At 70.8% G+C, this 51,317-nt stretch carries 57 protein-coding genes, 3 tRNA genes and 1 rRNA gene (1 of these 61 running past the window's edge); 36 read left to right on the top strand and 25 right to left on the bottom strand.

Annotated features, from left to right (window positions below):
- Positions 1-100, top strand: a 5S ribosomal RNA gene (rrf, locus tag ACLNEE_RS04535); the annotation flags it as partial.
- 138 nt (positions 101-238) lie between these two features.
- Here rrf and mtnC read toward each other — a convergent pair.
- The 4 genes from mtnC to ACLNEE_RS04515 form a co-directional block, all read right to left on the bottom strand.
- Positions 239-997 (bottom strand): acireductone synthase, encoded by a 759-nt coding sequence (mtnC, locus tag ACLNEE_RS04530; RefSeq protein ID WP_412006822.1) that lies wholly within the window; start codon positions 995-997, stop codon positions 239-241.
- Positions 997-1,668: a methylthioribulose 1-phosphate dehydratase gene (gene mtnB, locus ACLNEE_RS04525; RefSeq protein ID WP_412006821.1), complete on the bottom strand. Its 672-nt coding sequence runs from the start codon at positions 1,666-1,668 to the stop codon at positions 997-999. The genes mtnC and mtnB overlap by 1 nt, the downstream gene beginning before the upstream one ends.
- A gap of 29 nt (positions 1,669-1,697) precedes the next feature.
- Positions 1,698-2,543, bottom strand: a complete 846-nt coding sequence (locus ACLNEE_RS04520; RefSeq protein WP_411424374.1) for a DNA-formamidopyrimidine glycosylase — start codon at positions 2,541-2,543, stop codon at positions 1,698-1,700.
- A gap of 206 nt (positions 2,544-2,749) precedes the next feature.
- Positions 2,750-2,959 (bottom strand): photosystem I reaction center subunit IV, encoded by a 210-nt coding sequence (locus ACLNEE_RS04515; protein ID WP_006911758.1) that lies wholly within the window; start codon positions 2,957-2,959, stop codon positions 2,750-2,752.
- 140 nt (positions 2,960-3,099) lie between these two features.
- Between ACLNEE_RS04515 and ACLNEE_RS04510 the strand changes: the two genes are divergently transcribed.
- Both ACLNEE_RS04510 and ACLNEE_RS04505 read left to right on the top strand, forming a co-directional pair.
- Positions 3,100-4,140, top strand: a complete 1,041-nt coding sequence (locus tag ACLNEE_RS04510) for a hypothetical protein (protein ID WP_411424375.1) — start codon at positions 3,100-3,102, stop codon at positions 4,138-4,140.
- A 49-nt stretch (positions 4,141-4,189) separates the two neighbouring features.
- Positions 4,190-5,767: a RecQ family ATP-dependent DNA helicase gene (locus ACLNEE_RS04505; RefSeq protein WP_411424376.1), complete on the top strand. Its 1,578-nt coding sequence runs from the start codon at positions 4,190-4,192 to the stop codon at positions 5,765-5,767.
- 44 nt (positions 5,768-5,811) lie between these two features.
- Here ACLNEE_RS04505 and ACLNEE_RS04500 read toward each other — a convergent pair whose 3' ends face one another.
- The 5 genes from ACLNEE_RS04500 to ACLNEE_RS04480 all read right to left on the bottom strand — a co-directional run bounded on the left by ACLNEE_RS04500 (position 5,812) and on the right by ACLNEE_RS04480 (position 10,037).
- Positions 5,812-7,458, bottom strand: coding sequence for a LysM peptidoglycan-binding domain-containing protein (locus tag ACLNEE_RS04500; protein WP_412006820.1), 1,647 nt, complete (start codon positions 7,456-7,458; stop codon positions 5,812-5,814).
- Between the two features lie 120 nt (positions 7,459-7,578).
- Positions 7,579-8,997 (bottom strand): aldehyde dehydrogenase family protein, encoded by a 1,419-nt coding sequence (locus ACLNEE_RS04495; RefSeq protein WP_411424378.1) that lies wholly within the window; start codon positions 8,995-8,997, stop codon positions 7,579-7,581.
- Between the two features lie 28 nt (positions 8,998-9,025).
- On the bottom strand, positions 9,026-9,730 hold the full coding sequence (locus ACLNEE_RS04490; RefSeq protein ID WP_411424379.1) for a class I SAM-dependent methyltransferase: 705 nt from the start codon (positions 9,728-9,730) through the stop codon (positions 9,026-9,028).
- Between the two features lie 143 nt (positions 9,731-9,873).
- A tRNA-Thr gene (locus tag ACLNEE_RS04485) sits at positions 9,874-9,945 on the bottom strand.
- A 10-nt stretch (positions 9,946-9,955) separates the two neighbouring features.
- Positions 9,956-10,037 (bottom strand) — tRNA-Tyr (locus ACLNEE_RS04480).
- A gap of 52 nt (positions 10,038-10,089) precedes the next feature.
- Between ACLNEE_RS04480 and aroQ the strand changes: the two genes are divergently transcribed.
- Positions 10,090-10,533, top strand: coding sequence for a type II 3-dehydroquinate dehydratase (gene aroQ / locus ACLNEE_RS04475; RefSeq protein WP_411424380.1), 444 nt, complete (start codon positions 10,090-10,092; stop codon positions 10,531-10,533).
- A complete protein-coding gene (locus tag ACLNEE_RS04470) occupies positions 10,530-11,165 on the top strand; it encodes a MiaE family protein (protein WP_411424381.1) in 636 nt (211 codons plus the stop codon). Before aroQ ends, ACLNEE_RS04470 begins: the two co-directional genes overlap by 4 nt.
- Positions 11,166-11,207: 42 nt before the next feature.
- Here the strand turns inward: ACLNEE_RS04470 and ACLNEE_RS04465 are convergent, their stop codons facing one another.
- Positions 11,208-11,783, bottom strand: coding sequence for a 1,2-dihydroxy-3-keto-5-methylthiopentene dioxygenase (locus ACLNEE_RS04465; protein WP_412006819.1), 576 nt, complete (start codon positions 11,781-11,783; stop codon positions 11,208-11,210).
- Here ACLNEE_RS04465 and ACLNEE_RS04460 point away from each other — a divergent pair.
- On the top strand, positions 11,782-12,564 hold the full coding sequence (locus tag ACLNEE_RS04460; RefSeq protein WP_411424159.1) for an SAM-dependent methyltransferase: 783 nt from the start codon (positions 11,782-11,784) through the stop codon (positions 12,562-12,564). The two genes, ACLNEE_RS04465 and ACLNEE_RS04460, sit on opposite strands and share 2 nt — an antisense overlap.
- On the opposite strand, the gene dusB is transcribed toward ACLNEE_RS04460, so the two are convergent.
- A complete protein-coding gene (dusB, locus tag ACLNEE_RS04455; RefSeq protein ID WP_411424160.1) occupies positions 12,513-13,577 on the bottom strand; it encodes a tRNA dihydrouridine synthase DusB in 1,065 nt (354 codons plus the stop codon). The genes ACLNEE_RS04460 and dusB overlap by 52 nt on opposite strands.
- Before the next feature lie 40 nt (positions 13,578-13,617).
- On the opposite strand from dusB, the gene ACLNEE_RS04450 reads away from it, so the two are divergent.
- The 7 genes from ACLNEE_RS04450 to proC are packed head-to-tail and all read left to right on the top strand — an operon-like array spanning position 13,618 to position 18,930.
- Positions 13,618-14,088, top strand: a complete 471-nt coding sequence (locus ACLNEE_RS04450) for a DUF1823 family protein (RefSeq protein ID WP_411424161.1) — start codon at positions 13,618-13,620, stop codon at positions 14,086-14,088.
- Between the two features lie 47 nt (positions 14,089-14,135).
- The gene (der, locus tag ACLNEE_RS04445) at positions 14,136-15,500 is read left to right on the top strand and encodes a ribosome biogenesis GTPase Der (RefSeq protein WP_411424162.1); all 1,365 of its coding nucleotides are present in this window, start codon (positions 14,136-14,138) and stop codon (positions 15,498-15,500) included.
- 55 nt (positions 15,501-15,555) lie between these two features.
- Positions 15,556-16,512 (top strand): CbiQ family ECF transporter T component, encoded by a 957-nt coding sequence (locus ACLNEE_RS04440; RefSeq protein WP_411424163.1) that lies wholly within the window; start codon positions 15,556-15,558, stop codon positions 16,510-16,512.
- 23 nt (positions 16,513-16,535) lie between these two features.
- Positions 16,536-16,802, top strand: a complete 267-nt coding sequence (locus tag ACLNEE_RS04435; RefSeq protein ID WP_411424164.1) for a PipX family protein — start codon at positions 16,536-16,538, stop codon at positions 16,800-16,802.
- On the top strand, positions 16,783-17,517 hold the full coding sequence (locus ACLNEE_RS04430; protein WP_411424165.1) for a YggS family pyridoxal phosphate-dependent enzyme: 735 nt from the start codon (positions 16,783-16,785) through the stop codon (positions 17,515-17,517). Before ACLNEE_RS04435 ends, ACLNEE_RS04430 begins: the two co-directional genes overlap by 20 nt.
- Entirely contained in the window at positions 17,514-18,098 is a 585-nt protein-coding gene (locus ACLNEE_RS04425) for a cell division protein SepF (RefSeq protein ID WP_411424166.1), read from the top strand. Before ACLNEE_RS04430 ends, ACLNEE_RS04425 begins: the two co-directional genes overlap by 4 nt.
- A gap of 25 nt (positions 18,099-18,123) precedes the next feature.
- Positions 18,124-18,930: a pyrroline-5-carboxylate reductase gene (gene proC / locus ACLNEE_RS04420; RefSeq protein ID WP_411424167.1), complete on the top strand. Its 807-nt coding sequence runs from the start codon at positions 18,124-18,126 to the stop codon at positions 18,928-18,930.
- A 19-nt stretch (positions 18,931-18,949) separates the two neighbouring features.
- Here proC and plsY read toward each other — a convergent pair whose 3' ends face one another.
- Genes plsY through ACLNEE_RS04395 form a run of 5 tightly spaced genes read right to left on the bottom strand, consistent with a single transcriptional unit; the run spans position 18,950 to position 23,234 of the window.
- On the bottom strand, positions 18,950-19,657 hold the full coding sequence (plsY, locus tag ACLNEE_RS04415) for a glycerol-3-phosphate 1-O-acyltransferase PlsY (RefSeq protein ID WP_411424168.1): 708 nt from the start codon (positions 19,655-19,657) through the stop codon (positions 18,950-18,952).
- Positions 19,658-19,707: 50 nt separating this feature from the next.
- Positions 19,708-20,640 (bottom strand): DUF3086 domain-containing protein, encoded by a 933-nt coding sequence (locus tag ACLNEE_RS04410; RefSeq protein WP_412006818.1) that lies wholly within the window; start codon positions 20,638-20,640, stop codon positions 19,708-19,710.
- Positions 20,633-21,043: a DUF3119 family protein gene (locus tag ACLNEE_RS04405; RefSeq protein WP_411424170.1), complete on the bottom strand. Its 411-nt coding sequence runs from the start codon at positions 21,041-21,043 to the stop codon at positions 20,633-20,635. The genes ACLNEE_RS04410 and ACLNEE_RS04405 overlap by 8 nt, the downstream gene beginning before the upstream one ends.
- 8 nt (positions 21,044-21,051) lie before the next feature.
- The gene (locus ACLNEE_RS04400) at positions 21,052-21,831 is read right to left on the bottom strand and encodes an MlaE family ABC transporter permease (RefSeq protein ID WP_411424171.1); all 780 of its coding nucleotides are present in this window, start codon (positions 21,829-21,831) and stop codon (positions 21,052-21,054) included.
- Positions 21,828-23,234, bottom strand: coding sequence for an MFS transporter (locus ACLNEE_RS04395; RefSeq protein WP_411424172.1), 1,407 nt, complete (start codon positions 23,232-23,234; stop codon positions 21,828-21,830). The genes ACLNEE_RS04400 and ACLNEE_RS04395 overlap by 4 nt, the downstream gene beginning before the upstream one ends.
- A 78-nt stretch (positions 23,235-23,312) precedes the next feature.
- On the opposite strand from ACLNEE_RS04395, the gene ACLNEE_RS04390 reads away from it, so the two are divergent.
- Positions 23,313-23,383, top strand: a tRNA-Gly gene (locus ACLNEE_RS04390).
- Between the two features lie 91 nt (positions 23,384-23,474).
- Here ACLNEE_RS04390 and ACLNEE_RS04385 read toward each other — a convergent pair.
- The 4 genes from ACLNEE_RS04385 to ACLNEE_RS04370 form a co-directional block, all read right to left on the bottom strand.
- On the bottom strand, positions 23,475-25,637 hold the full coding sequence (locus tag ACLNEE_RS04385; protein ID WP_411424173.1) for a PhoX family protein: 2,163 nt from the start codon (positions 25,635-25,637) through the stop codon (positions 23,475-23,477).
- Positions 25,634-26,698 (bottom strand): esterase-like activity of phytase family protein, encoded by a 1,065-nt coding sequence (locus ACLNEE_RS04380; protein ID WP_411424174.1) that lies wholly within the window; start codon positions 26,696-26,698, stop codon positions 25,634-25,636. The genes ACLNEE_RS04385 and ACLNEE_RS04380 overlap by 4 nt, the downstream gene beginning before the upstream one ends.
- Before the next feature lie 189 nt (positions 26,699-26,887).
- Positions 26,888-27,544 (bottom strand): DoxX family protein, encoded by a 657-nt coding sequence (locus ACLNEE_RS04375; protein WP_412006817.1) that lies wholly within the window; start codon positions 27,542-27,544, stop codon positions 26,888-26,890.
- A 298-nt stretch (positions 27,545-27,842) separates the two neighbouring features.
- The gene (locus ACLNEE_RS04370; RefSeq protein WP_411422702.1) at positions 27,843-28,529 is read right to left on the bottom strand and encodes a hypothetical protein; all 687 of its coding nucleotides are present in this window, start codon (positions 28,527-28,529) and stop codon (positions 27,843-27,845) included.
- 121 nt (positions 28,530-28,650) lie between these two features.
- On the opposite strand from ACLNEE_RS04370, the gene ACLNEE_RS04365 reads away from it, so the two are divergent.
- Both ACLNEE_RS04365 and ACLNEE_RS04360 read left to right on the top strand, forming a co-directional pair.
- Positions 28,651-28,794 (top strand): chlorophyll a/b-binding protein, encoded by a 144-nt coding sequence (locus tag ACLNEE_RS04365; RefSeq protein WP_087067963.1) that lies wholly within the window; start codon positions 28,651-28,653, stop codon positions 28,792-28,794.
- A 50-nt stretch (positions 28,795-28,844) separates the two neighbouring features.
- Positions 28,845-29,525 carry a hypothetical protein gene (locus ACLNEE_RS04360; RefSeq protein WP_411422703.1) on the top strand — a complete coding sequence of 227 codons (681 nt, stop codon included), beginning with the start codon at positions 28,845-28,847 and terminating at the stop codon, positions 29,523-29,525.
- A gap of 29 nt (positions 29,526-29,554) precedes the next feature.
- Here the strand turns inward: ACLNEE_RS04360 and ACLNEE_RS04355 are convergent, their stop codons facing one another.
- Positions 29,555-29,758 (bottom strand): hypothetical protein, encoded by a 204-nt coding sequence (locus tag ACLNEE_RS04355; protein ID WP_412006816.1) that lies wholly within the window; start codon positions 29,756-29,758, stop codon positions 29,555-29,557.
- A gap of 41 nt (positions 29,759-29,799) precedes the next feature.
- Positions 29,800-31,959 (bottom strand): glycogen debranching protein, encoded by a 2,160-nt coding sequence (locus ACLNEE_RS04350; protein WP_411422705.1) that lies wholly within the window; start codon positions 31,957-31,959, stop codon positions 29,800-29,802.
- Between the two features lie 59 nt (positions 31,960-32,018).
- Here ACLNEE_RS04350 and ACLNEE_RS04345 point away from each other — a divergent pair, with 59 nt between their 5' ends.
- The 4 genes from ACLNEE_RS04345 (at position 32,019) to ACLNEE_RS04330 (ending at position 34,734) form a co-directional block, all read left to right on the top strand.
- Positions 32,019-32,735 (top strand): MBL fold metallo-hydrolase, encoded by a 717-nt coding sequence (locus tag ACLNEE_RS04345; protein ID WP_412006815.1) that lies wholly within the window; start codon positions 32,019-32,021, stop codon positions 32,733-32,735.
- Between the two features lie 191 nt (positions 32,736-32,926).
- On the top strand, positions 32,927-33,202 hold the full coding sequence (locus ACLNEE_RS04340; protein ID WP_411422707.1) for an HU family DNA-binding protein: 276 nt from the start codon (positions 32,927-32,929) through the stop codon (positions 33,200-33,202).
- A 158-nt stretch (positions 33,203-33,360) separates the two neighbouring features.
- Positions 33,361-34,362 carry a tRNA glutamyl-Q(34) synthetase GluQRS gene (gluQRS, locus tag ACLNEE_RS04335; protein WP_411422708.1) on the top strand — a complete coding sequence of 334 codons (1,002 nt, stop codon included), beginning with the start codon at positions 33,361-33,363 and terminating at the stop codon, positions 34,360-34,362.
- Between the two features lie 75 nt (positions 34,363-34,437).
- Positions 34,438-34,734 (top strand): hypothetical protein, encoded by a 297-nt coding sequence (locus tag ACLNEE_RS04330; protein ID WP_411422709.1) that lies wholly within the window; start codon positions 34,438-34,440, stop codon positions 34,732-34,734.
- Here the strand turns inward: ACLNEE_RS04330 and ACLNEE_RS04325 are convergent.
- Positions 34,703-34,936, bottom strand: coding sequence for a hypothetical protein (locus tag ACLNEE_RS04325; RefSeq protein WP_412006814.1), 234 nt, complete (start codon positions 34,934-34,936; stop codon positions 34,703-34,705). The genes ACLNEE_RS04330 and ACLNEE_RS04325 overlap by 32 nt on opposite strands.
- Here ACLNEE_RS04325 and ACLNEE_RS04320 point away from each other — a divergent pair.
- The 9 genes from ACLNEE_RS04320 to ACLNEE_RS04280 all read left to right on the top strand — a co-directional run bounded on the left by ACLNEE_RS04320 (position 34,935) and on the right by ACLNEE_RS04280 (position 42,447).
- Positions 34,935-35,141, top strand: a complete 207-nt coding sequence (locus tag ACLNEE_RS04320) for a hypothetical protein (protein ID WP_412006813.1) — start codon at positions 34,935-34,937, stop codon at positions 35,139-35,141. The genes ACLNEE_RS04325 and ACLNEE_RS04320 overlap by 2 nt on opposite strands.
- 71 nt (positions 35,142-35,212) lie before the next feature.
- Entirely contained in the window at positions 35,213-35,755 is a 543-nt protein-coding gene (locus ACLNEE_RS04315; RefSeq protein WP_411422711.1) for an NAD(P)H-dependent oxidoreductase subunit E, read from the top strand.
- Positions 35,755-37,431, top strand: coding sequence for a NuoF family protein (locus tag ACLNEE_RS04310; RefSeq protein WP_411422712.1), 1,677 nt, complete (start codon positions 35,755-35,757; stop codon positions 37,429-37,431). The genes ACLNEE_RS04315 and ACLNEE_RS04310 overlap by 1 nt, the downstream gene beginning before the upstream one ends.
- Positions 37,428-38,147, top strand: coding sequence for a bidirectional hydrogenase complex protein HoxU (hoxU, locus tag ACLNEE_RS04305; protein WP_411422713.1), 720 nt, complete (start codon positions 37,428-37,430; stop codon positions 38,145-38,147). The genes ACLNEE_RS04310 and hoxU overlap by 4 nt, the downstream gene beginning before the upstream one ends.
- Positions 38,148-38,149: 2 nt before the next feature.
- A complete protein-coding gene (locus ACLNEE_RS04300; RefSeq protein ID WP_411422714.1) occupies positions 38,150-38,725 on the top strand; it encodes an NADH-quinone oxidoreductase subunit B family protein in 576 nt (191 codons plus the stop codon).
- Between the two features lie 20 nt (positions 38,726-38,745).
- The gene (locus ACLNEE_RS04295) at positions 38,746-40,206 is read left to right on the top strand and encodes a Ni/Fe hydrogenase subunit alpha (protein ID WP_411422715.1); all 1,461 of its coding nucleotides are present in this window, start codon (positions 38,746-38,748) and stop codon (positions 40,204-40,206) included.
- Positions 40,207-40,459: 253 nt separating this feature from the next.
- Positions 40,460-41,278, top strand: a complete 819-nt coding sequence (locus ACLNEE_RS04290) for a hypothetical protein (RefSeq protein ID WP_411422716.1) — start codon at positions 40,460-40,462, stop codon at positions 41,276-41,278.
- Positions 41,279-41,490: 212 nt separating this feature from the next.
- On the top strand, positions 41,491-41,802 hold the full coding sequence (locus tag ACLNEE_RS04285; protein WP_411422717.1) for an OsmC family protein: 312 nt from the start codon (positions 41,491-41,493) through the stop codon (positions 41,800-41,802).
- A gap of 354 nt (positions 41,803-42,156) precedes the next feature.
- Positions 42,157-42,447, top strand: coding sequence for a hypothetical protein (locus ACLNEE_RS04280; RefSeq protein ID WP_411422719.1), 291 nt, complete (start codon positions 42,157-42,159; stop codon positions 42,445-42,447).
- An 80-nt stretch (positions 42,448-42,527) separates the two neighbouring features.
- On the opposite strand, the gene ACLNEE_RS04275 is transcribed toward ACLNEE_RS04280, so the two are convergent.
- On the bottom strand, positions 42,528-43,469 hold the full coding sequence (locus ACLNEE_RS04275) for a GNAT family N-acetyltransferase (RefSeq protein ID WP_411422720.1): 942 nt from the start codon (positions 43,467-43,469) through the stop codon (positions 42,528-42,530).
- Between the two features lie 193 nt (positions 43,470-43,662).
- On the opposite strand from ACLNEE_RS04275, the gene ACLNEE_RS04270 reads away from it, so the two are divergent.
- The 3 genes from ACLNEE_RS04270 (at position 43,663) to hypA (ending at position 44,761) form a co-directional block, all read left to right on the top strand.
- Positions 43,663-43,869: a hypothetical protein gene (locus ACLNEE_RS04270; protein WP_412006812.1), complete on the top strand. Its 207-nt coding sequence runs from the start codon at positions 43,663-43,665 to the stop codon at positions 43,867-43,869.
- A gap of 105 nt (positions 43,870-43,974) precedes the next feature.
- Positions 43,975-44,421: a hydrogenase maturation protease gene (locus ACLNEE_RS04265; RefSeq protein ID WP_411422723.1), complete on the top strand. Its 447-nt coding sequence runs from the start codon at positions 43,975-43,977 to the stop codon at positions 44,419-44,421.
- Entirely contained in the window at positions 44,414-44,761 is a 348-nt protein-coding gene (hypA, locus tag ACLNEE_RS04260; RefSeq protein ID WP_411422724.1) for a hydrogenase maturation nickel metallochaperone HypA, read from the top strand. The genes ACLNEE_RS04265 and hypA overlap by 8 nt, the downstream gene beginning before the upstream one ends.
- Positions 44,762-44,769: 8 nt before the next feature.
- Here hypA and ACLNEE_RS04255 read toward each other — a convergent pair whose 3' ends face one another.
- Positions 44,770-46,734 carry a cation:proton antiporter domain-containing protein gene (locus tag ACLNEE_RS04255; protein ID WP_411422725.1) on the bottom strand — a complete coding sequence of 655 codons (1,965 nt, stop codon included), beginning with the start codon at positions 46,732-46,734 and terminating at the stop codon, positions 44,770-44,772.
- A gap of 92 nt (positions 46,735-46,826) precedes the next feature.
- Between ACLNEE_RS04255 and hypB the strand changes: the two genes are divergently transcribed.
- The 4 genes in view from hypB to nifJ are tightly spaced (each overlapping or abutting the next) and all read left to right on the top strand, a layout consistent with a single transcriptional unit that may run on beyond the window.
- A complete protein-coding gene (gene hypB / locus ACLNEE_RS04250) occupies positions 46,827-47,546 on the top strand; it encodes a hydrogenase nickel incorporation protein HypB (protein ID WP_411422726.1) in 720 nt (239 codons plus the stop codon).
- A complete protein-coding gene (gene hypF, locus ACLNEE_RS04245; protein ID WP_411422727.1) occupies positions 47,543-50,002 on the top strand; it encodes a carbamoyltransferase HypF in 2,460 nt (819 codons plus the stop codon). Before hypB ends, hypF begins: the two co-directional genes overlap by 4 nt.
- Positions 49,978-50,220 carry a HypC/HybG/HupF family hydrogenase formation chaperone gene (locus tag ACLNEE_RS04240; protein ID WP_411422728.1) on the top strand — a complete coding sequence of 81 codons (243 nt, stop codon included), beginning with the start codon at positions 49,978-49,980 and terminating at the stop codon, positions 50,218-50,220. Before hypF ends, ACLNEE_RS04240 begins: the two co-directional genes overlap by 25 nt.
- On the top strand, positions 50,217-51,317 hold the 5' portion of the coding sequence (nifJ, locus tag ACLNEE_RS04235) for a pyruvate:ferredoxin (flavodoxin) oxidoreductase (RefSeq protein ID WP_411422729.1). 2,616 nt of this gene lie beyond the right edge of the window; 1,101 of the gene's 3,717 nt are visible here — the first part of the coding sequence; its start codon is at positions 50,217-50,219; the stop codon falls past the right edge of the window. The genes ACLNEE_RS04240 and nifJ overlap by 4 nt, the downstream gene beginning before the upstream one ends.

The raw sequence follows: 51,317 nt of genomic DNA, 5'->3' as shown, positions 1-51,317 counted from the left end.
AGTGGAACCACGCCGATCCATCTCGAACTCGGCTGTGAAACGCTGCAGCGCCGACGATATTTGGGGGGTAGCCCCCTGAGAAAATAGGTCGATGCCAGGTAAAACATTCGCCTCCACAACCGCCTTCTGGCCAAGCAGGACTGCTGGGCTGGGGCGGAGCCAAGGCCACCCCGCGGGGTGGCTTTGGTGTGGGGTGGCTTCGTTGTGGGGAAGAGGCATCGCAGCCCCCAGGCCGCCTTCATCCTGCTGGCGGGGAGGCAATCTCAAGCCCGCTGTAGTCGGCAATCCGCGCGAAGCTGCCGGGATCCCGGGCAGGATTGCCCTCCCGGTCACTGAACAGCACGTGCATGCCGGCGGCGGCGGCAGCCTGGCATTCCGCCAGAGCGTCGCTGATGAAGAGCACCTGGGGCGGGCTGGTTGCCATGGCGGCCGCAATCGTCCGGTAGCTCTGGGCAGCCTGCTTGGGTCCCGTTCGGGTATCGAACCAGAAGCGAAACAGGGCGCGCAGGTCACCCGCTTCGCTGTGCCCGTAGAGCAGTTGCTGCGCCTTCACGGAGCCGGATGAATAGACCGCCAGGACCAGACCCTGGTGGTGCCATCGCTCGAGGGCCGAAGGCACATCGGCAAACAGCGGGCTCCGCAGCTCACCGTTGGCATACCCCTGAGCCCAGATCAGACCCTGCAATTCCTTCAGAGCCGGCAGTTTGCGGTCTTGTCGGATCAACAGCTGCAGGTAGTCGCCGATCGCCGTCCCGCCCTTCTGCCGTAGCGCTGCCGCGGCGGCCTCGTCATCCTCCTCCCAGGCCTGGGCGGCCTGCTCCAGCAGTTGCAGGACCGCCGGATTGTTCTGCTCTGTCTCCAGGAAGCTCGCCATTCTCGCGGCGGCATAGGGAAACAACGTGTCGGCGACAAAGCTCACCGGGCAGGTCGTGCCCTCGATGTCCAGCAGCACGTGGCTCACGCCCGAGCGTCCGAGCGGCGTGGAGGACTCCCCCATCACAGGCTCATGGCCCGGCGTCCCACCAGAGCGTCCAGGAGAAGGCGCCGCCAGTGCTGCTCCAGCAGGAATTCGTGGATCTCGAGGTGCCGTCGCGCCTCGCCGAGGTCCTTTCCCCAGGCGTAAAGGCCATGGCCGGCAATCAGCAAGCCGTGCGGGGCAGCCCGCAGGTGGGGCCTGGCCCGGGCGCTCAGATCGGCGAGATTCTGGTCGTTGGCCAGGATCGGCACAGCCACCGTGGTGGCATGGGTGCTGATTCCTGCCAGGCCCTTGAGCATCTCGAGATCTTCGAGAACGAGGTGGCTCAGTCCCCCCTCGGACGGTCCGTAGTGCTGCGAGAGCAGGGTGCCGGCCTGGGAATGGGTGTGGAGCACGGCCCCGGCCCCGGTGACCTCCACGATCGCCAGATGCAGAAGCGTTTCAGCGCTGGCTCGCCCGTCTCCTGCCACCACGCTGCCGTCGGCATCCACCTCGATCAGCTCGTGCGGAGCGACCCCGCCTTTGTCCACGCCACTGGGGGCCATCAGCAGCGTGAGCGGGGCGGCCTCGAGCACACAACTGAAGTTCCCGCCGGTGCCCTCGCACCAGCCGCGCCGATGGATCGCGGCCATCGCGGCGCTCAATGCTGTCGCCTGGCCGCTCCTGGAGGGTGACGCCAGCTGCTGCTCCATGGGAGTTCCCACCTCGGCCCTCTGCATTCTCACCGCTGGCAGGTGGGGCACCAGTGGGTGCTGCGTCCGGCGAGCCTGTCCCGCCGGATGGGTGTGCCGCAGGTCCGGCAGGGCTGCCCACCCCGGCGGTAGACGGAGGCCACCCCGCCGTAGTTGCCATTGGTGCCGGTGAGATCGCGGAAGTCGCTGAAGGTCGTGCCGCCCGCGCCGATGCTGATCTCCAGAACCGTGACTAGGGCGTTGCGCAGTTCCGTGAGCCGGCCGTTTGCCAGCCGGCCGCTGGGGGTGTGGGGGCGGATGCCGGCCGCGAACAGGGCTTCATCGGCATAGATGTTCCCCACCCCCGCCACCAGCGACTGATCCAGCAGGGCGTTCTTGATCGGCCGGCTGGACCCCCGCAGCCGCTCCCGCAGGTAGGGGGCGGCGAAGACGGGGTCGAAGGGTTCCGGTCCCAGGCGGGCCAGGCCCGTGATCACGGCCTCCAGGGCCTGACCCTGCGGGACGAACCACATCTGACCAAAGCTGCGGGTATCCACGAACCGCAGCTCCTGGCCCAGGGTGTTCCAGATCTGCACGCGGGTGTGGGTGCAGGCCGGCCGGGGGGCCTCCAGCCAGAGAAATTGCCCGGTCATGCGCAGATGCACTCCCCAGTGGCCCCCGTGCCCCCGATCGGCGGCCAGCTGGCCGATCAGGTACTTGCCCCGGCGGCTCCAGCCCTGCACCGTGCAGCCCTCCAGCGCGGCACAGAAGGCCTGCGGGTCGCCAGGGCTGGCCACGGCCCGGGGGCGGTGCACGACCACCCGCTGAATCCGGAAACCCGGGGTGCGCTGTTCCAGCCCCCGCCGCACCGTTTCCACCTCGGGCAGTTCCGGCACGATGTCGGGTCAGTCGCGAGAGCCACAGCGTCTCACACAGGAGCCTTCAGGCCGCCTGGTGGCGCGGCAGAGCTCGATCGGGTGACTCCCGTGAATCGGCTTGGGGCCGGCTGATGAGCCTGCCGACAAGAAAACCCCGACCTGCTGCCAGGCCGGGGATCCAGAGAACCGCACAGGGTTCCAGGGAAGGAGGGATCGCCCCGGGCTCAGGCCTTCTCGAGCTCAGCCTCGGCGAAGTTGTTGGTGTTGATGCCGCCCTCGGAGCCGCTGTAGCCGTTGTAGTTCACCTTGTCGAAGCGAACCACCACCGGGTAGCGGATGCCGGATGTGTCGACGGAGGCGACGGTGCCGACTTCGTTGAACCAGTAGGACTCGGGACGCTTGATGCGCACCTTGTCGCCGCGGGAAATGGCCATCGCTGCGCTGTGGATCGGAGGCTGCCGTAGGGAAGATACCCGGCCAGTCCGGTGGGCTCAGCGCGGGCGTCACGATTCGTCGCCCTTCCCCGGGTGGGGGTGCGTGGGAGCATCGGCGCTGCTGCATTCGGCGTCACCCCATGGGTCCTTCGGAGCTCTCCGCACCGCCTGATCTGAACCTGCAGCTCCCAGATCCGGAGAGCGACACCATCAGCACGATGGAATTCCTGGCCCGGCTGGAGGAGGCCTGGGCCGTGTGTGATCGCTTCGACCTCCAGACCGAGATCTGGCGCGGCCGCATCCTGGGCGCCGTCCGGGATCGCGAGAAGCGGGGGGGAGAGGGGCGCGGCACGGGCTTTCTGCAGTGGCTGCGGGAGCGGGACATCAGCAAGACGCGCGCCTACGCGCTGATCCAGCTGGCCGAGTCAGCCGATGATCTGGTGGGGGGCGGGCTTCTGGAGGAGGCCAGCGTCAACAACTTCTCGAAGCGGGCCTTTCTGGAGACGGCCCAGGCGGATCCCGAGGTGCAGCAGATGATCTCGGAGGCGGCCAACGAGGGCCAGCAGATCACGCGCAAGCAGGTCCGCCGGCTCAGTGATGAGTTCACCGCGGCCACCAGCCCCCTGCTGCCGGAGGAAATCCGCCAGCGCACGGCCGAGAACCTCCTGCCTCCACGGGCGGTGGCGCCCCTGGTGAAGGAGCTGGCAAAACTGCCGGAGGAGCAGCAGGAGGACCTGCGCCGGGTGTTGCGCGAGGAGCCGGAGCTCGAGCGGGTCCGGGACGTGACCAGCACGGCCCGCTGGCTGAGCAAGGCGGCCGAGGCCGCTCTGGCGGTGCGGGCCTTCCAGCAGGGAGAACTCGACTTCGAGAAGGCACTGCAGGAGGCCCAGCGGCTCGATGCGCTGGGCCTCCTGGCCGATGCCGTCGGGCAGGCCCAGGCGCTGGAGGCGGCCGTGCTCAAGCTGCACACGAGCTGGCGGCGGCTGGGGGGGCTGCAGGAGCGGCTCTGGGTGGAGAGCGGCAGCAGCACGCCCCATCTGCGGGAACTGCTCACCGCCCTGCAGTCCCTCAGCGGCAGTGTGCTGCGGGTGTCCCTGGGCGAACTGGCGGGCGGCAAGCGGGTGCGGCTGCAGCTGGTGGAGGAGAGCCCGGAGCAGCTGGCGGCACCACCGCTGCCCTGACGCCACCCCCAGATCTGGGGGTGGCTATGCTTCCTGGCTACCAGGGGTGGTGACTTTGGCGGCTTCGGGGCCCGGCATCTCGCCCAGTGATCCGTCCACTGATCCGCCCACCCCAGTCCCCCCGCTGGCCCAGGCGTCCCCCGATGCCCTGGAGGCTGCGCTTCAGGTGCATTTCGGCTGGGAGCGGTTCAGGCCGGGCCAGCGCCCGGTGGTGGAGGCCCTGCTGGCGGGGCAGGACTGCCTCGCCGTGCTCCCCACCGGTGGCGGAAAGTCGCTGTGCTTCCAGCTGCCTGCCCTGGTGCGCGCCGGGCTGGTGCTGGTGGTCTCCCCGCTGGTGGCCCTGATGCAGGACCAGGTGAGCCAGCTGCAGCGTCGCGGCATCCCGGCCGCCTGCCTGCATCGGGGGCTGCAGCTCCACGAGCGCCGGGCGCTGCTGCAGGCCCTGCGGCAGAACCGGCTGAGGTTGCTGTACCTCGCGCCGGAGCGGCTGCAGGCCGAGGCCACCCGCCAGTTGATCGACGAGGTGCTCGACGCCGGGCGATTGGTGGCCCTGGCGGTGGATGAGGCGCACTGCATCAGTGCCTGGGGCCATGACTTCCGGCCGGATTACCGGCGGCTGGGGCAGCTGCGCGCGCTGTGCCCGGGGGTCCCCCTGGTGGCCCTGAGTGCCACGGCCGCCCCCCAGGTGCGGGCGGACATCATCCGGCTGCTGCAGTTGCGGCGGCCCCTGGTGCAGGTGCGCTCGGCCCGCCGCACCAACCTCACCTATGCCATGCGCCGTCGCCTCCAGGACCCCCTGCCTGAGGTTCTGGAGGCTGTGGGACAGGCCCGTGGTGCCGTGCTGATCTACGCCCGCACCCGGCGTTCCGTGGAGCAATGGGCCGCGCGGCTGGCGGCGGGCGGCCTCGAAGCCATCGCCTATCACGCCGGCCTGGATCCCGAGAGCCGCCAACTGGCCCTGGAGCATTTCCAGCAGCATCCCCGTCCGGTGCTGGTGGCCACCGTGGCCTTCGGCATGGGGGTGGATCGCCCGGATGTGGGCCTGGTCCTGCACCTGGACCTCCCCGCCAGTGCCGAGGGCTACCTGCAGGAGTCCGGCCGTGCCGGACGGGATGGCCAGCCGGCCTGCTGTCTGGTGCTGTTTGACCCGGCCGATCGCACCAGCCTGGGCTGGGCGATCCGGGCGGCCGGTGGAAGCACGAACCCGCTGGGGGCGGAGCGCCAGCGGCTCGAACTCGCCCAGCGCCAGCTGCGGCGGATGGAGGCGGTGGCGGAGGGGGAGGGCTGCCGCGAGCAGGCCCTGCTGCTGGCGGTGGGCGAGCTGGTGCCCCCCTGCGGCCGTTGCGACCGCTGCCAGCAGCTCGACCCTGCCCGGGACTGGTCAGCGCAGGCGGCACTGCTGCTGGAAGCGCTCGAGGAGCGCAGCGGCAGGGATCTGCGCAGCCTGGCCGCCGACCTGGCCGCTGGCGCCGCCGGCAGCGAAGAGGACCGCTGGGCCTGGCTGGCACGGCGGCTGGTGCAGGAGGAGCTGGTCAGTGAGAGTGATGACGGCGCCCAGCGCCTCTACCTGCGCTCGAGGGGACGGCACTACCTGCGGCAGCCCTGGCCCCTGCGCTGGGCGGCCTGAGCGGGGGGCAGGGTGAGCCGGTGGGCTCACACCCGATGAGGGATTCAGCTGCCCTTGGCCTTGCAGAGATCCGTCACCAGCTTCTGCTCGAAGTCGGTCTGGGGCGTGTCCCAGGTCTTCCACTGACCGGACTGGGTCGTGGCGTTGACCTTGCGGGCACCGCAGTTGATGGCCAGATAGAGGGGCTGTCCATCACTGTTGAGGGTCGGCGCCACGTAGCTGCCGCCCATCGACTGCCAGTTCGCCCAGTCGACCTGCAGCGGGCCGTAGCTGCGCCAGTCGTGGTCGCCGGTCTGGCTGGTCGCGGCGGGCTTGGTGACCGCGGTGGCGGTCTGCGCCGTTGGAGTGACGCTGCGGCTGGCCGGGACGGTACGGCTTGCCGTGACGGTGCGGCTGGGCGAGACAGTGCGGCTGGGCGAGACAGTGCGGCTGGCCGTGACGGTGCGGCTGGCAGGAAGGGTGGCGGTGCTGACCCGGCTGCTGGTGGGCGCCTGGCGGGGGGCTGCTGGTTGGGCTGCTGGTTGGGCGGTCGAGCGGGTGGCTGCCCTGGAGGTGGCTGCCCGCGAAGGGGCCGCCGCGGTGGTGGCTGCGGTTCTGGTGGTCGCGGCGGCGCTGGCCGCCGGTTGGGCGGGCTTGGCGGGTTCAGGTTCGGAGCGGGAGGGGCTCGGTTGGGCCGCCATCTGCACCGCGGGGGTCGATGGGGTGGGGCGCGGTGTCGGCTGGGCTGCGGGCCTGGCGACCGGTTGCGGATCGGCCTGGGGCTTTGGTTGGGGCTCCGGTCTGGCCGTGGTTGGCTGCGCCACGGGTTGGCTGGCCGGCTCGGGGGCGCTGGCCTTGGGCTCGGGCGTGGGCTTGGGTGTGGCCGCTGGCTTGGGCTGGGCCGCCGGCTTGGGCTGAGCCTTCGCCTTGGGCTGAGCTGTCGCCTTCGGGGCCGGCGGGGCCTTGAGCTTCAGCCGCATCCCCGAGAAGACCAGGTCGGGATCCTCCAGCTGGTTGATGGCGACCAGACGGTCCACCGAGGTGCCGTAGCGATCGGCGATGTCGGAGAGGCTCTCCCCGGGGCTGACCAGGTGTTCCCGGGCCTGGGGGGTGGGCCCGCTTTTCGCCGCACCGGGTCGAGCCGGAATCCTCAGCCGCGACCCGGACACCACCAGGTCCGGGTTGGCGATGCCGTTGATCTGGATCAGCCGCTCGGTGGTCGTGCCGAAGCGATCGGCGATCTCGGAGAGGGTTTCGCCGCTCTGGACCGTGTAGGGGGCGGTGGGAGTCGCCCGGGCGGAACGGCTGGCCCCCCCCTGGCCCGAACCTGGAATCACCAGACGCTGCCCGACGACCACCAGGTCGGGGTTGCTGAGGCCATTGGCCTGCATCAACCGTGTCAGACCAACGCCGTGGCGGGCGGCGATGTCGGAGAGGGTCTCGCCGGGCTGCACCGTCACCTGGCCCGCTCCGCCCCGGCGCGGGCTGCCCCCGGCGCCGGGGATCACCAGGCGCTGCCCGACGACGACCAGGTCGGGGTTGCTGATCCCGTTGGCCTGCATCAGCCGGTTCAGGCCGACCCCATGGCGATCGGCGATCTCCGAGAGGGTTTCGCCCGGACGCACAACCACCTGGGCGCGACTGGGTGCCGGCAGGACTGCCGGCAGCGGCAGCACCACCGCTAGGGCCAGGGCAGCAAGGGTGCGGCGCATCGACACTACGGATAGCTGCCGGAACGTTAAGAGCAGGGCCAGCACCGATCCACCCCCAGGGGATCACGAGTGCTGATCGCTGCTCCAGCTCCGCCCCCAGCCTCGTTTTCAGCCTCGCCCTCAGCCCAGCAGCCGCCTGATCAGGGGGAGCTTGCCGGCGTACGGCGGGTAGCGCACCGGCAGGTCGAGCCAGAAGGGCCGCTGCAACACGCTGCGGTGGTGGGAGAACGTCGTGAACCCGGCCCGGCCGTGGTAGCTGCCCAGGCCACTCTCCCCCACCCCTCCGAAGGGAAGGCCACCCACGCCCGCCTGCAGCACCACGTCGTTGATGCCCACCGCACCGGAGCTGGTGCAGCCGAGAACCCGCTGCCGCGCCTCCGGGCTGCGGCTGAACAGGTAGAGGGCCAGGGGCTTGGGCCGGCTTCGCACCTGGGTCAGGGCCCCCTCCAGCGTGGCGACGCTGAGCACCGGCAACAGCGGTCCGAACAGCTCCTCCTGCATCAGGGGATCCTCGGGATCGTCCACGGCCACCAGGGTGGGCGCCATCTTGAGGCGCTCCGGGTCGCTCTGGCCGCCGTGGAGCACCTGCCCACGGGCCTGGGCTCCGGCGAGCAGTCCCTGCAGCCGCAGGAACTGGCCGTGGTTCACGATCGTGCCCAGATCGGCCGACGCGAGGGGATCCGGGCCGTAGAAGCGCTCCAGCTCGGCGGCCATGGCCGCCACCAGGGCATCGCGGACCGGGGCTTCCACCAGCACATGGTCCGGTGCGATGCAGGTCTGGCCGCTGTTGAGGCCCTTCCCCCAGGCCAGGCGCCTGGCCGTGACCTCCAGATCCGCATCGGCCAGCACGATCGCCGGACTCTTCCCCCCGAGCTCGAGGGTGACCGGGGTGAGATGGCGGGCGGCCGCGGCCATCACCAGCCGTCCCACCCGAGGCCCGCCGGTGAAGAAGATGTGGTCGAAGCGCTGCTCCAGCAGCCGGGCCGCCACGCTGGCGTCGCCCGTCACCACCTGCACCACCTCCGGCGGGAACGCCGCAGCCACGGCCGTGGCCAGGGCGGCCGCGGTGGCGGGGGCCTGTTCGGACGGCTTGAGCACGACGGCATTCCCCGCGGCCAGGGCGCTCACCAGGGGGCGCAGGCACAGCTGGACCGGATAGTTCCAGGGGCTGATGATCAGCACACAGCCGAGGGGCTCGGCCAGCACGAAGGCCCGGCCCGGCCGCAGGGGCAGCTCGAGCGGTACGGGGGCCGGCGCCATCCAGCGTTTCAGGTTCCGTCGGGTGAAGCGCAGTTCCTGGCGGACCGAGATCAGTTCGAACTGGGCCTCGACGGGCGGTTTGCCAAGATCCGAGACCAGGGCGGCGAGCAGGGACTGCTCATGGCGTGTCAGCAGCTCCTCCAGGCGTTGCAGCTGGAGCTGTCGCCAGCCCAGGGCACGGGTCTGGCCCTGGCTGACGGCTTCCCGCATGGAGCTGATCGGCAGCGGTGGCGGGCTGTCGAGCGGGCGAGAGGTCGGGCTGGGTGGATCCACGGACATCGGCTGAGGTCAGGCGGGGCAGACGAGATCAGGCTGGGGGGCGTTGGGCGATCACCGCGAAGAAGGGATCCCCATGGCCGCCGATCCAGCCCAGGGGCCCTTCGGCGCGGGTGGGCTCGGCCAGGATCTGGGGCGGCCCCCAGCCCTGGGCGATCAGCACCCGGGCGACGTAGGCCAGGTGGTCACGGTCGTCGCCCTCCATCCAGATCCGGGGCGCCTTCTGCGCGAACATCCGGTTCGAGAACGCCACGATCAGCTGCCCGCCCGGGCGCACCACCCGCAGCAGGTCGGCCGCCACAGCTTCCGGCTGCTGCAGGTACTGCCAGCCGGCCACGATCAGGGCCGCGTCCACGCTGGCGGTGGGCAGGGGCAGCGACGGGTCCCGGTTCAGGTCCTGGACCCAGTGGCGATCCAGGCGCGGGTTCGCCTCGAGTTCCCGGGCGTTGAGGCCATGGCCGATCACCGCCTGGTAGCGGACGTCCTCGGGCAGGTGGCTCACCCAGCTGCTCATCAGGTCGAGCAGTGTGGCCTCCGAGGGGATGCGCTCCCGGTAGAGCTGGGTGAGCCTGGAGCGAAACGCCCCATCCAGATGGTGCACGAAGCGGGGCTCGGCGTAGAAGAGGGCGTCATCACCGCCATCGAGCTTGCAGCGCTCGGCTGGCTGCAGCACGGGTACCACCGCAGGGGGCTCGGGGGAGCGGGCGGGCTGGTCCTCCTGGAGCTGGATGGTCATGGTTCTGCCGGGGCGGACGGACGCGCTCCGCCCCAGAATGGCCCGTGGAGCCGGCCGCCCGCGGGCCATGGCCCCTCCCCGCTGCGGGTGGCAGGCGTGCTGCTGGCGGCGCGGTCGCCCGGGGTGCCGCCGGGGGACTGAAGAGCCCTTGACGAGACTTGAACTCGTGACCTCTCCCTTACCAAGGGAGTGCTCTACCGCTGAGCTACAAGGGCATGTGGAGGATGGGCCGGGTTGGATTTGAACCAACGTAGGCAGAGCCAGCGGATTTACAGTCCGCCCCCATTAACCACTCGGGCACCGACCCGAACCACACCGCAAGAACTTACCAGCCGACCCCACCGGTTCTCCCCCTCTCCATGCAGCTGCTCGCCCTTCACGGCCCCAATCTCAACCTGCTGGGGACCCGTGAGCCCGGGCTCTACGGCAGTGTCACCCTCGAGCAGATCAATGCCGATCTGCAGCAGCGGGCGGCCGCGCTCGGGGCCGGCATCGACTGCTTCCAGAGCAACCACGAGGGTGCCCTGGTGGACCGGATCCACCAGGGCCATGGCCGGGTGAACGGCATCCTGATCAACGCGGCCGCGTACACCCACACCTCCGTGGCGCTCCGGGATGCGCTGCTGGCCGTGGCCATTCCCTACGTGGAGCTGCACCTGAGCAACACCCATGCCCGGGAAGCCTTCCGTCACCACTCCTACCTGGCCGACAGGGCGGTGGGGGTGATCTGCGGCTTCGGGGCCGGCAGCTACCGGCTTGCACTGGAGGGTCTGGTGGCCCATCTGAGGGCCAGCCGGCCATGAGGTCCGCCCCGGAGATCCTCCCCGCCGGGGAGCCGCCCGCGCCTGCCGCCGCCCGCATCCGCTGGCTGGCGGCCCCCACCTCCTCCGCCTGGCTGGAGCAGGCGATCGCCCACCCCGACCTGGTGCTGCTCGACCACGCCCACTGCGAGCGCAAGGCGGCCGGCGTGGCCCTCCAGCTCCTGTTCCGCTACCCCAGCGATGCCCCCCTCGCCGAGGCGCTCAGCCCCCTGGCCCGCGAGGAGCTGGAGCACTTCGAAGTGGTGATGGCCCTGCTCCAGCGCCGGCAGGTGGCCCTGCGGCCCCTGCCGGCGCCGCCCTACGGCGCCGGGCTGGCCCGGGCGGTGCGGCGTGAGGAGCCCCAGCGCCTGCTCGATTCCCTGCTGGTGGCTGGGTTGATCGAGGCCCGCAGCCATGAGCGCATGGCCCTGCTGGCCCAGCACAGCCCGGATGCGGAGCTGCGGGCGCTCTACGGCCGGCTGCTGGCCAGCGAGGCCCGCCACTTCGGCCTCTACTGGGTGTTGTGCGAGCAGCGCTGGCCGCGCCGGGAGGTGATCGCACGGCTGGAGGAGCTGGCGGCCCTGGAAGCCTCCTTGCTGGCCGAACTCCATCCGCAGCCCCGGATGCACAGCTGAGGCCTCTGCGGAAACCTCAGCAGAGGTGCTCGCTGGAGCTGTTCAGGTCGGTGTCGGCAGCAGCGCGTCGAGCAGGGGGTACTGGGCGGCGATGGCATCCCCGGTGAACGTGGCCACCCAGCCGTCGGGGTTGTCGAAGAAGCGCAGGGCGCAGAAGCGCGGCTCGGGACCCATGTCGAACCAGTGGGGGGTGCCGGCGGGCACCGCGATCCAGTCGCCGGCCTCGCACACCACCTGGAGCACCTCCTGGCCGAGGTGCAGACAGAACAGCCCGCAGCCCTCCACGAAGAAGCGCACCTCGTCCTCGCTGTGGGTGTGCTCGGCCAGGAATTTCTGGCGCAGGGCCTGCCGCTCCGGATGGTCGGGGGTGAGGCGGATCGCATCCACGGTGGGGTAGGAGCCGCCGGCCTGCACCTGCGCCACCTCGGGGGCGTAGGCCGCCAGGATCCGGGCCTGGTCCGCAGCGGCGGGCAGGCTCGCCCTGGCCGGCCAGCGCTCGAAGCGGATGCCCCGCCGGCCCAGCTCCGCACCGATCGTGGGCCCGTCGTGGCTGCGCAGGACAGGCTGGGGTTCAGCCGCCGGGGTGGCAGGGTGCCGGTAGATGGCTAACAGCGTCATGGCCTCCGCGCCGCAGGAGAGCAGCCTAGAAAACCCAGCGCCGGGTCTCGTCCTGGTGGGCGTCGGCCCCGGGGATCCCGAACTGCTCACGGTGGCGGCCGTGCGGGCGATCGAAGCTGCCGCGGTGGTGGCCTATCCGGTGGCCCGGGAAGGAGCCACGGGGATGGCGGCCGCGATCGCCGCCCCCTGGATCGCCCCCCACCAGCGGCGTCTGCCGCTGGTGTTCCCGATGGTGGCGGAGGCAGAGCCGCGGCTTGCCGCCTGGCAGGCCGCCGCGGAGGCCCTGGCCGCTGAGGTGGCCGCTGGTCAGGCGGTGGTGCTGCTCTGCGAGGGGGATGTGTCGCTGTTCGCCAGCAGTTCCTACGTGCTGCTGGCCCTGCGCCAGCGCCACCCGGCCTGTCCGGTGCGGCTGGTGCCCGGTGTGGCGGCCGTCTGCGCGGCGGCGGCGGCGGCCTCCGGGGCCGGGATGCCCTGGCCGCTGGCGCTGCAGAGCGAGGGCCTCTGGATCCGCCCCACGCCCGAGGCTCCGGCCGGCCTGGAGGCCCTGCTCGCCTGCGCCGCCGCCGAGGGTTCGGTGCTCGCGCTGCTCAAGCTGGGACATCGCTGGAGCTGGGTGCGGGAGCTGCTGGCGGCGCGGGGGCTGCTCGAGGCGGCCCTGTTCGCCCGGCGGGTGGGCTGGCCCGATCAGCTGGTGGCCCCGGCTGCGGCGGTGCCGGCCGGCGAGCAGACCTACTTCTCGCTGCTGCTGATCCGCCAGGGCCGGCCGTCGGTGTTGCCGTAGGCCCGCTCCAGCAGCGCGAGCGCCTCCCCCGGCGTCGGGGCCCGCATCAGGGCATGGCGCAGCTGGGACGCGCCGGGGAAGCCCTGGCATGTCCAGCCCATGTGCTTGCGGGCGATCAGCAGGCCGTGGTCGCCCTTGGCCGCCACCAGGGCCTGGAGCTGCTCCGCGGCCAGGGCGATCCGCTCGGTCGCTCCGGGGGAGGGGGGCACGGGGCGCCCGCCCAGGGCCGCGTCGATCTGACCCACCAGCCAGGGGGCGCCCATGGTGCCGCGGCCCACCATCACCCCATCGGCGCCGGTGTGGGCCAGGCAGCGCAGGGCGTCGTCGGGGCCGTTCACATCGCCGTTGGCGATCACCGGGATCGTCAGGGCCCGCTTCACGGCGGCGATGGTGTCCCAGTCGGCCCGGCCCCGGAACCCCTGCTCGCGGGTGCGGCCGTGCAGGGTGAGCAGCTGGGCGCCGGCGGCCTCCAGCCGGCGGCACCAGGCCACGGCGGTGGCCTGAAGATCCCGGTTGCCCTCCCCGCCGCCCTGTCCGCCGCCCTGACCGCCGCACCAGCCCAGGCGGGTCTTCACCGTGACCGGAAGGCTCACGGCCGCCGCCACCGCCTCCACGATGCGGCCGGCCAGATCGGGGTCGCGGATCAGGCCGCTGCCGCCGCCCTTGCGGGCGATCTTCTTCACCGGGCAGCCCATGTTGATGTCGATCAGGAAGGCGCCGGCGGCCTCGGCGCGGCGGGCGGCGTCGGCCATGGCGGCGGGGCGGTGGTCGAACAGCTGCACGCCGATCGGCCCGCTCTCGCTGCCCAGCTCCTCCACCTTCTGCAGGCCGTGGCCCAGCTCCAGGCTGGTGGCGTTCACCATCTCGGTGAACAGCAGGGCATCGGGGGCCCAGCGCCGCACCAGGCCCCGGAAGATGCGGTCGCTCACCCCCGCCAGCGGCGACTGGAGCACGCGGCACCGCAGTGAACGCGGTGTGCCGTTGCCGGACAGCTCGATGCAGGGGGTCAGCATGGATCCATTCTCGTCGTGGACTCCAGGCCCGCCCCACCCGATGGAAGCCGCCCCCGCCCCCGCACCCTGGCCCCTCAGCCGTGCCCTGCTGGAGGCGGTGCTGGCCGATCGCGTCAGCGACCGTTTCGTGTGTGAGCTGATCTGGCCGCGCCTGGGCTATGGGCCGGACGGCGCCGGCACCTGGAGCGCCGGCCCGGCCACGGATGCCGCCTGGCGGGAGTCCTTCCCGACCGAACCGCAGGTCATCGCCGAACGCCCGGCCAGCGTGCGGCTCACCCGCTCGATCGCCCGCGAGCACAAGCAGCTGCTGAAGGAGCAGCTCGGCTTCGGCGGCTACCGCATCGGCGAGCTCTACCCACGCCGCACCCGCCGTGCCACTGCCGTGAACTGGTTGCTGGCCGACCTGGCCCGGCGGGGCGAACCGTTGCCGGCCACGGGCCCCCTGCCGCCGCTGCTGGCCGCACCCGCCGATCCGGTCGCCGGTCACCCCGGTGACCGGCCGATCGCCTGAAGGCCTCTCTGTAGGGTCAGGACACGACAGTCGTTGCGATAAGACGTTTGGCCTTACCGGTCGTCGCCATCATCGGCCGCCCCAACGTGGGCAAATCCACCCTGGTCAATCGTCTGTGCCGCAGCCGCGAGGCGATCGTGCACGACGAGCCCGGCGTGACCCGCGACCGCACCTACCAGGAGGGCTTCTGGGGCGATCGCACCTTCCGGGTGGTGGACACCGGCGGCCTGGTGTTCGACGACGACAGTGAATTCCTGCCGGAGATCCGCGAGCAGGCCAACCTCGCCCTGGCCGAGGCCTCGGTGGCCCTGGTGATCGTGGACGGCCAGCAGGGCTGCACCGCCGCCGACGAGGCGATCGCCACCTGGCTGCGCGGCCAGAACGTGCCGGTGCTGCTGGCGGTGAACAAGTGCGAGTCCCCCGAGGCGGGGCTGGCCATGGCGGCGGAGTTCTGGGGGCTGGGGCTGGGGGAGCCCCATCCGATCTCGGCCATCCACGGCGCCGGCACCGGCGATCTGCTCGATGAGGTGATCAGCCATCTGCCGCCCAGCCAGGAGGAGGAGGGGGAGGAGCCGATCCAGCTGGCGATCATCGGCCGCCCCAACGTGGGCAAGTCGAGCCTGCTCAACGCCATCTGCGGCGAGAATCGGGCGATCGTGAGCCCGATCCGCGGCACCACCCGCGACACGATCGACACCACGATCGAGCGCGAGGGCCAGACCTGGAAGATCCTCGACACCGCCGGCATCCGCCGCCGCCGCTCGGTGAACTACGGCCCGGAATACTTCGGCATCAACCGCAGCTTCAAGGCGATCGAGCGCAGCGACGTGTGCGTGCTGGTGATCGATGCCCTCGACGGCGTCACGGAGCAGGATCAGCGGCTGGCCGGCCGCATCGAGGAGGACGGGCGCGCCTGTGTGGTGGTGGTGAACAAATGGGATGCCATCGAGAAGGACAGCCACACCATGCCGGCCATGGAGCGGGAGCTGCGCGCCAAGCTCTACTTCCTCGACTGGGCCCCGATGCTGTTCACCTCGGCCCTGAGCGGTCAGCGCGTGCAGGCGATCTTCCCGCTCGCCCTGCTGGCGGTGGAGCAGCACCGCCGCCGGGTCACCACCTCGGTGGTGAACGAGGTGCTCACCGAGGCCCTCAGCTGGCGCACCCCGCCCACCAGCCGAGGCGGCCGCCAGGGCCGCCTGTACTACGGCACCCAGGTGGCGGTGCGTCCCCCCAGTTTCACCCTGTTCGTGAATGATCCCAAGCTCTTCGGCGACACCTACCGGCGCTACGTGGAGCGCCAGATCCGCGAGGGTCTTGGGTTCGAGGGCACGCCGATCAAGCTCTTCTGGCGTGGCAAGCAGCAGCGCGATGCCGAGCGGGACCTCACCCGCCAGCAGAATCGCAGCCGCTGAGGCGAGGGCCTGATGCCGCGGCTCTGCACCGGCACGTACCCCGGAGGCCGCTGACGTGGATGTGCTGCGCCAGATGCCGATCGGCCAGTTCGTGGCCGCTGACCCCGAGGGGGCGGCCGGCGGGCGGAGCAGCTGGCTGCGGGGGCTGGATCCGCGGCTCAAGCTCGCCTGGACCGTGGTCTTCCTGGTGACCCCGATTCTGGCCGGGCCGATCTGGCGGCTGTCGCTGGTGGGTCTGCTGCTGGGGATCACCGCCGTCAGCGGTCTGCCCTGGCGGCTGTGGCGCCGCAGCCTTCCGGTGCTGCTCGCCCTGGCCCTGCTGGTGGGGGGGCTGGCGGCCTTCCTGCCGGCGGGCGATGGGCCCAGGGCTCCGCTGCAGCGCCCCCCCGCCGAGGTGCGGCTGCAGGGGGGCTCCCCCCTGGACCCTCCCGCCGAACGGGCCGGCCTGGCCTGGCGGGTCGTCGCCTGGGGGCCGCTGCAGCTGGGCCCCGTCGCGCTCGGCCCGATGGTGATCAGCCGCCGCTCCGCCGAACTCGGCCTCAACGGCGCCACCCTGCTGTTCACCCTGGTGCACAGCGCCAACCTGCTGCTGCTGAGCACCCCACCGGAGGAGCTGGTGTGGTCGCTGAGCTGGCTGCTGGCTCCCCTGGCCCGGCTGGGCTGGCCGGTGGAGCGGCTCGGCTTCACCCTGCTGCTCGCGTTGCGGTTCCTGCCGCTGGTTCAGGAGGAGCTGCAGAATCTGCTGCGGGCGGTCGCCACCCGGGCGGTGAACCTGCGCAGCCTGGGCTGGCGGGCTTCGCTGGGGCTTGTGCTGGTGCTGGGGGAGCGGCTGCTGGCCAATCTGCTGCTGCGGGCGGAGCAGGGGGCCGAGGCGCTGCTGGCGCGCGGCGGGACCTGGCTTCCACCCGACCAGTTGCACCGACTGCCCCCCCCCCGCTGGCTCAGCAATGGGGTGGCGGGTGTGGGGTTGGTGATCGTGTTGGGTCTCCGTTGGAAAGTCGGTGCCCTTTAATACTGCGCAGATCCCAGGGCTGAGTGACCAGCGAGCGCTACCTCAACCATCCCACCTTCGGGATGCTCTACCGGGTCGCTCCTGTGGCCGACGGTCGGGACCTCTACGCCACGCTGTATGCCCAGCGCATCTTCTTCGTGGTGACCCTGCAGCCCCGGGGAGCCAGCTTCGAGGTGGTCCCGCTGATGGATGCCCGCCACTACGCCGAGCAGAATCTGGCCCGCGTGCGGCGGGACGGGCCGGAGGCCCATGCCCAATGGCGACAGCTGTTTGACCAGACCTTCATCTGATCCCAGCGCGGCGGCTGATCCCGGCACGGCGGCCCCCACCATCGCCACCCGGCTGGCGGCGATCCGCAGCCAGCTGCCTTCAACCTGCAGGCTGCTGGCGGTGAGCAAGGGCCAGCCCACAGCCGCCCTGCGGGCCGCGGTGGCGGCGGGTCAGCGCAGTTTCGGGGAGAGTCGGCTGCAGGAGGCGGCAGCCAAGCAGGACGACCTGGCCGACCTGGCTCCCCTCGACTGGCACTTCATCGGCCGGCTGCAGGCGAACAAGGCCCGGGGGGTGCTGCGGCGCTTCGACACCATCCACTCGGTGGACAGCCTGGCCCTGGCCGAGCGGCTGGCCCGGATCGCCGCCGAGGAGGGCCTGAGCCCGGCGGTGCTGATGCAGGTGAAGCTGCGGCCGGATCCGACCAAGACCGGGCTGGAGCCGGAGGCGCTGCGGGCCTGCTGGGAGAGGCTCTCCGGCCTGGCGCCTCTGCGGCTGGTGGGGCTGATGACCATGGCGCCCCTGGGGCTGGAGCCGGACGCGCGCAGGGCGCTGTTCGCCGACTGTGACGCCCTGGCCGCCGAGCTGGGGTTGCCCGAGCGGTCGATGGGGATGAGCGGTGACTGGCCCGAGGCCGTGGCCGCCGGCAGCACCTGGGTGCGGATCGGCAGTGCCCTGTTTGGTGACCGGCCGTCCCAGAATCTTGCGATCCCTGACGTGGGACGCTATTCAGGATGAAAGCATCCTCCGAGGTTCGCTCCGTGTCGTTGTTCTCCCGCCTTCGTGCCGTCGTCTCCGGCGATGACTACCTCGATGGCGACTACGACGAGGACCTCGACTACGACGGTGGCGATCTCCCCGAGAGCGCCACGCCCCACAGGCCCAGTGCCTCGAGTGCCCTGGCGCTGACCTCGGATTTCGCCATCGACGATCCCTTCGCCGGCACCAATGTGATCGGCATGCCCGGGCTCACCCCCTCGGCGGCGGAGGTGACGCTGATGGAGCCCCGCAGCTTCGATGAGATGCCCCGGGCGATCCAGGCCCTGCGGGAGCGCAAGACCGTGATCCTCAACCTCACGATGATGGAGCCGGATCAGGCCCAGCGCGCCGTGGATTTCGTGGCCGGGGGGACCTTCGCCATCGACGGCCACCAGGAGCGCGTCGGGGAGAGCATCTTCCTGTTCGCTCCGAGCTGTGTGACGGTCACCACCGCCTCCAGTGACGAGGTCTCCTCCCCCACCACCGTGGCCCGGGACCTGCCCCATGAGCAGGAAGCGGCCCCCAGCCCTGCCTGGGGCCGCCAGGAGACCGCGATCTGAGCGGCGCTGAGGAGCTGGTGCCGCTGTGACCGGTTCCGCTTCAGGGTCGCGGCTGGGGGTGGTCGGCCTCGGCCGCATGGCCCTGGCCCTGCTGCTGCCCCTGATCGAGGCTGGGCTGGTGCCGTCGGCGGGGGTGTCGGCCGTGGTGGCAAGCCGGGCCTCGGCCGAGCGGCTCGCCCAGGCCCATGGGCTGCAGGTGGGCACGGATCCGGCGACGGCCTGGGCGGCCCCGGTGGTGCTGCTGGCCGTCAAGCCCCAGCAGCTCGAGGCCGCCGCCGCGGCCGCCCCGGCCGGAGGCTCCGGTCTGTTGATCTCCGTGCTGGCGGGGGTGACCCTCGAGCGGCTGCAGGGGCTCTTCCCTGGCTGGCGCTGCGTCCGGGCGGTGCCGAACACCCCCTCTTTAGTGCGCTGTGGCCTGACCGGCCTGGCCCTGGCGCCGGACGTCAGGACCGAGGAGGGCGCCTGGGTGCGGCGCCTGTTCGACCAGGTGGGGGAGGTCCATGAACTGCCGGAAACCCAGCTGGACGCCTTCCTGGCGCTCACCTCCTCCGGTCCGGGTTTCGTGGCCCTGCTGGCGGAAGCGCTGGCCGATGGCGCCGTGGCGGCGGGTCTGCCCCGCCAGCTGGCCCATCACCTGACCCATCGCACCCTGGCCGGCACGGCGGCCCTGCTCGAGGCGAAGGCGCTGCATCCGGGCCAGCTCAAGGACATGGTGAGCTCGCCGGCCGGCACCACGATGGCCGGCCTGCGCCAGCTGGAGCGTGCCGGGGTGCGTTCGGCCCTGATCGAGGCGGTCGTGGCCGCTGCCGAGCGCAGCCGCGAACTGGCCTGAGCAAGCCCCCCTGAGCCCCCTAGCGAGGGCTGGTCCCATCGAGGCCGGTTCCCTCCTCGCCGGCCGGGCGATCCTGACGCTTCTCCCCCAGGCGTGGTTCGGTGCCGGCCAGCAGGCGGCCGAGGTTGCTGCGATGGCGCCAGATCACCAGGAGGCTGGTGAGCAGCGCCAGCACCAGGTAGGGCCAGCGCAGCCCCATCGCCTGCTGCTGGAACCACCCCAGCATCAGCAGGGGCAGGGCCACGGCCGCCACCACGCTGGAGAACGAGACGATCCGGCTGAGGCTCAGCACCGCCAGGAAGATGCCGAAGCAGGCCAGACCCACGGGCCAGGTCAGACCGAGCAGCATCCCCAGCGCCGTGGCCACCGCCTTGCCACCCCGCCAGCCCAGCCACACCGGCCAGATGTGGCCCGCCAGGGCCGCCAGGCCCGTCGCCACCACCACGCTGTCGATCATCCAGCCGTCGGGGCCCAGGGGGGCGCCCAGGGGTTCCAGCAGCAGCTTGGCCAGCACCACGGCGGCGGTGCCCTTCAGCACGTCGACCAGGAAGACGACCAGGGCCGCTCCCTTCCCCACCACCCGCAGCACGTTGGTGGCGCCGGTGGAGCCCGAGCCCTCGCGGCGGATGTCCAGGCCCTTCAGCCAGCGGCCGGCCAGGTAACCGCTGGGAATGGAACCGAGCAGGTAACCCGCGAGCAGCAGCGGCAGGGTGAGCGGATCGGGCATGGTGGCGGGGTGGCGGAGGGGGACGCCGGCGGGGGCGTCAGTCGAGCGCGTCAGTAGAGCTCGTCGTCGGTGACCAGCTCGCCAGGCCCCGGGGCGAAGGCGAGCCAGAGCGGGAACTGCAGGATCGGGATGTCCACCACCTGCTCGGCGGCATCTATCACGATGAAGGGCAGCTCGCCACGCTCCTCCAGGCGGTCGGCCCGCTCGATCAGCGCGTCGGGGCGTTCAAACAGCACGATGCCGCTGGTGGGGCCGAAGTCCTCGCGGTCAAGGCCGAGGCAGTCCTGCAGGCCGCGGCGCCATTCCCCCAGCCGTTCCGGCTGGCCGGCCAGCACCAGCGTCTGGAAGCGGTCGCCATAGAGCTCCCCGAGGATGGCGATGGCCCCGGCGGTCATCAGGGCGTTGCGGCTGCGGCTGCCGCTGCTGGGCTGGGCGCCCCGTCCGCCCTGGTCGAGGAACCAGTTCTCCAGACTGAGCGCTCCCTCTGGTTCCAGCGTGCGGCGCAGTTTCCAGGGGTCGGCGTAGAAATCGGGCTGGCCCTGGAACGCCGTCAGCTGCTCGCGGATCAGGGACGCATCCGCACCGAACTGCCCCGCTGCCGGCACCACCGGCGGCGGCACGGACTCCGCTTCGGCAGCGCGGGCGGTGTCGAGCACGGAGGGTTGCACCAGCACCTGCTGGGGCACCAGCTCCACCTGCTCGGCCGCCACGGCGAGATCCTGCAGCGCCCCCACCAGGTAATCCTGAAACCCCTTCAGTCGCCGGGCCACGGCGTCGGCCTGGCCCGAGAAACTGCTGCTGATCTCGCGGCTGATCTGCTCGCGGCGGGCCTCGAGTTCACGGATCTCCTGGGTCAGCGCGTCGCGGCGCTGGCCCAGCTCCTGCAGGGCCAGTTCCTGCCAGGCCGGCATGGGCTCGGTCGCCTCAGCGGCAACCACGGGGGCCGGTGTGGGGGTGGGCTCGGCGGTCGGCTCGTCAGGCATCGGGCGCGGTGAGGTGACGCAGGTGCTGGTCCAGCTGGTGACGGAGGGTGGTGGCATCGAACAGCACCGGCAGCAGGTGGATGCTGCGCTGTTCACGGAAATAGAAGAGCACCGGCAGGCCAGGCCAGAACAGTTTCCATCCCAGCCAGGCGCTGTAGGGGAAGCGGCGCAGCTCCGTGGCCTGTCGCCACACCACCAGCCCGTCGGCCGTGAACTCCAGCCGCAGCAGCGCGGTCTGGAGGGCCAGGAACAGGCCGATCAGGCCCAGGCCCAGGGCCAGCCAGGGGGCACCTCCCCAGACGGGGAGCAGGCCCAGGCAGGCCAGAGCCAGCACCAGGGTGCCCAGCGCCACGCCGTAGTGGGGCGTGAGGCGCACGCCCGCAGCATCGGAGGGGGGTGTCATCGGGTCCATCAACCGAACAGCACTTTGGTCAGGAGGGCGTCCATCAGGGCCACCGTCACCAGGATCATCACCACGGCGCCGGTGGTGCTGGTGCCCACCTCCTTCGGGCCGCCGCGGGTGGTGAGGCCCCAGCCGCAGGCCAGCACGGCGATCTGCAGACCGAACACCAGCGCCTTGATCAGCATGAAGGGCACGTCCTCGGGGTCCATCCAGGTCCGCACCGAGGTCCAGAACACGCTGGGGGGGATGTTGTACAGCCAGGTGCTGCTCACCTGGCCCGACCAGATCCCCACCGCGAAGAACAGCAGGCACTGAACCGGTGCCATCACCACCATGGCCAGCACCCGGGGCACCACCAGGTACTCCACCGGATCGGTGCGCAGCATGGTGATGGCGTCGATCTGTTCGGTCACCTTCATGGTGCCCAGCTGGGCTGCATAGGCGGTGGCCACCTTGCCGGTGAGCAGCGTGGCCGTGAGCAGGGGGGCGATCTCGCGGGCCAGGCCCAGGGCCAGCAGCCCCCCGACGGCGGCGTTGGCGCCCTGCTTGGAGAGCTCCTCCACCACCTGGATGTTGAACACGGTGCCGGCGGCGAGGGCCGTGATCAGCACGATCAGAAAGCTGGCGGGGCCCGCTTCCAGCAGCTCCTGCATGAGGTCGTTCAGGCCGATCCGCCCCCGGACGATGGCGCTCACGGCCTGGCCACCGATCATGCAGCTGGCACCGAGCCGCCGGATGCAGCGGGGGGTTTTCAGGGGCAGTCGGTTCAGCCTCGAGAGGACGCTCATGGCTGCTGCACCCTGCGGATGGGCCAGCGTCGCATCACCACCAGCCCGAGCACGACCAGCAGGGCCGGGATCAACCCCATGCACAGCCGGATCGTCACCAGCGCACTGGCGGGCTGGGCCGCGTTGGGCAGGGCTTCGCTGTAGCCGCTTGCGGTGAGCAGGACGCCGAGCAGGGTGATGACCAGACTGATGCAGACCTTCTGGGCCAGCACCATCCAGGCGCTGTACTGGCCAGCGGGTTTTTCCGGATCGGCATCGATGGCATCGGGCAGGAGCGACCAGGGAATCAGATAGGCCGTGGAGGCGCCGATGCCGGCGATCACGATGGTGCCGAGCAGCAGCAGCAACCGGATGGCATTCCCCGGCCAGGCGAAGGCCCCGAGCGTGTTGTCCAGGGGCTGGAGCAGCATCACGACCAGGCAGGAGGCGATCCAGAGACCGCCGCCATAGCGCAGGGCGGCCAGGCGGCCGCTGCGGTGGGACACCGCGGTCCACAGCCAGAGGCCCCCCAGTGAACTCACCAGGAACGGCAGCAGGATCAACTTGCTGAGGCTTTCGGGCACCTCCATGACGACAGGGAGGAAGAACAGCGACACGGCCTGCATCAGCTGCAGGGAGCACCAGAGCAGCAGATAGAGGCCGAGCACCATGCCGAAGCGCCCGTTGCGCAGCACCCGGCGCAGCAGCCGCCGCGTGGTGCCCGTCGACCGTTCGGGCCGCTGGCAGTGCCGGGCGGCGGGCACCAGTCCCCAGCCGCAGAGGAGTGCGGAGGCGGTGATGATCAGCCCGGCCATGAGACCCACCGGCAGGTAGCTGCCGGCGTCACTGAGGTCGCGCACCAGGACGCCGGCGAGCAGGGCGGCCGTCACCGTGGCGAGGATCGATCCGGTGAAGCGGGCGGTGTTCAGGCGCGTGCGGAGCGAGACGTCGGTGCTGAGCTCCGCCGCGAGGGCCGTGTAGGGGAGATTGACGCAGGTGTAGAGGCTGTTCGCCACCACCGAGATCAGCAGGAAGATGGCGAACTTGGTCCAGATGCTCTGCCAGGGGGGCAGCCACCACATCGCGGCCATGGCCGCCCCGAGCGGTGCGGCGCTCCAGAGGATCCAGGGAATCCGGGGCCCCCAGGGGCTGCTGGTCTTGTCGCTCAGCCAGCCCACGATCGGGTCGTTGATGGCATCCCAGAGCCGTCCCAGCCCGTAGGCCAGGCCGGCCAGCCAGGGGGGCAGACCGGCGGCGACATAGAACCGCAGCAGGTAGAAACCGATCAGCGAGGCCCCCATCCCCGTACCCACATCGCCCAGGCCGTAGGCCCAGAGCAGCCGTTGCCGGGCCTGGCCGCGCAGGTCTGCGGCATCACGGGTGGCCGCGCCGGCGGGAGGCGCGTCGCTTGCGGTGGGCGCCAAGGCGGCTCGGGGAGAGGGTTTCGGACGCAGGCCATAATGACGGAGCCCGAAAGGGTGTGTGAGTACATCTGTACTGCCGCGGGCGTAGTTTAGTGGTAAAACCTCAGCCTTCCAAGCTGATGATGCGGGTTCGATTCCCGCCGCCCGCTTGCCTTGAGCGCTCCACCTGACCTGATCACCGGCTTGCCTTGGGTGACCTGAGCTCCCTTTGGCGTGACCACATGGTCGCCGCCGTGCCGCTCAGCTCAGCAGTTCGCCCCCAGCGGCCCGCTGGATCGCCACGATCCCGGGCCGTGGCGGCCGTCCCGGAACCCCGGAGGGCCAGTTGGAGCCCTGCGGCACCAGGCGCTCCTGCGTGAAGGGGGTGCCGCTGCGGTCCACCAGTGGGATGCGCTGGCTGTCGCCGGCCTTGGCCGCCCGGGTGCCGTTCACCTCGCCGGGATGCTGGACGGCCAGGAACAGCGTGTGCTGCGGGTCGTCGAAACACGGGCCGGTGAGCTCGCACTCCATGGGACCGGTGGCGAAGCAGAGGGCCTGGCCGCGGGCTGGCCCGGCCTTGGGCAGCACCCAGCAGCTGTTGTTGCCGAAGGGATCGCCGGGCGCCGGCCGGGAGGAGCGGTCGGTCACGATCCACACGTTGCCGGAGCGGTCCACCTCCAGGTTGTCGGGGTTGGCGAAGCCCAGGCCCCCCTCCCAGGGGGCGCCGCCCACGGCCACCATCCGCCAGCCGAAGCTGCCGCTTTCAGGACTGGCGTCGCTGAGGCGCATCACCCATCCGTGGGGCCAGCTGGATTCCCCAGCCGGTCCGGAGAAGATGGCGGGGTCGGCCCGGCCTTCCTTCTCTTCGCCGCCCCCGGCCGTGAAGGCGATCAGCAGGTCGCCCGTGCTGGGGTCGATCACAGTGTCTTCCGGGCGGGCGGTGGCGGTGGCGCCTGCGGCGTTGGCGGCCAGATGGGCATCGATCAGGATCGCGCCGAGCCGGGCTTCCGCTTCGCCCGGATAGAGGGCCGCCAGGGTGGCGAACCGCTCGCGGTACTCGGCCACCTCCGCATCGCTGCCCAGCGCGATGGCGCCGGGCCGGCTGCGGTCGTGGTGGGGCACCAGGGTGGGCTGGCTCAGTCCCCAGCGCCGGTAGTGGCTGGGCCGCTGCGGGTCCAGGCGGGTGCCTGGCAGCAGCGGGATCCAGCGGCCGCGGCCATCGGGGCTGAAGCGGGCCACCTCCAGGCGTCCCTGCGTGAACAGGGCGGAGTTGGATGAATCCCCGGGATCCTCGATCCGGCCGGCGCTCACGTAGCGGTAGAGGTGGCCGCCGTGCCGGTCGCAGCCGGAGTACACCACCAGGGGCTGGCCGGCCTCGGCCTTCACGGCCACCGCCTCATGGCGGAAGCGCCCCAGGGCCGTGTGCTTCACCGGTGGCCGCCGGGGCCGGCGCGGATCCACCTCCACGATCCAGCCGTACTTGTTGCCCGCCAGGCCGAAGGGATTGCCCAGGCCACGCAGCCGCCGGCCATCCCACCGGAAGGGCAGCCGGGAGGGGGCTGGGGAAGAGCCGTCGGCGAACACCTCCTCGCACACCTCGTTCTGGACGTTCTCTTCGGCGCTCAGCACCGTGCCCCAAGGGGTGGTGCCGCCGGCACAGTTGGCGAAGGTGCCGATGATCCGATCGCCGAGGCCGTCGTCGTGGCCGAGCCGCTGTGGCGCCCGGAACACGGCGGCCGCCGGTCCGCTGGCCCGCAGCAGCTGGGCGGGATCCTCCAGGCCGCTCAACCCGGTGATGCGGCGATCGAAGCGCCCGGGCTGCCGCTGCCAGCGGCCCTCGGCCCCGCGCCGCAGCCCGGCCACGCCGATGCCCAGATCCTCCAGGGCCGCGGCGGCCACCGCCCGCACCATGGCCAGCAGGGGATCACGGCCCTTCAGGGCCGTGGCGTCCACCCGGCCATCCCGATCGGCCAGGGCGACCCGCAGCGGCTCCAGGGGCAGGGCCAGGCCGCGGGCCTCGCCCAGGCCCTCGGCCCAGGGCCGCGCGCTGATGTACTCGAAGTTGACCGTGAGCAGGGCCTCGTCCGGCGCCAGCGCCAGGAAGGCCAGGTGATCGTTGTTGTAGCCGAACGTGCCGGTGCCGAGGGGATCGCCCCACACCGCCAGGAGGTCGGCCCGGTATCCCTCGGGCACCACCAGCCGGTCCACCAGGCTCACCTGGGCGTAGTGCCGGCGCTGTTCCGCCGCCGCCAGGCCATCGCCGGGCAGGGGCAGGGGCGTCGGTACGGGGCGAAAGGGCAGCTCTGGGCTCAAGCTGCCCCTCGGGCGCGGGGCCGCGTTGGCTGGGCGCCTGGACCGGGCCACCGCCTGGGCTGCGCTGCCCGTGCCGATTCCGAGCAGCATGAGCAGGGAGCGGCGGTTCATGGCTGGTGGGCGCAGGTGGGGGAGCGCCGCGGCTGAAGCAGGGCCAGATGGTTGGCCTGCAGCGGATTGAAGTTGTCGTCGCTGGCCAGCAGCAGCTGGGGTGGCAGGCCAGGGCCCCGCTGCCGCCAGGCCATCGCCTCCCAGTTGTCCGGCGGCAGGCCCCTGGCGGGCAGATCCCAGCTCGCCAGGGGCTCGAGGGGCGGGTCGGCCGCGGAAACCTCCCCTGGCATGGGCCGTGACGTGGGAAGTGGCATGGGCCGTGGCATGGGGAAGAGCGCCAGCCGCACCTGCCACTGCAGCGGCGGCTCGAAGCGGCGGAAGAGGGCCAGCAGGCCCGCCGGCTCCTCCCCAGATCCCTGCGGCAGGGCCAGGAGCTCGGTGAGCCCCCAACCCTCCCCGGGCAGGCGCAGCGGGCGCAGGGACCGCCACCCTGGAGCGCCTGGCTGGCCGGGCGTGTCCGCGCCAGGCCCTGACAGGGGCAGCGCTGCCAGCCTGACCCGATCGGGCGGATCCTGCAGCAGCGGCAGCTCCGCGGCCGCCAGCAGGGCCGCTGGCCCCATGCGCCGCCCCGGCAGGGCCGGCAGCACGGTGAGGGATTCGGGTCCTCCGTTGGCCTGCAGGCCCTGGCCGGCGTTTTCCAGCCAGGCCTCCGGCAACGGCAGGGAGGCGAGCAACCGGCCATCCGCCCGGTCGAACGCCAGAAGCCTGGCCAGCCGCTCGGGCTGGCGACGGCCCTCACTCACCACCCAGGCCCGGTTGCCCCGAAGCACCAGCCCTTCGCCATCGAGGCTGGCGGGTCGATCCCGCCTTCCGCTCGCCGACACGGGCAGGGGCAGGCTGCCGGCGGGCCGCAGGGGTACCACGCCCAGCTGATCCAGGCCCTGCCAGCGCTGCAGGCGCCCTTGTGGCGCATCACTCAGTAGCCAGAGCTCGTTCTCCACCACGGCGGCGGCGGAGAAGCCGCCCTGGGGCAGACCGGCGGCATCCGCGCGGGGCAGCTGGGCCTGGGCCACCAGCTCCCAGCCGGCGCTGAGGGGACAGGGCAGGAAGGGGGTCGCCAACAACGACAGAACGGAAGGAGGACAACAAGCAAGAAGGGCGCCCCGTGTCGGGCGCCCTTGGGCCTGTTGCAGGGATCGCGCTGCCCCGGTCCTGGCCTCTGATTCATAGATAAATCCGCCGCGGTGCCGTGTCAGTACGGCAAACCCTCCTCCTTCTCGGCCGGCGGTCCCGGGGAGCCGGCGGCGGACTCAGGCCCCGCCGCTGGCGGCCAGGGAGGTGGGCAGGGAGGCGGCTTGGGTGGGGGGCAGCGGGGCCTTCACCAGCTCCGCCGCGATGGCGCCGTCGAAGGAGACACGGCCAGGACCCAGCAGCAGCAGGGCCAGGCTGCCGCCCAGGTAGAGCACCACCAGCTCGAGCACGTAGATGTTCAGCCCGGCGGTGAGGATGTGGTGGTAGGCGGCCACGCCCATCGTGCCGGCGATGGCGAGGGCCCCCAGGGGGGTGAGCAGGCCCAGGATCAGCAGCCAGCTGCCCACCACCTCCGAGAGGCCGGCCACCCAGGCGAGCACGAGGGGAAAGGGCAGATGCAGGGACGCCACATAGGTGTCGGCGAAGGCCTGGGGATCGGCGAGCTTGTCCTGGCCGTGGTGGATCATCATCAGGCCGATCGCCACGCGCAGGATCAGCAGGCCGGCGTCGGCGAAGACACCACGCCCCAGCAGGTAGCGCTGCAGCCCGTTGCGGACGGCGGGGCGCAGCACCAGGGTGGTGAGCGGGCCGGGGGCGGGGGGCAGAGCGCCGCTGCGGGCGGCCTCAAGGTCGGAGCGGTTCAGGCGCAGGAACCACAGGGCCAGGCAGGCCGCGGTGAAGCCGCCGAGACCTTCCAGCAGTTGAAGGGTGGACATGGAGCGTGCACGCAGGCAGGGATGGCAAGACTCTGGCAATCCACGTAACGGAACGTGAAGGCGCCATGGCAGGCCGCCCGCCACCCCTGGCAGGTCCCCGTTGCCCGCGGGGACCTGCCACAGTGTTCACACTTCTTAATGCCGTCATGACCGTCGGGGAGCTCTTTCTGGAGTCGGTGTCCACCGGGGTGATCACGCCCGCGGAGCTGAGCTGGGTGGCCGGGCGTCAGCACCTCTTCTCCAGGGTGGAGGAGGCCGCGGCGGTTCGGCTGGGGCGCCTGCTGGATCAGGGGGTGATTCAGCTCGGCTGCCGGCTGGGCGTGCCCCGGGTGGCCTCTGGGGCCTCCATGGCCTCCGGCGAGGGCGCCAGGAAGCGCGCCGCGTAGCGCCGACCCCGCTCCAGGAAGTCCTCGCCGAAGAGCTCGCCGAACTGGTCTTCCACCCCTCCGAAGGCCCGTCGCATCCGCTCCCGTCCCAGCGCCAGGAACTGCCCGGCGGACTGGGCATAAAACGACCGGGCGGCCGCGGCATCGCCGTTCTTGAAGGCCGCGATGTACAGCCCGCGCACCGCATCGAGCCAGGGGACGACGCTGGGGTCGAAGTCGACCACGGCCCCATCGGGCCAGCGGATCTGCTTGCTCACCATGAACCCCATCACGGTCTTCATGCAGGCGCGGGTCCGCTCCACCCCGAGATGGCCGTCGAGTTTGCGGCGGAAGGCCCACTGCACGCAGCCGTTGGTCACCTCTAATGCCCGCAGCAGGGCGACCGCCTCGAGCTGGTCGGCAGGCAGGGTGCGCCACTGCTCGAAGGCCCGCTGCACCTCTTCGGTGAAGCGCTCCGGATCGGCGTCCAGATACTCCTCGAGATCGGGGACGTCCCGAAGGCGTGCCCACACGACCGCGCCGGCGCTCGAGCTGTCGGTGGTCGGGCTGGCGGTGGCCAGGTTGTTGGTGGCCAGGTTGTCAGGGGAGTCCGGGGCCATCGTCGACGCGGGTTCAGGAACCAGCCTGGAATCCTCCCGCTTTCCCATGGCCGGCTCCGGATCGCCCCGGATCCCCCAACTGCTGTTACAGTTCCTTCACATTCCGCAACTAAGCGAAATCATGTCCGACTCCACCTCCCGCTTCGGCTTCGTGGCCTTCGCCGAAACCTGGAATGGCCGCCTGGCCATGCTCGGCTTCGTGATCGGTCTCGCCACCGAGCTGCTCACCGGTCAGGGCATCCTGGGTCAGATCGGCCTCGGCTGATCGCCCCCGGCACCCCGCCGGGCGGTGCCGTCGTTCCCGGGAACCAGGCCATGTCCGCCTCACTCGCCTTTGTCCTGGCTCCCCACGATCACCTTCCCCCCGACGGCCCCGCCGTCTGGGGGGATCTGCTGCAGGCGCAGAGCCAGGGAATCCGCGAGGCCCAGGCTCTGCGCCTCTTTGATGTTGCGCCATCCCTGGTGGCTGCGCTGCCCGGACTCGGCTTCGAAGGAACCGTTCCGGCCGGGCTGCAGGGCCAGGAGCGCTGCCGGCTGATCTGCGACGCCGCCATTCCCCGCTTCGCCGTCGACTCCCTCTGGCTGGCGGCCTACGCGGTGTCCTGCGATGACCCGCAGCAGGTACATGCCGTGGATCGCTTTCCCCTGCGGGAGGCGCACAACGAAGCCTGCTGGTTCTATCCCACCGACGATGGCACCTACCTCTCCTGGCAGAACGCCCGTCAGCTGACGCTCGGGCCTGGCACCCTGGCCGACCCCGCTGTGCCGGCCGCCCCTGAGGACTACCGGCGCAGTGATGTGCACGTGCTGTGGTCGCTGATGGCTGACGACCCTGATCTCACCTGTGTGGGCATCACCTGGAAGGGCGTGCGCATCGCCTGGCCGGAGCTGGATGTCCAGCCGGCGGCCATCGCCACCTGGCGGGCCTTCGAGGTGGTCAGCAGTGCATCCCCCAGCTACCGCCCCCTCGCGCTCCACACCGTCCACCCGGCCTGAGGGACGGCCGGCCGGCCGGGTGGGCCGGTTCAGGAGGCCTTCTGATACAGCGCCTCCAGCCGTTCCCGGTTGAGGTCGACGTAGAGCAGGGCTTCGCCCGGTTCGGGGGCTTCGGGATGGCGGCGGGTCCGCCGGGCTGCCGGGGCTGGGGTGACGAAACCCTGGCGCATCAGGGAGAAGGCCCCGCAGAGGATCACAGCGAACGCCGCGACATAGAGAACGGAAAACAGCACAGCGGGCCCCGCAACGGCCACCAACCTAATGTAAAGAAGTGTTAAACGTGGCTGGCGCTGGCGTCCCCGGGGAGGCTGAGGCCAGCCATCCGGCGTCGTGACACCAGCAGCACCAGGCTGCGGCTTTCCAGGGGAAGACCTGTGGGCTTCCAGGCCTGAGGCTGTTGCGGCAGGTCCTGGCCAGGGGGCAGCGCCGTGTCGAGCACCCGCAGCCATCCCGAGGTGGAGACGGGCAGGTCGAAGTGCACCGCCTTGCTGTAGGCGTTCATGGCGCACCACAGCAGGGGACCCTGCACGTTGTCGTTGATGCTCCAGGCCAGGGTGTGGGACCAGCTGGCCCAGTCCGGTCGGGCGATCTCCACGCCGTGCCACTGGCGCCAGAGATGGGTGGGATCCTCCTGGCGTCGCTGGGGGCGCTCCGGCAGCGGCACTTCCGGATTGAGCAGGTCGAGCAGATGGGCGCGCAGGGCCAGCAGCCGCTGAAGGAACGTGCGCAGGGCGAGGTCGTCGCCATCGGGTTGCCAGTGCATCCAGCCGAGCGGGTTGTTCTGGCACCAGGTGTTGTTGTTCCCCCCCTGGCTGCGCCGCACCTCGTCGCCCATCAGCAGCATCGGCACGCCGGGAGCCAGCAGCAGGGTGCTGAGCAGGTTGCGCAGCTGGCGCTGCCGCAGGGCCGTCACCGCATGGTCGTTGCAGGGCCCCTCCACCCCGTGGTTCCAGCTGTTGTTGTGGTTGTCCCCGTCGCGGTTGTCCTCGCCGTTGGCCAGGTTGTGCTTGCCGTTGAAGCTCACCAGATCGGCCAGGGTGAAGCCGTCATGGGCGGTCAGAAACGTGATGGCCTGACCGGGATGGACCGGCACGTGGTGGTAGAGGTCGGGGCTGCCGCTCAGGCGCTGTCCCAGGGACCACACGCACTTCTCATCCCCCTTCCAGAAGCGGCGCAGGTCATCGCGGAAACGGCCGTTCCAGGTGGCGATCCGCCGGGCCGGAAAGTCGGCGAGTTTGTAGAGACCGCCACAGTCCCAGGGTTCGCTGATCAGTTTCAGATCGGCGAGATCCGGGTCGGCCTCGATGGCCTCGAACAGGGGTGGGTCGTCGAGCGGCGTCAGGCCGTCCCCCCGACTCAGGGCGATGCCCAGATCGAAGCGGAAGCCGTCCACCCCCAGTTCGATGGCCCAGCAGCGCAGGGATTCGAGGATCAGCCGCCGCACCAGGGGACGGTTGGCGGCGATTGTGTTGCCGCAGCCGCTCACATCCAGGTAGTCCCCAAGGGCGTTCTGCTGGTAATAGAGGCGATCGCAGAACCCCCGCCAGCTGAGGGTGGGCCCTTGCCGGTTGCCTTCGCTGGTGTGGTTGTAGACCACATCGAGCAGCACCTCGATGCCCGCCTGGTGGCAGGCCGTGACCAGCTGGCGCACCTGGGCCCGGGCCGTGAGGGGGTCGTCGCCCAGCAGGTAGTCGGGATGGGGGGCCATCCAGCTGAGCGGGCTGTAACCCCAGTGGTTGCGGCGCCCCGCCGGGGCGTCGCTGGGGTCGAAGGCCATCACCGGCAGCAGCTCGATGGCTGTGATGCCCAGCTGCTGCAGGTAGGGCAGGCTGTCGATCAGGCCCAGCAGGCTGCCCTGCCGGTGGGAGGGCACCGGACACCCCGGTCCCTGGGTGAATCCGGCCACGTGCAGCTCGTAGATCACGCTGCGCTGCCAGCTGTGGCGTGGACGGGGCGCGGCGCTGAAGTCGAACGACTCCCGCTCGGTCACCACCCCCTTGAGGCAGCGGGCGGCGTTGGGGACACTGCCCACCGCTGCGTCGCGGCTGTAACCCCGCCAGCCTGCGATGGCACGGGCGCAGGGATCGAGCAGCACCTTCGAGGGGGCGAAGCTGTGCCCCCCCGGCTGCAGCGGTCCGAACACCCGGTAGCCGTAGCAGGCCCCCAGCCCGATCCCCTCCACCTCCACGTGCCAGTGGTCGGCCGAGCGGTGCCGCTGATCCAGCTCCACCACCATGGAGGGCTCCGTGGCTTCGCCATGGGGGAACAGCAGCAGCTCCACCCGCGTGGCCAGCGGCGCCACCACCGAGAAGTTCACCCCCCGGGCCGTGGTGCTCGCCCCGAGCGGCCCGGGCCTGCCGCGCTGGATCCGGAAGGGGCCGGTCCCGAGGGGAGGGGCAGCCGCCGCAGGCGCCGGGGTGGAAGGGGCAGACAACGGGGCAGGCCAGTGCGACCCACAAACTAGGCAGAGGATCGGAACCAGGCCCGGTGTCAGTGCAAGCTCCCCCTCCGGAACCGGGTCGTCCCCCCCAGCTGGTCCTCCCCGGCCTCTGGTTGTTCGCCCCCAGCCGGGACACTCAGGGGGGCAGCAGCTGGTTGCTGGAGGCCGCCCACAGCGGGCTGGCCGGGGATCTGCTGGTGGACTGCCCCGGCTACAGCCAGGCCAACCTCGACTGGTTGCGGGCCCGCCCCCTCGGCGGCACGGTGGTGATGACCAGCCGTGAGGGTCATGGCCGCTGCCGGCGGCTCCAGGAGGCGATCGGCTGGGACGTGCTGGTGCAGGAGCAGGAGGCCTACCTGCTGCCCGGGGTGAGCGGCCTCCGCCGCTTCGGCGCCGAGTCCCGGCTGGCGCCGGGGGTGGCCCTGCTGTGGACCCCGGGGCCGACGCCGGGCGCCGCCGTGCTCCATGTGGCCGGCCCCACCCTGAACGTGCTGTTCTGTGGACGTCTGCTGCTGCCCGTGGGGCCGGGGGCGCTGGCGCCGCTGCGCACCGCCCGCACCTTCCACTGGCCGCGTCAGTTGCGGAGCCTGGCGCGGCTGCGCCGCTGGCTTCCGGAAGGCTCGCCCCACTGGATCGCCTGTGGGGGCGGGCTGGGGGCGCTGCGGGGCCAGAAGCTGGTCGCCGGCGGGGCGGCGCTGCTGGCCGGTCTGGATCTGGAGGAGGGCCTCAACGTCCCCGCGGGTCCCCTCGGCGCCCGGCGGGAGGGATAGTTCGGTGCGGATTTCGCCAATCGAGCACCAAAACCGTTGCGGCATCCTGCTTCTCGGTTGCGGCAATCGAATGGGCCCCATACCATTGGCGCGCTTGACCCGTAGACGGTTGGGGATGTCCGACCCGCCTCCCCAGATCGCCTGTCAGACCGCCACCCACCCGACCGCCACCCAGAGGCTTAACCCGTCCCATGAACAAAGCTGACCTCGTCAACCTTGTGGCTGCTCGCACCGAGCTGACCAAGACCGAAGTGTCCCAGGTCGTCGATGCCGCCATCGACACCATCATTGATTCCGTGGTGGAGGGCAAGAAAGTGTCGATCCTCGGTTTCGGATCGTTCGAGCCCCGGGAGCGTTCCGCCCGCCAGGGACTCAACCCGAAGACCGGCGAGAAGATCAAGATCCCGGCGAAGCGGGTGCCCGCCTTCACCGCCGGCAAGATGTTCAAGGATCGCGTGCAGGGCTGAGGCCACGCCGAGCCTCCCTGGCCATCCTGTCCGGCAGCCGAGGGCTGCCGGGTTTCTGCGGCGGCCCGTCGGGCCGCCTTTTTCGTGCCCTTCTCTCCCTTCTCTGCGGCCCATTTGAGTCGCCCATCTGCGTCGCCCTTTATGGCGTCGTCTTCCGTGTGCTTCGTCTGCCCCGTCATGTCCAGGACCTGATCGCTGCCGGCGTGGCCGGGCGGGCCCGGGGCTACCGGGGGCGCTTCGCCCCGTCCCCCAGCGGGGCCCTGCACCGCGGCAACCTCCGCACTGCCCTGCTCAGCTGGCTGGAGGCGCGGCTGGCCGGAGGGGAGTGGCTGCTGCGGATCGATGACCTCGACACTCCGCGCAACCGTCCGGGGGCTGAGGAGGCGATCCTGGCCGACCTTCGCTGGCTCGGCCTCGACTGGGATGGCCCGGTGGTGCGCCAGAGCCGGCGACGCGGCCTCTACGCCACGGTGCTCACGGCCCTCAGACGGGCCGGCGACCTCTATCCCTGCCGCTGCAGCCGTCGGCTGCTGGCCGATGTGTCGGCCCCCCATGGCGCCTGGCCGGTCTATCCGGGCTTCTGCCGCGACAGCCAGCGCGGCTGGGGATGGCGGGACGGCCGTCTGCCCAGCTGGCGCCTGCGGCTCGACGCCGGATCCCTGACCTGGCCGGAGCGCACCGGTCCCGAGGGGAGGCTGGATGCAGAGCGCCAGGTGGGCGATGTGGTGCTCCGCCGCGCCGATGGGTTTCTGGCCTACCACCTCGCCACCGCTGTCGATGAGCTCAGCCTCGGCATCAGTGATGTGCTGCGGGGGGAGGACCTGTGGCGCTCCACGGCCGCCCAGGTCGCGGTGATGCGGCATCTGGGGGCCGAGCCCCCCCGTTACGCCCATGTGCCCCTGTGGCGGGAGCCGGGGACCGGCCGCCGGCTGAGCAAGCGCGACGGGGCCGAGGGGCTGGCGGGTTACCGCCAGCGGGGCCTGGATGCCCCGGGCGTGATCGGGGTCCTGGCGGCCAGCGCCGCCCTGGTGCCACCCGGATCCCGGCTGAGCGCGGCGGAGCTGGTGCAGAACCTGAGCCCCGGCGGCCTGCAGCGGGTGCTGAGCGGTGCCGGTGTAGTCGCCAACGCGGAGACGGCAATGGAAAGCCCGCAGGCTTAAGGAAGCTTTCGGGATCGGCGGCGGCAAATCCACCCAGACTGAACCCACTCCTCCCGCTTCACCCGAGCCCCTGCGATGAACTCCCTGGAAGGGCTGAACCGGGCCCGAGAAACCTGCCTGCCGGAGGCCCCGGCCCCCGGACCGCTCAACAAGCCGCTCAACAAGTCGGTCGCCAGGTCGGTCGCGGACGAGGTCTGCAGCCACTGCGGCGGCAGTGGCATCCTGCGCCTGGATGACCAGCGTTTCCGCACCTGTCTGGACTGTCTGGGACAGGGACGACGCGTGCGCCGAGCGTCCGCCACCACCACCGCCGAGGTGCTCAAGCTGGCCCGACCCGGTCTCAGCGGGTCGGCTTCTTCTTCTGCTGCCTGATGAAGAAGGCGGCTGTCGCGACCACCACGGCCAGGGGAACGGCCGTCAGCAGCAGCAGGATCACGGCTGTCCAGTCGGTGTACATCGCCGCCAAGCATTGCTCTGCCATCATCCCAGCCCGCATCCCCGGCGGCCCCACCGCGTGGCTCGGCTCGTGGTTCGCGCCCACGGCCCTCATGCTTGCCCTGCTGGTGTCAGCCATGCCGGTGGGGCCTGCCGCGGCCGATGTCGTCTTCGACGACTGCCACCCCACGGCGGACGGCGGGGTCACCTGCGACACCCACCCCACCGGGGACACCCTGATGGATGACGTGGATGCCCGCTTCGGCCTGTTCAACGAGGCCAGTCCCGGCTGGAACGAGTTCGAACCCTTCGATGACGAAGGCTTCGGCGGGAATGGCGACTGAGCCTGGCCCGCCCTCAGCGCTGACAGCGCCGGGAAACGCTGCTAGCCCCGGTGTGGCGATCAGGGCCGACCATGGCAGCGACGATCCCTCTTCCTGAGCCCACCGCCGAGCTGCCGCTCGAGGCGGTGGAGCGCACCAGCCGGCTGATCCGCCAGCAGCGCGGTCGCGCCGATGCCCTGATCGAGGTGCTGCATCAGGTGCAGGAGCTCTACGGCCATCTGCCCCCGGCTGCCCTGGCCCAGGTGGCGCGGGAGCTGAGGCTGCCGCTCTCGCGGGTGCAGGGGGTGGCCAGCTTCTACCACCTGTTCCGCCTGGAGGCGCCCACCGCCCACCGCTGCGCCGTGTGCCTGGGCACGGCCTGCTTCGTGAAGGGCGGCGCCGAACTGGCGGAGCGGCTGGAGCGGCGCCTCGGCCTGAAGCTCGACGACGCTGCCGGCAACGGCACCTGGGCCCTGGAGCATGTGAGCTGCCTGGGGGCCTGCGGCCAGGCACCGGTACTGGTGGTGGACGGCCAGCTGGAGCCCAGGCTGCCGGTGGACGATCCCGCCGCCCTGGAGGCCCGCCTCGAGGCCCTCGGCCTGGCCGCCGGCGATCCCGTGGGGGCAGGGCGCTGATGACCGGCCCCACCCCGCTGCAACTGCGCTGCTGCGGCGCCAGCGGCTGCCGCTCCGCCGGCTCCGAGGCCCTGCGCTTGGCGCTGCTGGCCGCCCGCGACCAGCTGGGCGGCGCCGCCGAATCGGTGACGATCAAGCCGGTGGGCTGCCTGCGGCTGTGCGGCCGCGGCCCCCTGGTGGCCCTCGATCGCACTGGTGAGATCGGCGAGCCCGGCGAGGGGCCAGGCTCCGGCAGCACCGAGCTCTATGCCGATCTCACCCCCGAGCAGGCGTCCACCCTGCTGGAGGTGGCCACTGGCCTGGGCGCCGGTCGCGCCGATGGGCTGGCCGGCCAGCGGCTCGAGGCCGCCCACCCCTTCTTCGCGCTGCAGAAGGCGGTGGTGCTGGAGGGCTGCGGCGTGGTGAACCCCGAGTCGATCGACGACGCCCTGGCCCACGGCTCCTACGCCCAGCTCAGGCGGGTGCTGCTGGAGTGCTCCCCCGAGCAGGTGCGCGACCAGGTGAAGCGCAGCGGCCTGCGGGGCCGCGGCGGCGCCGGCTACCCCACCGGCCTGAAGTGGGACACCGTGGCCCTGCAGCCCCCCGGGCCCCGCACGGTGGTGTGCAACGCCGACGAGGGGGACCCCGGCGCCTTCATGGACCGCAGCGTGCTGGAGAGCGATCCCCACCGGCTGATCGAGGGCATGGCGATCGCCGCCTTTGCGGTGGGGGCCGAGCATGGCTACGTGTACGTGCGGGCGGAATACCCGCTGGCGATCGAGCGCCTGCGGCTCGCCCTGAAGCAGGCCCGCGCCAAGGGGCTGCTGGGGGTGGGCATCGCCGGCAGCCGCTTCAACCTGCGCCTGGAGGTGCGGGTGGGGGCCGGTGCCTACGTGTGCGGCGAGGAAACGGCGCTGCTGGCCTCGATCCAGGGGCAGCGCGGCACGCCGCGGCCGCGGCCGCCCTTCCCCGCCCAGGTGGGTCTGTGGGGAGCGCCCACCCTGATCAACAACGTGGAGACCCTGGCCGCGATTCCAGCGATCCTGCGCGAAGGGGGCGACTGGTACGCCGCCATGGGCACCGAGGGCAGCAAGGGCACCAAGGTGTTCGCCCTCTCCGGGGCGGTGGAGCGCACCGGGCTGGTGGAGGTGCCGATGGGCACCAGCCTGCGCACGGTGGTGCAGACCATCGGTGGCGGTGTGCCCGGCGGCGAGGGCCCCGACGCCGGCGTGAAGGCGGTGCAGACCGGCGGCCCTTCGGGGGGATGCATCCCCGCCCACCTGCTCGACACGCCCGTGGACTACGAGAGCCTCAGGGCCCTGGGCTCGATGATGGGTTCGGGCGGGCTGGTGGTGATGGGCGAGCGCACCGCCATGCCGGAGGTGGCGCGCCACTTCATGCGCTTCAGCGTGAACGAGAGCTGCGGCAAGTGCGTGCCCTGCCGCGCCGGCACCGTGCAGCTGCTGCAGCTCCTGGATCGCTTCGTGGAACGGCGGGCGTCGCTGGAGGATCTGCGGCGGCTCGAGGAGCTCTGCCGGATGGTGGGCGCCACCAGCCTCTGCGGCCTGGGCCAGGCGGCGCCCAACCCGGTGCTCAGCACCCTGCGCTACTTCCGCCAGGAGTACCAGGCGGCCTGCCGGGAACCGGCCCAGTGCGAACCGCTCGATGCCTGCCTGCTGCAGGAGGTGAGCCCATGAGCGTGCACACCCTCACGGTGGATGGGGTGGAGGTGGCCGTGCCCGATGGCGCCAGCCTTCTCGATGCGGTGCGGGCTGCCGGCGCCAGCCTGCCCACCCTCTGCCACCTGGATGGCCTCAGCCCGGTCGGCGCCTGCCGGCTCTGCCTGGTGGAGCTGGAGGGCAGCGGCCGGCTGCAGCCGGCCTGCGCCACCGCCGCCAGCGAGGGCCTGGCGGTGCTCACCAACACCCCCCAGCTGCAGGAGTGGCGGCGGATGGCGGTGGAGCTGTTCTTCGCCGAGGGCAACCATGTGTGCGCCTTCTGCGTGGCCAACGGCGCCTGCGAGCTGCAGGACGTGGCGGTGGCGGTGGGGATGGACCACTCCCGCTTCCCTTACCAGTACCCCCACCGTCGGGTGGACGCCTCCCATCCCCAGTTCGCGATCGATCACCACCGCTGCATCCTCTGCACCCGCTGTGTGCGGGTGTGCGACGAGATCGAGGGGGCCCACGTGTGGGACGTGGCCAACCGCGGCGCCGACTGCTCGATCATCGCCGGGCTGGATCAGCCCTGGGGCGAGGTGGCGGCCTGCACCTCCTGCGGCAAGTGCGTGGACGTGTGCCCCACCGGCGCCATCTTCCGCAAGGACGACACCACCGCCGAGAAGGAGGCGCACCGCGAGCGGCCCCGGCTGCTGCGCAGCGCCCGCGAGCAGCACCAATGGCAGAACCAGTGACCATGAGCACCCAGGCACCCAGGCTGCGTTTCGCCACCGTGTGGCTGGCCGGCTGCAGCGGCTGCCACATGTCGTTTCTCGATCTCGACGAGTGGCTGTTCGAGCTGGCCGCCCATGTGGACGTGGTGTTCTCGCCGGTGGCCAGCGACGTGAAGGAGTTTCCCGAGGGGGTGGACGTGTGCCTGGTGGAGGGGGCGGTGGCCAACGCCGACAACCTCGCGCTGGCCCTGCAGCTGCGCCAGCGCACGCGGCTGGTGGTGTCGTTCGGCGACTGCGCCGTGAGCGGCAACGTGCCGGCCCTGCGCAACCTCTGGAGCGGCGTGGATGGCGGCAGCCGCCAGAGCGTGCTGGATCGGGGCTACCTGGAGCTGGCCGACACCGGCGCCCAGCATCCCCATGCGCCGGGGATCGTGCCGGAGCTGCTGGAGCGGGTGCGGCCGCTGCACGAGGTGATCCCGGTGGATCTGTATCTGCCCGGCTGTCCGCCGAGTGCGGAGCGCATCCGCGCCGCCATCGAACCGCTGCTCCGCGGCGAGACGCCGGCGATGGAAGGCACGGCGATGTTGAAGTTCGGCTAGCTGCCAGCAGGACCCACCCCATGACCCGCACGATCACGATCGACCCGGTGACCCGCATCGAGGGGCACGCCAAGATCACCCTGCACCTCGATGAAGCGGGCCGGCTGGCTGATGCCCGCTTCCACGTGGTGGAGTACCGCGGCTTCGAAACCTTCTGCGAGGGCCGGCCGTTCACCGAGATGGCAGGGATCACGGCGCGGATCTGCGGCATCTGCCCGGTGAGCCACCTGCTGGCCGCGGCGAAGACGGGCGACAAGCTGCTGGCGGTGCAGCCGCCGCCGGCGGCCCGCCAGCTGCGGCGGCTGCTCAACCTGGCCCAGCTGTGCCAGAGCCATGCCCTCTCGTTCTTTCATCTGAGCAGCCCTGATTTCCTGCTGGGCTGGGAGAGCGATCCGGCCAAACGCAATGTGTTCGGGCTGATGGCGGCCGATCCGGATCTGGCCCGGGCCGGCATCCGCCTGCGCCAGTTCGGCCAGCAGGTGCTGGAGCTGCTGGGGGGCCGCAAGATCCATTCGGCCTGGGCCGTGCCCGGCGGCGTGCGCACGCCCCTGAGCGCCGAGGCCAGGGCGTGGATCCTGGAGCGGCTGCCGGAGGCGAAGGCCACCACGGCCAAGGCGCTGGAGATCTACAAGCGGCTGCTGGATGGGCCGCTGCAGCGGGAGCAGGGCAGCTTCGGCGATTTCCCCTCCCTGTTCATGGGCCTGGTGGGGCCGGGCGGCCGCTGGGAGTGCATCGACGGTCTGATCCGCTTCACGGACAGCACCGGAGCGGTGGTGGCCGATGGCCTCAGCGAAGACGACTACGCCAGCTTCCTGGGCGAGGCGGTGGAGAGCTGGAGCTACCTGAAGTTTCCGTTTTACAAACCCCTGGGCTATCCCGGGGGGATCTACCGGGTGGGGCCCCTGGCGCGGCTGAACGTGTGCGAGGCGATCGGCACGGAATGGGCCGATCGGGAGCTGCAGGAGTTCCGCCAGCGCACCGGCACCGTGGAGAGCAGTGGCCGCATCGTGACCTCCTCGTTTGCCTATCACCACGCCCGGCTGGTGGAGATCGTGGCCTGCCTGGAGGGGATCGAGCAGCTGGTGGTGGACGACAGCCTGATGCGTGGTCGCATCCGCGCCCGCGCCTCCCTCAATGCGAATGAGGCGGTGGGGGTGAGCGAGGCGCCACGGGGCACCCTGTTTCACCACTACCGGGTGGACGACGACGGCCTGATCACCCGCGTGAACCTGATCATCGCCACGGGCCAGAACAACCTGGCGATGAACCGCACCGTGGCCCAGATTGCGCGGGAATTCATCCCCGAACCGGTGGCCGAGGGGGCCGAGATCCCCGAGCCGCTGCTGAACCGGGTGGAGGCGGGCATCCGCTGTTTTGATCCGTGCCTCTCCTGCAGCACCCATGCGGCGGGTCAGATGCCATTGCACGTGGAGCTGCGCGATGCTGCAGGGGGGCTGGTGGCGGAACGGCTGCGGGGGTGATGGGGCTGGCGTGTTGCCTTGGTTTGAACGGTTTCTGCTGATGCGCATCAACTCCAGGACTCCGACGCGCTTGTTTGAGAGCCATTGCTGCGAAAGGGGTCTCGGGTGATGTCCTCTGACGTGTGGGCGCTCATGCCGCTGGCTCGAGAGGATTCCTGTGTCAGGAGGATCAGCCCAGATGGCGTTAGGCAAGGTGGCTTTGTTTCGCGCGCTTTCTCTGCTCTAAAGTCATGCTTGTTCGATATTTGCCATCATGGCCGAACCTTCGGAACTTAACGATGAACCCTCGCAGGAGGATCTAGCCATCAAAAATCAATCCCTGGCTGCCAGGTTGCAGATAGCCGTTGCTATAATGGTTCCATTTTTTGGCGTAGTGAATACATGGCAATCTCAGTATCTCCAAACACAGCTGCAGCAGGTGAGGCAAGAAGCGGAAAGAAAGCAGCAGTTTGCAGGCAGCATACAATCACAGTTGGATAATCTCACGGGCAAGGATCCCACAAAGGCCAAGGTGGCACTGGCGAGTCTTTATACTCTTGCGAAAGAGGAGGGCGACAAGACAATACTCTTTACCATCGCGATTGTAAGCCAAAATGAAGAATTGAAGAAGACAATAGCGTCATTGGTCGCGGATGACAGCGCCGCGTCGCAAGAATTTAAAGACAAACTTATTTCTAAGCTCGGAAGAATCGTTGACGTCCATGGCCGCACGTCATCAGCGTCTGATTCGAGGCCTCAGAATGATCTCTCCACTGAGAAGCAGCTGCTTGAGCAGTTGACACAGGACAAGAAGAATCTAAGTGGTTGGATGTACTTGGGCAAATCGGCGGCCGGTGGTAATCAGCTTGGCTCAGACAAGACGGTGACGAGCAGCCGGGTTCCAGGGAAGAATGAAGAGATCACGCTCCAGACAGCCTGTAACCTGAGGGAAACCGCGCCAACTGGAAGGGCGCTCGGCAGCATCAAGGGTATTGTCAGTAAAGGCACTAAGGCCAGGGTGCAAGAAATAAAAAGAAAAACCCTTGATGGGTCAAGTGAAGCGGTATGGGGCAGGGTTACCATCAGCGACTAGCTCAACCCACAAGGCCCAACGGGCCCCTTGAGTGGATAGGCCGCCATCGAGTCTCTGAACGCGTTCTGCACTCCCTTTCTGCCACTCAGGGCAGCGTTGAGAGTAGAGGTCACGATCGGGCATCAGCCATCGGTGGTCCCATTCCTTGGGATTCCAGCCTCAGTGCCCGTGTGTAGCGGGGTGAATCCATCAGCAGCTGGACATTCTCAGCGGTGAAGGCGTCCCATGGCGCCGGCCAGGACTTCCCCGACCGGGAGGGCAAGTTCGTGATGGAAGCCGACGAGTCGCCGCTTCTGCTGGAGTCCGTGGAATCGGCGCTTGTGGGCGATCTGGATCTGCGTGGATTTCTAGGGCTTGATCCCGATGCTCGCAAGGGATACAAAATAGTGAGCATGGAAATGCACATCACGGGCGCTCTCAGTGAGGCTCAGGAGCGGGAAGTGATGGGGCTCGGTTGCACCTACTCTCCCGTCTTCAGCATGATGTCACCGGGTGTGCCGATCTCCGTGGACCTGGTGGCATGAGCAGCCACTGCAGCATCTGGCCTTGGCATGACGCCCGTGCTTCCTCGATCTCGGCAGGCCGTTCTGCCACCGCTGTGGGGGCTCCTGTTCGGGGGGCTGCCGCCCTGGCCCACCCCAGGCGCCGACCGATGTCGATCAGGGACTTCGATCAGGGGCTTCGTTGTTGCGATGCGTTCAACCATGCGGAAGCGAACCGGGCCTTCCGCCATGCCGTTCAGCTCGGTCCCAGCGGTGTCCTCAGCTCTTGGGGGGAGACCGGGGCCAGGGCAGCGTGTCTGCAGGCCCGCGCTCTCCGCGGCTCGCCGAGGATCGCGGAGGGCTGCATGCCGCCTGGGCCGACGGGCTGGGGGGCTGGTGCGGAGTGATCTGGAGGATCGGGACATCCGCACCCGCCAGGCGGAGGCACTGATGAAGCTCGCTTCTTGGCAGTACTGGAACAGGGATGGATCTCCCAACCATCCCGGGGCTCACCTCCTCTCCATCCATGCGGTCGAGAAGGTGCAGCCGGATCGGGCCGTGAAGGCCGCTGAACGACTGCTCGGTCACATCGACGTGCGGCTGGCCTGCCAGCACAAGGCGATCACGGCCTACGAACATGCGGTCCATGCCGAGGAGGCCTACATCCGCGAGGATCGGCCTGCCTGATCAGGCCGCCCTGGCCAGCAGGATGAGCCCGATGGGCAGCACAGCCGCCAACGGCTCATGCCGGGACAGGTGCGACGGAGTCAGCGCCAGTCATCGAGGATGAAGACATCGGGTCTGTTGTACCCAGGGTCGTTGGGCCTGTGCATGACGACACCGGGCATTTCTGTACGAAAACCTCGGGCAACCATGCACGCATGGGCAGCCTCATGGCTGGTGTTCACACCGGCCAGCAGACGCGTGAGCTTCCGGGATGCTCCATGACCTTCACACAGGGCGAGCAAGGTCTCGAACTGTTCGGCGGCCCGGGGACCGGAGCGCACGGCACCAAATTTGATATAGCAGACACCACGGCCGGCCTCGCTGCCGGCGCCGCAATGGCAGACCGCAAAGGCTGCCAGACCTGCCCCATCCCACAGCAGCACCGTATCGCCCAGTGCCTGGGCCTGAACGGCTTCGATCTCCCGTGAGAGATCCAGGCCTGGGTAGAGCGCATCCGTGAGGGCTGCACAGGCTTGGAGACAATCCAGGCGCTGCTGGGGGGTGAGCTGGGAGTAGGTGGTCCCAGGCATGTCCGAGCCATCCATCTGGATCGGCTTGGCCATGATGAAGGTCAGAAAGCGTGGATAAAATCCAAACTTTGCATACAGCGCATGGTGCTTGGGGCTGTTGGCAAAGGTGAACAGTCCGGCTTGCCGAATCTCCCATTGGTCAAACAGATCCATGACCGGCTCGATCAGGCCTTGGGCAATGCCTTGATTCCAGTGATCCGGGTGAACGGAGAGGGGCCCAAAGGTGCCCACGCTCCCCCAGCGACAGGCGATGTTGCAACCCACCAACGTTCCGTCCAGATCGGCTGCGAAGGCTGCTGTCGGGTCGAGCTTCCAACGGGGTTGGACGTAATTCGCATCGCCACCGAAATCTCTGGGCTCAGGCAATCCGACGAACGTGCCAAAGGCGAGGCGAAAGAGATCTTCAGCCTTGGCCAGCTCCTGCTGTTGAAGAAGTCGGATGGAAAGGTTCACGAGCGGAACGCTGCTGTCCTGGGATGGCAAAGCGTAGCGATAGCTGCTCGGGCACCAATGGCGACTCCGCAATCATCACAAAGAGTCATAGCCTTCCGTCTTGAGCGCAATCAACGCGCCCTGGTCTCGGTCTGCCAGGCCCTCGCCACCGGCGATGAAGGCTGGGCTCAGCCCTCTCCAGGCTCCCGAATGGATGCTCGAGTTGTTCGCGTCGATCGACGCGTTGGATGTTTCGGTGGGATCCGGATTTCTGGTCTTTGGCGGTGATGTGGTGATGCGGTTCGGGCCTGAAACCATCCAGGGCATCGAAGCTGTCAAGGATTTCCTTGAAGGATTTCTTTGTGAGATTGGATGCTCCCTTCGACACCCAGCACGTCGCAGATCGGCTGCTTGGCTGTGATCGTGCCTTCTCGATGCAGGGAAGCGCCATCCTCAGCACGAAGGGCGATCGCCAGGGGCAGGCCCTCAGGCCTCGCCATCCTGGGGATCTGGCCAGGGGATCCAGATGCAGCAGCAGGGCGTGATCGGCATCGGCAACCCCCTGCGCGGCGACGACGGCGTGGGCCCGCGCCTGGCTGAACAGGTCGGTGGCCGCAGCGTGCATCAGCTCACGCCGGAGCTGGCGGCTGAGCTGGCGCCGCTGCAGCGGGTGCTGTTCGTGGATGCCTGGCCTGTGCCCCCTGCTGCGGCAGCCAGGCCCCTGCCCCGGCTCGATCCGCTCACGAGCGCGTGCTCCCGTGGCCATGCCGGCATCAGCCATCACCTGGATCCCGCCCATCTCCTTGCGATCACGGCCGCCCTCTATGGCCGTGCCCCCCGCGCGGCCCTGCTGCGCGTGCCGGCCTACGCCTTCCAGCACGGCACGGAGTTCTCGCCGCCGCTGCTCGCTTCCCTGCCGGCGGCCCAGGAGCTGCTGCAGCAGTGGCTGCAGGAGGGGCGCGGCGATGCATGAGCTCAGCCTGATGGAAGCCGTGCGCCGGCAGGCCCTGGAGCAGGCCGAGCGTCACGGCGGCGGCCGCATCACCGCCATCACCCTGCGCATCGGCAGCCTGGCCGGCGTGGAACCCGAGGCCCTGGCCCTGGCCTTCGACGTGGTGATGGCCGGCACGGCCGCCGCCGGGGCACAGCTGCGGATCGAGCCGGTGGCGGCTGCCTGCTGGTGCGGCCCTTGCCAGGCTGAATTTCCTGCTCTGGATGGGCTGTGTGAGTGCCCTCGCTGCGGAGCCATCAGCCGCCAGCTGTTGCGCGGCCGTGAACTGCAGCTGGCCTCGCTCGATCTGGTGGATTCCTGATCCCGGGCTCAGCCCAGCGCCTGGGGATCCCACTGGTCCGGGGCGATCACGAACAGCAGATCTCCCGCCTCCAGGCGGGTGTCGCTCGGAGGGTTGCCCAGCGGCTGGCCCTGGCGGGTGATCGCCAGCACGGTCACCCCATGCTCGCGGCGAAGCCCGGAGCTGGCCACGCTGTGGCCCACCAGGGGAGAGTCGGGGGCGAGCCGCAGGGTGTGGGTCGCGAGGTCGGGCACGGCCACCCGCAGATCGGTGAGCGAGGTGGCCTGGGGGGCCAGGCTGCGGGTCATCCGGCGCCACTCGCCGCGCACCTCTCCCACCAGCCGGGTGATGTCCTCCCGGGGCACCAGCAGGCGGGCCAGCACCCGGGAGAACACCTCGATCGACACCTCCAGTTCATCGGCGATCACCTCGTCGGCGCCGAGGGCCAGCAGGGGCTCCACCTCCCGCAGGTAGCGGCTGCGCACCAGCAGGAAGGCGTCCGGGGCGAGGCGACGGGCCTGCTCCACGATGCGCCGGGTCGCCGCCGGATCGTCGATCACCACCACGATCGCCCGGGCACGATCGGCCTGGACCAGCGCGAGGATCGCAGGGTGGCCGGCATCGCCGAAATGGATCGGCTCGCCCTGCTCCAGGCCCTCCCGCACGATGGCGGCATTAACCTCCACCACGGCGTAGGGAACACCGCTGTGGCGGGCCGTGTGGGCCAGGTTGCGGCCGGTCACCCCGAAGCCCGCGATCACCACATGGCCCTCCAGGCCGGCCCCCTCCGGTTCCGCGGCAGGGGCCGGCAGGCGGCGCTGCAGCCGCACCAGCGGGGTGCGGCTGAGCAGGTCGGCGCAGCGGGGGGCCGCGGCCACCAGCAGGGGGGTGAGGATCATGCTCAGTACCGCCACATCGAGCACGATCTGCAGGATGTCGCCGCCGAGCAGCCCAGCTCCCACGCCGGCCTTGGTGGCCACCAGGGAGAACTCGCCCACCTGGCCCAGTGCCAGCCCCGCCAGCACCGCATGGCGCAGCGGCAAGCCCAGCAGCAGGGCCGAACCCGCCGCCACCAGCGGCTTCACCACGATCACCCCCAGGGTCAGCAGGGCCAGGGTCAGGGGGTGGGCGAGGAGATAGCCGATGTCGAGCAGCATGCCGATCGACACGAAGAAGAGGCTCATCAGCACGTCCCGGAACGGGAGCATCACCGCCACCGCCTGATGGGCGTACTCCGATTCCGAGAGGATGAAGCCCGCCAGAAAGGCGCCGAGGGCCAGGGAGAGCCCCATCGACTGGGTAAACAGGGCGATCCCCCCGCAGAGCATGAACACGCCCAGCAGAAAGGCCTCCGAACTGCGGGTGCGGGTGATGTGCTCCAGCACCCAGGGCACGGCCCAGCGGAAGGCGCCGATTCCGAACGCGGCCACGAGCAGCACCCGGGCCACCAGGGCGCCGAGGGCCGCCAGGCCGGAACCGCCACCTCCGGCCAGCAGGGGAGCCATCAGCATCACCGGCACCACGCCGATGTCCTGGTAGATCAGGGTGGCCAGCACCATCCGGCCGTGGGGTGTTTCGAGCTGGCCGCGCTCCTCGAGCATCCGCAGCACGATGGCCGTGCTGGAGAGGGCGATCACGAAGCCGATGTACAGGCTCTGGGCCGGCGGCAGGCCGAGCAGCAGCAGCGTGGCCGCCACCACCGCTGCGGTGCCGAAGAACTGGGCGGTGCCGCCGATGCTGAACTGGCGGCGCAGCCGGGTGACATCGGCGATCGAGATCTCCAGGCCGATCACGAACAGCAGCAGCACCACCCCGATCTCCGCCAGCAGCTCGATCTCGTGGGCGTTGCGGATCAGGCCGAGGGTGTCGGGCCCGGCCAGCACGCCCGCCAGCAGCAGGCCGATCGAGGAGGGCAGCCGCAGCCGGTGGCAGACCACGGCCGCCAGCACCGACAGGCCGAAGATCACGACGATGTCGAGCAGCAGACTCTGCATCTCGGCGGGCGTTTTCCGCTGCGTGGCACCCCGCCTTCGACGCTAGTCAGCCGGGGATGGCCTTCCTAGCCTGAGGCCCCGGGGACGCGCCGATGTGCACCGACTGCGGCTGCGCGCTTGACACGGCGGCCCCCGCCCCACCGGCCTCCCCGGCGCCCCGCACGCTGCACCTGGAGCTGGGTCAGGCCCTGCTGGCCCGCAACGACAGCCAGGCTGCCGGCCTGCGCCGGCGTTTCGCCGCGGCCGGCCTGCCGGTGGTGAATCTTCTCTCCTCGCCGGGCTCCGGCAAGACCGCCCTGCTCGAGAGCCTCGGCCGGCAGGAGCTGGGGAGAAGCCGGATCGGCGTGATCGTGGGGGATCTGGCCACCGATCACGATGCCCGGCGCCTCCAGGCCGCCGGGCTCGAGGCGGTGCAGATCACCACGGGCCAGGCCTGCCATCTGGAGGCGGCCATGGTGGAGCGGGCGCTGGGCGGGTTCGATCTGGCGGCCCTCGACCTCCTGGTGATCGAGAACGTGGGCAATCTGGTCTGCCCCGCCGCCTATGACCTGGGCGAGGGCCAGCGGCTGGTGATGCTGTCGGTGACCGAGGGCGAGGACAAGCCGCTCAAGTACCCCGCCAGCTTCGCCTCGGCCGACGTGGTGGTGATCAGCAAGCGCGACCTGGCGGATGCCGTGGGATTCGACCGCCGTCAGGTCCTCCGCCATCTCGAGCGGGTGGCCCCCGGGGCGCGGATCGTGGAGACCTCCGCCCGCACCGGCGAGGGCCTCGAGGAGCTGCTGGCCGTGATCGGGCTGCCCCAGGCGGGGTGAGCGCCTCTGCGGCTGGGGCTGCGGCCCGGCTGTGGCTGGACTGCCGCGGCGTGGTGCAGGGGGTGGGCTTCCGGCCGCTGGTGCATCGGCTGGCCGCGGAGCTGGCGCTGGCGGGCGCGGTGGAGAACGTGGCCGGCGGGGTGAGAGTGGAGCTCCAGGGGGAGCGGGGGGCCCTGGAGCGCTTTCTGGAGCGCCTGCCCCGGCAGCTCCAGCCGCCGGCGGCCCTGGAGCCCCTGCACCCGCTCTGGCTGGAGCCGATGCGGCCGGCCCCGCGCGGGCTGCGCATCGCCGCGGCCGCGGCGCGGCCGCTGGGCACCGGCCTGGTCGCCCCCGCCCTCGCCGCCGACCTGGCGCCCTGCCGCCGCTGCCTGGCCGAGCTGGAGGATCCGCTCAACCGGCGCTTCGGCTACCCCTTCATCAGCTGTTCGGCCTGCGGGCCCCGCTACAGCATCGCCACGGCGGAGCCCTACGCCCGCGCCCACACCACCCTGGCGGCCTTTCCGCTCTGTGCGGCCTGCCGGCGCGAATTCGAGGATCCCGGCGATCGCCGCTTCCACGCCGAGACGATCGGCTGCCCTGCGTGCGGCCCGCGGCTGCGGCTGTGGACCGGGGTGGACCCCGCCGAGCCTGCAGGGGTGGAGCCGATCGCCGCGGCGGCGGCGCTGCTGCGGCAGGGCCGCATCCTGGCCTTGCAGGGGGTCGGCGGCTTCCAGCTGCTGGTGGATGCCACCGATCCCGGCGCGGTCAGCCGCCTGCGGCGGCGCAAGCGGCGGCCCGACAAGCCCTTCGCCCTGCTGGTGGACGACCCGGCCGCCCTGGGGGACGTGGTGACGATCAGCCCCGAGGAGCTCGTGCAGCTGCGCAGCTCCGCCGCCCCGATCGTGCTGCTGCGACGCACGCCGCCAGGGGCGGGGAGGGAGGAGGCGTTCGCGGCCGTGGCGCCCGGCAGCCCCTGCCTGGGGGTGATGCTGCCGGCCTCGCCCCTGCATCTCCTGCTGGCCCGGGCGGTGGGGAGGCCGCTGGTGGCGACCAGCGGCAACCGCAGCGGCGAGCTGTTGCAGACCGATCCACGCCAGTCCCGCGCCTGGCTGGGGGATCTGGCCGATGCCGTGCTGGAGCACGACCGGCCGATCGCCCGACCCCTGGACGACTCGCTGCTCCAGCTGGTGGAGGGCCGTCCGAGGATGCTGCGCCGGGCACGGGGCTATGCCCCCACCGCTCTTGCCCTGCCCGCACCGCCCCCGCCGCAGCTGGAGGCGATCGCCCTGGGCGGGGATCTCAAAGCTGCCCCGGCGCTGCTGCGGGAGGGGCGGCTGTGGCTGGCTCCCCACCTCGGCGATCTGGCCGGAGCCCGCCAGCAGCAGCTCCTGGAGCGCTGGCTGCTGGAGCAGGCGGAGCAGCCCGGATCCGGCGGCCAGCGGCGGATCGTCTGCGACGCCCATCCCGGTTACGTCAGCCACCGGCTGGCCTGCGCCCAGGCCGTCCGGCAGGACGTCCGGCCCGTCCTCGTGCAGCACCACCGGGCCCATGGCCTGGCGGTGGCCGCGGAGCACGGCCTGCCGCTGCCGCTTCTGGTCTGGGCCTGCGATGGCCTTGGTTTTGCGGACGGGGCGGCTCACCGGCTCTGGGGCGGCGAGTTGCTGCTGCTGCACGCCGAGGGGGCGGAACGGCTGGCGGGCCTGCGACCCTTCCCGCTGCCCGGCGGGGAGCGGGCGATGCGCGAGCCCCGCCGGGTGGCGCTGGGGCTGCTGGTGGCGACGGGCTCCGCGGCCCTGCTGGAGCACCCCGGCGCCCGGGCCTGCCGCCGCAGCTTCGCGGCCGGGGAGTGGGAGCTGCTGGTGTCGGCGGTGCGGGCCGGCTGCCAGGCGCCGCTCAGTTCGGGGATGGGACGCCTGTTCGATGGGGTGGCCTCCCTGCTCGATGTCTGCCAGCACCAGAGCCATGAGGGCCAGGCGGGCCTGTGGCTGGAGGGGCTGGCGCGGCGGGCCACGGCCGCTGGCGGGGGGGCGCTGCCGCTTCCGCTGCGGGCTGCCCCGGGGCTGCCCCTGGGCTGGCTCGACTGGCAACCCCTGCTCGAAACCCTGCTGGAGGCCCTGCGGCAGGAGGACCGCCTCGGTGCGGCCCTGCCCGATCTGGCGGCCCGCTTCCACCACGCCCTGGCCACGGCGATGGCGACGACGGCGGCGGCGGCCGTGGCGGCAAGGGCGGAGCTGGCGGCCGTGGCGCCGTCCGGCACCCCGGTGGCCCTGGCTGGCGGCTGTTTCCAGAACGCCCTGCTGCTGGAGCTCACCGCCACCGCGCTGCGCCGCGTCGGGCTGGTGCCGTTCTGGGGCGAGCAGGTGCCGTGCCATGACGGCGGCCTGGCCCTGGGGCAACTCTGGGCACTTCTGGGCCGCGTTCCTATAACGAGATCAGCCGCGCCGGCAATCCCATGTGCCTGGCCACCGCGGGGTTGATCCTGGGGATCCGCAACGCCGACGACCCCCTCTGGCGCGCCGCGGAGGTGGACTTCGGCGGGGTGCGGCAGGAGGTGAGCCTTGCCTGTCTGCCGGAGGCGGTGGTGGGTGATCGGGTGCTGGTGCACGTGGGTCTCGCCCTCGCCCTGGTGCGTGACGGCGAAGGTGATGGCCACGGCCAGGGGCGTGGCCCTGGGATTGGGGAGCCGCCGGCATGACGGCCTCCGCCTCCTCCCCCGCCTCTGTCGCCGCCACCGATGCGGCGACCCTCACCCTCGACGGCAACGAGGCCGTGGCCCGGGTGGCCTATCGCCTCCACGAGGTGATCGCCATCTATCCGATCACGCCCGCCTCGCCGATGGGCGAGTGGGCCGATGCCTGGGCGGCGGAGGGGCGGCCCAACCTCTGGGGGGCGGTGCCCACGGTGGTGGAGATGCAGAGCGAGGCGGGGGCGGCCGGAGCGGTGCACGGAGCCCTCCAGGCCGGGGCGCTCACCACCACCTTCACGGCCTCCCAGGGATTGCTGCTGATGATCCCCAACCTCTACAAGCTGGCCGGGGAGCTGACGCCGGCGGTGCTGCACGTGGCGGCCCGCTCCCTGGCGGCCCAGGGGCTGTCGATCTTCGGCGACCACAGCGATGTGATGGCCACCCGCGGCAGCGGCTGCGCGATCCTCTGCTCCACCTCCGTGCAGGAGGCCGCCGACTGCGCCGCCATCGCCGCCCGGGCCAGCCTGCGCAGCCGCCTGCCCTATCTGCATGTCTTCGATGGCTTCCGCACCTCCCATGAGATCCAGAAGGTGCAGGCGATCGACGATGGGGTGCTGCGCCAGCTGATCCCCGAGGAGGCGGTCACGGCCCACCGCCGCCGCGCCCTCAGCCCCGAGCACCCGGTGGTGCGGGGCACCGCCCAGAACCCCGACGTCTACTTCCAGGCGCGGGAGTCGGTGAACCCCTACGTCGAGGCGGCCGCGGATCATCTGATCGAGGCGATGGACCGCTTCGCCGCGCTCACCGGCCGCCGCTACCGCCCCTGCGACTACGTCGGCCCGGCCGACGCCGAGCGGGTGATCGTGCTGATGGGCTCAGGCTGCGAGACAGCCCTGGAGGCGGCGGAGGCCCTCCAGGCCGCCGGCGAACGGGTGGGGGTGCTGAAGCTGCGGCTGTACCGGCCCTTCGCCTCCCGTCTGCTGGTGGAGGCCCTGCCGGCCAGCCTCCGGGCGGTGGCCGTGCTCGACCGCTGCAAGGAGCCCGGGGCCTCCGGGGAACCCCTCTACCTCGATGTGGTGGCGGCGGTGGCCGAGCTGTGGGGCGAG

The sequence above is a fragment of the Aphanothece stagnina RSMan2012 genome (assembly GCF_046764815.1).
GTDB lineage: Bacteria > Cyanobacteriota > Cyanobacteriia > PCC-6307 > Cyanobiaceae > NIES-981.
Note: the sequence above shows the minus strand (reverse complement) of the source record. Positions and strands in the feature narration are given on the sequence as shown.

Excerpts from the sequence above, each read along its gene's own strand:
- mtnC (WP_412006822.1), bottom strand. The coding sequence starts at position 997 with ATGGGGGAGTCCTCCACGCCGCTCGGACGCTCGGGCGTGAGCCACGTG.
- mtnB (WP_412006821.1), bottom strand. The coding sequence starts at position 1,668 with ATGGAGCAGCAGCTGGCGTCACCCTCCAGGAGCGGCCAGGCGACAGCA.
- ACLNEE_RS04515 (WP_006911758.1), bottom strand. The coding sequence starts at position 2,959 with ATGGCCATTTCCCGCGGCGACAAGGTGCGCATCAAGCGTCCCGAGTCC.
- ACLNEE_RS04510 (WP_411424375.1), top strand. The coding sequence starts at position 3,100 with ATGGGTCCTTCGGAGCTCTCCGCACCGCCTGATCTGAACCTGCAGCTC.
- ACLNEE_RS04500 (WP_412006820.1), bottom strand. The coding sequence starts at position 7,458 with ATGCGCCGCACCCTTGCTGCCCTGGCCCTAGCGGTGGTGCTGCCGCTG.
- ACLNEE_RS04495 (WP_411424378.1), bottom strand. The coding sequence starts at position 8,997 with ATGTCCGTGGATCCACCCAGCCCGACCTCTCGCCCGCTCGACAGCCCG.
- ACLNEE_RS04490 (WP_411424379.1), bottom strand. The coding sequence starts at position 9,730 with ATGACCATCCAGCTCCAGGAGGACCAGCCCGCCCGCTCCCCCGAGCCC.
- aroQ (WP_411424380.1), top strand. The coding sequence starts at position 10,090 with ATGCAGCTGCTCGCCCTTCACGGCCCCAATCTCAACCTGCTGGGGACC.
- ACLNEE_RS04470 (WP_411424381.1), top strand. The coding sequence starts at position 10,530 with ATGAGGTCCGCCCCGGAGATCCTCCCCGCCGGGGAGCCGCCCGCGCCT.
- ACLNEE_RS04460 (WP_411424159.1), top strand. The coding sequence starts at position 11,782 with ATGGCCTCCGCGCCGCAGGAGAGCAGCCTAGAAAACCCAGCGCCGGGT.
- ACLNEE_RS04465 (WP_412006819.1), bottom strand. The coding sequence starts at position 11,783 with ATGACGCTGTTAGCCATCTACCGGCACCCTGCCACCCCGGCGGCTGAA.
- dusB (WP_411424160.1), bottom strand. The coding sequence starts at position 13,577 with ATGCTGACCCCCTGCATCGAGCTGTCCGGCAACGGCACACCGCGTTCA.
- ACLNEE_RS04450 (WP_411424161.1), top strand. The coding sequence starts at position 13,618 with ATGGAAGCCGCCCCCGCCCCCGCACCCTGGCCCCTCAGCCGTGCCCTG.
- ACLNEE_RS04425 (WP_411424166.1), top strand. The coding sequence starts at position 17,514 with ATGAAAGCATCCTCCGAGGTTCGCTCCGTGTCGTTGTTCTCCCGCCTT.
- plsY (WP_411424168.1), bottom strand. The coding sequence starts at position 19,657 with ATGCCCGATCCGCTCACCCTGCCGCTGCTGCTCGCGGGTTACCTGCTC.
- ACLNEE_RS04410 (WP_412006818.1), bottom strand. The coding sequence starts at position 20,640 with ATGCCTGACGAGCCGACCGCCGAGCCCACCCCCACACCGGCCCCCGTG.
- ACLNEE_RS04405 (WP_411424170.1), bottom strand. The coding sequence starts at position 21,043 with ATGACACCCCCCTCCGATGCTGCGGGCGTGCGCCTCACGCCCCACTAC.
- ACLNEE_RS04400 (WP_411424171.1), bottom strand. The coding sequence starts at position 21,831 with ATGAGCGTCCTCTCGAGGCTGAACCGACTGCCCCTGAAAACCCCCCGC.
- ACLNEE_RS04385 (WP_411424173.1), bottom strand. The coding sequence starts at position 25,637 with ATGAACCGCCGCTCCCTGCTCATGCTGCTCGGAATCGGCACGGGCAGC.
- ACLNEE_RS04375 (WP_412006817.1), bottom strand. The coding sequence starts at position 27,544 with ATGTCCACCCTTCAACTGCTGGAAGGTCTCGGCGGCTTCACCGCGGCC.
- ACLNEE_RS04370 (WP_411422702.1), bottom strand. The coding sequence starts at position 28,529 with ATGGCCCCGGACTCCCCTGACAACCTGGCCACCAACAACCTGGCCACC.
- ACLNEE_RS04365 (WP_087067963.1), top strand. The coding sequence starts at position 28,651 with ATGTCCGACTCCACCTCCCGCTTCGGCTTCGTGGCCTTCGCCGAAACC.
- ACLNEE_RS04360 (WP_411422703.1), top strand. The coding sequence starts at position 28,845 with ATGTCCGCCTCACTCGCCTTTGTCCTGGCTCCCCACGATCACCTTCCC.
- ACLNEE_RS04340 (WP_411422707.1), top strand. The coding sequence starts at position 32,927 with ATGAACAAAGCTGACCTCGTCAACCTTGTGGCTGCTCGCACCGAGCTG.
- ACLNEE_RS04330 (WP_411422709.1), top strand. The coding sequence starts at position 34,438 with ATGAACTCCCTGGAAGGGCTGAACCGGGCCCGAGAAACCTGCCTGCCG.
- ACLNEE_RS04320 (WP_412006813.1), top strand. The coding sequence starts at position 34,935 with ATGCCGGTGGGGCCTGCCGCGGCCGATGTCGTCTTCGACGACTGCCAC.
- ACLNEE_RS04325 (WP_412006814.1), bottom strand. The coding sequence starts at position 34,936 with ATGGCTGACACCAGCAGGGCAAGCATGAGGGCCGTGGGCGCGAACCAC.
- ACLNEE_RS04315 (WP_411422711.1), top strand. The coding sequence starts at position 35,213 with ATGGCAGCGACGATCCCTCTTCCTGAGCCCACCGCCGAGCTGCCGCTC.
- ACLNEE_RS04310 (WP_411422712.1), top strand. The coding sequence starts at position 35,755 with ATGACCGGCCCCACCCCGCTGCAACTGCGCTGCTGCGGCGCCAGCGGC.
- hoxU (WP_411422713.1), top strand. The coding sequence starts at position 37,428 with ATGAGCGTGCACACCCTCACGGTGGATGGGGTGGAGGTGGCCGTGCCC.
- ACLNEE_RS04300 (WP_411422714.1), top strand. The coding sequence starts at position 38,150 with ATGAGCACCCAGGCACCCAGGCTGCGTTTCGCCACCGTGTGGCTGGCC.
- ACLNEE_RS04295 (WP_411422715.1), top strand. The coding sequence starts at position 38,746 with ATGACCCGCACGATCACGATCGACCCGGTGACCCGCATCGAGGGGCAC.
- ACLNEE_RS04290 (WP_411422716.1), top strand. The coding sequence starts at position 40,460 with ATGGCCGAACCTTCGGAACTTAACGATGAACCCTCGCAGGAGGATCTA.
- ACLNEE_RS04270 (WP_412006812.1), top strand. The coding sequence starts at position 43,663 with ATGCTCGAGTTGTTCGCGTCGATCGACGCGTTGGATGTTTCGGTGGGA.
- ACLNEE_RS04265 (WP_411422723.1), top strand. The coding sequence starts at position 43,975 with ATGCAGCAGCAGGGCGTGATCGGCATCGGCAACCCCCTGCGCGGCGAC.
- hypA (WP_411422724.1), top strand. The coding sequence starts at position 44,414 with ATGCATGAGCTCAGCCTGATGGAAGCCGTGCGCCGGCAGGCCCTGGAG.
- ACLNEE_RS04255 (WP_411422725.1), bottom strand. The coding sequence starts at position 46,734 with ATGCAGAGTCTGCTGCTCGACATCGTCGTGATCTTCGGCCTGTCGGTG.
- hypB (WP_411422726.1), top strand. The coding sequence starts at position 46,827 with ATGTGCACCGACTGCGGCTGCGCGCTTGACACGGCGGCCCCCGCCCCA.
- ACLNEE_RS04240 (WP_411422728.1), top strand. The coding sequence starts at position 49,978 with ATGTGCCTGGCCACCGCGGGGTTGATCCTGGGGATCCGCAACGCCGAC.